The organism is Pseudomonas sp. COR18, assembly GCF_048568395.1.
In the GTDB taxonomy this organism is placed as follows: Bacteria; Pseudomonadota; Gammaproteobacteria; order Pseudomonadales; family Pseudomonadaceae; genus Aquipseudomonas; species Aquipseudomonas fuscovaginae_B.
Window position 1 is genome coordinate 4,107,501 of the sequence record NZ_CP183808.1, and the last position, 57,381, is coordinate 4,164,881.

At 62.7% G+C, this 57,381-nt stretch carries 51 protein-coding genes and 2 rRNA genes (2 of these 53 running past the window's edge); 35 read left to right on the forward strand and 18 right to left on the reverse strand.

Going from position 1 to position 57,381, the window contains the following annotated elements:
- The 6 genes from ACM62G_RS18965 to ACM62G_RS18990 form a co-directional block, all read left to right on the forward strand.
- Positions 1-417, forward strand: a 23S ribosomal RNA gene (locus tag ACM62G_RS18965); it begins 2,474 nt to the left of the window's first position.
- Between the two features lie 149 nt (positions 418-566).
- Positions 567-682: ribosomal RNA gene (rrf, locus tag ACM62G_RS18970) — 5S ribosomal RNA — on the forward strand.
- Positions 683-1,193: 511 nt separating this feature from the next.
- Positions 1,194-2,798 (forward strand): response regulator, encoded by a 1,605-nt coding sequence (locus tag ACM62G_RS18975; protein ID WP_419735337.1) that lies wholly within the window; start codon positions 1,194-1,196, stop codon positions 2,796-2,798.
- Complete coding sequence (locus ACM62G_RS18980; protein ID WP_419735338.1) at positions 2,795-3,487, forward strand: sensor histidine kinase; 693 nt, start codon at positions 2,795-2,797, stop codon at positions 3,485-3,487. The genes ACM62G_RS18975 and ACM62G_RS18980 overlap by 4 nt, the downstream gene beginning before the upstream one ends.
- Positions 3,488-3,688: 201 nt before the next feature.
- Positions 3,689-4,930, forward strand: coding sequence for a glutamine synthetase family protein (locus tag ACM62G_RS18985; protein ID WP_419737539.1), 1,242 nt, complete (start codon positions 3,689-3,691; stop codon positions 4,928-4,930).
- Positions 4,931-5,000: 70 nt separating this feature from the next.
- Entirely contained in the window at positions 5,001-6,368 is a 1,368-nt protein-coding gene (locus ACM62G_RS18990) for an MFS transporter (protein ID WP_054063113.1), read from the forward strand.
- A gap of 70 nt (positions 6,369-6,438) precedes the next feature.
- On the opposite strand, the gene ACM62G_RS18995 is transcribed toward ACM62G_RS18990, so the two are convergent.
- The 4 genes from ACM62G_RS18995 to flgA all read right to left on the reverse strand — a co-directional run bounded on the left by ACM62G_RS18995 (position 6,439) and on the right by flgA (position 9,045).
- Positions 6,439-7,182, reverse strand: a complete 744-nt coding sequence (locus tag ACM62G_RS18995; RefSeq protein WP_054057114.1) for a flagellar brake protein — start codon at positions 7,180-7,182, stop codon at positions 6,439-6,441.
- Positions 7,183-7,278: 96 nt separating this feature from the next.
- Positions 7,279-7,746 carry a flagella synthesis protein FlgN gene (locus ACM62G_RS19000; RefSeq protein ID WP_054057115.1) on the reverse strand — a complete coding sequence of 156 codons (468 nt, stop codon included), beginning with the start codon at positions 7,744-7,746 and terminating at the stop codon, positions 7,279-7,281.
- Between the two features lie 48 nt (positions 7,747-7,794).
- Positions 7,795-8,115 (reverse strand): flagellar biosynthesis anti-sigma factor FlgM, encoded by a 321-nt coding sequence (gene flgM / locus ACM62G_RS19005; RefSeq protein WP_054057116.1) that lies wholly within the window; start codon positions 8,113-8,115, stop codon positions 7,795-7,797.
- 168 nt (positions 8,116-8,283) lie between these two features.
- Positions 8,284-9,045 (reverse strand): flagellar basal body P-ring formation chaperone FlgA, encoded by a 762-nt coding sequence (flgA, locus tag ACM62G_RS19010; RefSeq protein ID WP_054057117.1) that lies wholly within the window; start codon positions 9,043-9,045, stop codon positions 8,284-8,286.
- An 80-nt stretch (positions 9,046-9,125) separates the two neighbouring features.
- On the opposite strand from flgA, the gene ACM62G_RS19015 reads away from it, so the two are divergent.
- From ACM62G_RS19015 to ACM62G_RS19065, 11 genes are all read left to right on the forward strand, one after another.
- Positions 9,126-10,052, forward strand: a complete 927-nt coding sequence (locus ACM62G_RS19015; protein WP_054057118.1) for a chemotaxis protein CheV — start codon at positions 9,126-9,128, stop codon at positions 10,050-10,052.
- A 52-nt stretch (positions 10,053-10,104) separates the two neighbouring features.
- Complete coding sequence (gene cheR, locus ACM62G_RS19020; RefSeq protein WP_054057119.1) at positions 10,105-10,932, forward strand: protein-glutamate O-methyltransferase CheR; 828 nt, start codon at positions 10,105-10,107, stop codon at positions 10,930-10,932.
- A 239-nt stretch (positions 10,933-11,171) separates the two neighbouring features.
- Positions 11,172-11,579: a flagellar basal body rod protein FlgB gene (gene flgB / locus ACM62G_RS19025; RefSeq protein WP_054057120.1), complete on the forward strand. Its 408-nt coding sequence runs from the start codon at positions 11,172-11,174 to the stop codon at positions 11,577-11,579.
- A 3-nt stretch (positions 11,580-11,582) separates the two neighbouring features.
- A complete protein-coding gene (gene flgC / locus ACM62G_RS19030; protein ID WP_054057121.1) occupies positions 11,583-12,026 on the forward strand; it encodes a flagellar basal body rod protein FlgC in 444 nt (147 codons plus the stop codon).
- 15 nt (positions 12,027-12,041) lie between these two features.
- Positions 12,042-12,782: a flagellar hook assembly protein FlgD gene (locus tag ACM62G_RS19035; RefSeq protein ID WP_054057122.1), complete on the forward strand. Its 741-nt coding sequence runs from the start codon at positions 12,042-12,044 to the stop codon at positions 12,780-12,782.
- A 32-nt stretch (positions 12,783-12,814) separates the two neighbouring features.
- Entirely contained in the window at positions 12,815-14,143 is a 1,329-nt protein-coding gene (gene flgE, locus ACM62G_RS19040) for a flagellar hook protein FlgE (protein WP_419735339.1), read from the forward strand.
- Between the two features lie 242 nt (positions 14,144-14,385).
- On the forward strand, positions 14,386-16,125 hold the full coding sequence (locus tag ACM62G_RS19045; protein WP_419735340.1) for a type I secretion system permease/ATPase: 1,740 nt from the start codon (positions 14,386-14,388) through the stop codon (positions 16,123-16,125).
- Positions 16,122-17,435: an HlyD family type I secretion periplasmic adaptor subunit gene (locus ACM62G_RS19050; protein WP_416770225.1), complete on the forward strand. Its 1,314-nt coding sequence runs from the start codon at positions 16,122-16,124 to the stop codon at positions 17,433-17,435. Before ACM62G_RS19045 ends, ACM62G_RS19050 begins: the two co-directional genes overlap by 4 nt.
- 55 nt (positions 17,436-17,490) lie before the next feature.
- Positions 17,491-17,637, forward strand: a complete 147-nt coding sequence (locus ACM62G_RS19055; RefSeq protein ID WP_419735341.1) for a hypothetical protein — start codon at positions 17,491-17,493, stop codon at positions 17,635-17,637.
- Positions 17,604-17,927, forward strand: coding sequence for a hypothetical protein (locus ACM62G_RS19060; protein ID WP_419737540.1), 324 nt, complete (start codon positions 17,604-17,606; stop codon positions 17,925-17,927). Before ACM62G_RS19055 ends, ACM62G_RS19060 begins: the two co-directional genes overlap by 34 nt.
- Positions 17,864-22,936 (forward strand): beta strand repeat-containing protein, encoded by a 5,073-nt coding sequence (locus ACM62G_RS19065; RefSeq protein WP_419735342.1) that lies wholly within the window; start codon positions 17,864-17,866, stop codon positions 22,934-22,936. Before ACM62G_RS19060 ends, ACM62G_RS19065 begins: the two co-directional genes overlap by 64 nt.
- Positions 22,937-23,124: 188 nt before the next feature.
- Here the strand turns inward: ACM62G_RS19065 and ACM62G_RS19070 are convergent, their stop codons facing one another.
- Positions 23,125-26,034: a ribonucleoside-diphosphate reductase subunit alpha gene (locus ACM62G_RS19070; protein ID WP_054057126.1), complete on the reverse strand. Its 2,910-nt coding sequence runs from the start codon at positions 26,032-26,034 to the stop codon at positions 23,125-23,127.
- 737 nt (positions 26,035-26,771) lie between these two features.
- Between ACM62G_RS19070 and ACM62G_RS19075 the strand changes: the two genes are divergently transcribed.
- Together ACM62G_RS19075 and ACM62G_RS19080 are read left to right on the forward strand one after the other, a co-directional pair.
- Positions 26,772-27,494: a response regulator gene (locus tag ACM62G_RS19075; RefSeq protein ID WP_273825926.1), complete on the forward strand. Its 723-nt coding sequence runs from the start codon at positions 26,772-26,774 to the stop codon at positions 27,492-27,494.
- Complete coding sequence (locus ACM62G_RS19080; protein ID WP_419735343.1) at positions 27,491-29,101, forward strand: ATP-binding protein; 1,611 nt, start codon at positions 27,491-27,493, stop codon at positions 29,099-29,101. The genes ACM62G_RS19075 and ACM62G_RS19080 overlap by 4 nt, the downstream gene beginning before the upstream one ends.
- 15 nt (positions 29,102-29,116) lie before the next feature.
- Here the strand turns inward: ACM62G_RS19080 and ACM62G_RS19085 are convergent, their stop codons facing one another.
- Positions 29,117-29,842, reverse strand: coding sequence for a 4'-phosphopantetheinyl transferase family protein (locus tag ACM62G_RS19085; protein WP_419735344.1), 726 nt, complete (start codon positions 29,840-29,842; stop codon positions 29,117-29,119).
- A gap of 212 nt (positions 29,843-30,054) precedes the next feature.
- On the opposite strand from ACM62G_RS19085, the gene ACM62G_RS19090 reads away from it, so the two are divergent.
- Positions 30,055-30,732 carry a response regulator gene (locus ACM62G_RS19090; protein WP_054057130.1) on the forward strand — a complete coding sequence of 226 codons (678 nt, stop codon included), beginning with the start codon at positions 30,055-30,057 and terminating at the stop codon, positions 30,730-30,732.
- Positions 30,729-32,078, forward strand: a complete 1,350-nt coding sequence (locus tag ACM62G_RS19095; protein ID WP_273825929.1) for an ATP-binding protein — start codon at positions 30,729-30,731, stop codon at positions 32,076-32,078. Before ACM62G_RS19090 ends, ACM62G_RS19095 begins: the two co-directional genes overlap by 4 nt.
- Positions 32,079-32,082: 4 nt before the next feature.
- Here the strand turns inward: ACM62G_RS19095 and ACM62G_RS19100 are convergent, their stop codons facing one another.
- Positions 32,083-33,081 carry an AraC family transcriptional regulator gene (locus ACM62G_RS19100; protein ID WP_419735345.1) on the reverse strand — a complete coding sequence of 333 codons (999 nt, stop codon included), beginning with the start codon at positions 33,079-33,081 and terminating at the stop codon, positions 32,083-32,085.
- 333 nt (positions 33,082-33,414) lie between these two features.
- On the opposite strand from ACM62G_RS19100, the gene ACM62G_RS19105 reads away from it, so the two are divergent.
- Both ACM62G_RS19105 and ACM62G_RS19110 read left to right on the forward strand, forming a co-directional pair.
- Entirely contained in the window at positions 33,415-34,746 is a 1,332-nt protein-coding gene (locus ACM62G_RS19105) for a dicarboxylate/amino acid:cation symporter (protein WP_054057133.1), read from the forward strand.
- A gap of 153 nt (positions 34,747-34,899) precedes the next feature.
- Positions 34,900-36,117 carry a CaiB/BaiF CoA transferase family protein gene (locus ACM62G_RS19110; protein WP_419735346.1) on the forward strand — a complete coding sequence of 406 codons (1,218 nt, stop codon included), beginning with the start codon at positions 34,900-34,902 and terminating at the stop codon, positions 36,115-36,117.
- 73 nt (positions 36,118-36,190) lie between these two features.
- On the opposite strand, the gene ACM62G_RS19115 is transcribed toward ACM62G_RS19110, so the two are convergent.
- Both ACM62G_RS19115 and ACM62G_RS19120 read right to left on the reverse strand, forming a co-directional pair.
- The gene (locus ACM62G_RS19115; RefSeq protein ID WP_054057148.1) at positions 36,191-36,685 is read right to left on the reverse strand and encodes a SprT family zinc-dependent metalloprotease; all 495 of its coding nucleotides are present in this window, start codon (positions 36,683-36,685) and stop codon (positions 36,191-36,193) included.
- Between the two features lie 131 nt (positions 36,686-36,816).
- Positions 36,817-37,419: a Yip1 family protein gene (locus tag ACM62G_RS19120; RefSeq protein ID WP_054057135.1), complete on the reverse strand. Its 603-nt coding sequence runs from the start codon at positions 37,417-37,419 to the stop codon at positions 36,817-36,819.
- A 400-nt stretch (positions 37,420-37,819) separates the two neighbouring features.
- Between ACM62G_RS19120 and ttcA the strand changes: the two genes are divergently transcribed.
- Positions 37,820-38,644 carry a tRNA 2-thiocytidine(32) synthetase TtcA gene (gene ttcA, locus ACM62G_RS19125; RefSeq protein WP_017902139.1) on the forward strand — a complete coding sequence of 275 codons (825 nt, stop codon included), beginning with the start codon at positions 37,820-37,822 and terminating at the stop codon, positions 38,642-38,644.
- 10 nt (positions 38,645-38,654) lie between these two features.
- Entirely contained in the window at positions 38,655-39,326 is a 672-nt protein-coding gene (locus ACM62G_RS19130; RefSeq protein WP_419735347.1) for a DNA-3-methyladenine glycosylase I, read from the forward strand.
- A 21-nt stretch (positions 39,327-39,347) separates the two neighbouring features.
- Here ACM62G_RS19130 and ACM62G_RS19135 read toward each other — a convergent pair whose 3' ends face one another.
- The 3 genes from ACM62G_RS19135 to arsC are packed head-to-tail and all read right to left on the reverse strand — an operon-like array spanning position 39,348 to position 40,721.
- Positions 39,348-39,773, reverse strand: coding sequence for a DUF2069 domain-containing protein (locus ACM62G_RS19135; RefSeq protein ID WP_273825932.1), 426 nt, complete (start codon positions 39,771-39,773; stop codon positions 39,348-39,350).
- Positions 39,766-40,371 (reverse strand): NAD(P)H:quinone oxidoreductase, encoded by a 606-nt coding sequence (gene wrbA / locus ACM62G_RS19140; protein ID WP_054057138.1) that lies wholly within the window; start codon positions 40,369-40,371, stop codon positions 39,766-39,768. Before wrbA ends, ACM62G_RS19135 begins: the two co-directional genes overlap by 8 nt.
- Complete coding sequence (gene arsC, locus ACM62G_RS19145) at positions 40,368-40,721, reverse strand: arsenate reductase (glutaredoxin) (RefSeq protein ID WP_419735348.1); 354 nt, start codon at positions 40,719-40,721, stop codon at positions 40,368-40,370. Before arsC ends, wrbA begins: the two co-directional genes overlap by 4 nt.
- A gap of 115 nt (positions 40,722-40,836) precedes the next feature.
- On the opposite strand from arsC, the gene ACM62G_RS19150 reads away from it, so the two are divergent.
- Positions 40,837-41,298 (forward strand): TlpA disulfide reductase family protein, encoded by a 462-nt coding sequence (locus ACM62G_RS19150; RefSeq protein WP_054057140.1) that lies wholly within the window; start codon positions 40,837-40,839, stop codon positions 41,296-41,298.
- A 60-nt stretch (positions 41,299-41,358) separates the two neighbouring features.
- Here the strand turns inward: ACM62G_RS19150 and ACM62G_RS19155 are convergent, their stop codons facing one another.
- The 4 genes from ACM62G_RS19155 to ACM62G_RS19170 form a co-directional block, all read right to left on the reverse strand.
- Entirely contained in the window at positions 41,359-41,763 is a 405-nt protein-coding gene (locus ACM62G_RS19155) for an META domain-containing protein (protein ID WP_054057141.1), read from the reverse strand.
- Positions 41,763-42,197, reverse strand: coding sequence for a hypothetical protein (locus ACM62G_RS19160; protein WP_273825934.1), 435 nt, complete (start codon positions 42,195-42,197; stop codon positions 41,763-41,765). Before ACM62G_RS19160 ends, ACM62G_RS19155 begins: the two co-directional genes overlap by 1 nt.
- Positions 42,198-42,294: 97 nt before the next feature.
- The gene (locus ACM62G_RS19165) at positions 42,295-43,284 is read right to left on the reverse strand and encodes a 2-hydroxyacid dehydrogenase (RefSeq protein ID WP_054063108.1); all 990 of its coding nucleotides are present in this window, start codon (positions 43,282-43,284) and stop codon (positions 42,295-42,297) included.
- Positions 43,285-43,350: 66 nt separating this feature from the next.
- Entirely contained in the window at positions 43,351-46,104 is a 2,754-nt protein-coding gene (locus ACM62G_RS19170; protein WP_273825935.1) for a response regulator, read from the reverse strand.
- 240 nt (positions 46,105-46,344) lie between these two features.
- On the opposite strand from ACM62G_RS19170, the gene ACM62G_RS19175 reads away from it, so the two are divergent.
- From ACM62G_RS19175 to ACM62G_RS19205, 7 genes are all read left to right on the forward strand, one after another.
- Positions 46,345-47,073, forward strand: a complete 729-nt coding sequence (locus ACM62G_RS19175) for a response regulator transcription factor (RefSeq protein ID WP_416770212.1) — start codon at positions 46,345-46,347, stop codon at positions 47,071-47,073.
- Entirely contained in the window at positions 47,063-48,475 is a 1,413-nt protein-coding gene (locus ACM62G_RS19180) for a histidine kinase sensor domain-containing protein (protein ID WP_419735349.1), read from the forward strand. The genes ACM62G_RS19175 and ACM62G_RS19180 overlap by 11 nt, the downstream gene beginning before the upstream one ends.
- Before the next feature lie 81 nt (positions 48,476-48,556).
- On the forward strand, positions 48,557-49,459 hold the full coding sequence (gene cysM, locus ACM62G_RS19185) for a cysteine synthase CysM (RefSeq protein WP_054057147.1): 903 nt from the start codon (positions 48,557-48,559) through the stop codon (positions 49,457-49,459).
- Positions 49,459-50,829 carry a 23S rRNA (uracil(1939)-C(5))-methyltransferase RlmD gene (gene rlmD, locus ACM62G_RS19190; RefSeq protein ID WP_419735350.1) on the forward strand — a complete coding sequence of 457 codons (1,371 nt, stop codon included), beginning with the start codon at positions 49,459-49,461 and terminating at the stop codon, positions 50,827-50,829. Before cysM ends, rlmD begins: the two co-directional genes overlap by 1 nt.
- Positions 50,830-50,932: 103 nt before the next feature.
- On the forward strand, positions 50,933-53,173 hold the full coding sequence (gene relA, locus ACM62G_RS19195; RefSeq protein WP_054059802.1) for a GTP diphosphokinase: 2,241 nt from the start codon (positions 50,933-50,935) through the stop codon (positions 53,171-53,173).
- A 139-nt stretch (positions 53,174-53,312) separates the two neighbouring features.
- Positions 53,313-54,146, forward strand: coding sequence for a nucleoside triphosphate pyrophosphohydrolase (gene mazG / locus ACM62G_RS19200; RefSeq protein WP_273825938.1), 834 nt, complete (start codon positions 53,313-53,315; stop codon positions 54,144-54,146).
- Positions 54,147-54,173: 27 nt separating this feature from the next.
- Positions 54,174-54,719 (forward strand): DUF2058 domain-containing protein, encoded by a 546-nt coding sequence (locus tag ACM62G_RS19205; protein ID WP_054059800.1) that lies wholly within the window; start codon positions 54,174-54,176, stop codon positions 54,717-54,719.
- A gap of 87 nt (positions 54,720-54,806) precedes the next feature.
- Here the strand turns inward: ACM62G_RS19205 and ACM62G_RS19210 are convergent, their stop codons facing one another.
- Positions 54,807-54,995, reverse strand: a complete 189-nt coding sequence (locus ACM62G_RS19210; RefSeq protein ID WP_017902154.1) for a hypothetical protein — start codon at positions 54,993-54,995, stop codon at positions 54,807-54,809.
- Between the two features lie 644 nt (positions 54,996-55,639).
- On the opposite strand from ACM62G_RS19210, the gene ACM62G_RS19215 reads away from it, so the two are divergent.
- Positions 55,640-56,086: a hypothetical protein gene (locus tag ACM62G_RS19215; RefSeq protein WP_054059799.1), complete on the forward strand. Its 447-nt coding sequence runs from the start codon at positions 55,640-55,642 to the stop codon at positions 56,084-56,086.
- Between the two features lie 130 nt (positions 56,087-56,216).
- Positions 56,217-56,984 (forward strand): hypothetical protein, encoded by a 768-nt coding sequence (locus ACM62G_RS19220; protein WP_419735351.1) that lies wholly within the window; start codon positions 56,217-56,219, stop codon positions 56,982-56,984.
- A gap of 55 nt (positions 56,985-57,039) precedes the next feature.
- On the opposite strand, the gene ACM62G_RS19225 is transcribed toward ACM62G_RS19220, so the two are convergent.
- On the reverse strand, positions 57,040-57,381 hold the end of the coding sequence (locus tag ACM62G_RS19225) for a DUF3108 domain-containing protein (RefSeq protein ID WP_054059797.1). It continues 372 nt past the right edge of the window; only the last 342 of its 714 coding nucleotides appear in the window; its start codon lies beyond the right edge, outside the window — the gene reads right to left on this strand; it ends in the stop codon at positions 57,040-57,042.

The window sequence follows — 57,381 nt, forward strand, 5'->3', positions numbered from 1 at the left end:
GTGTTTGGCACCTCGATGTCGGCTCATCACATCCTGGGGCTGAAGCCGGTCCCAAGGGTATGGCTGTTCGCCATTTAAAGTGGTACGCGAGCTGGGTTTAGAACGTCGTGAGACAGTTCGGTCCCTATCTGCCGTGGACGTTTGAGATTTGAGAGGGGCTGCTCCTAGTACGAGAGGACCGGAGTGGACGAACCTCTGGTGTTCCGGTTGTCACGCCAGTGGCATTGCCGGGTAGCTATGTTCGGAAAAGATAACCGCTGAAAGCATCTAAGCGGGAAACTTGCCTCAAGATGAGATCTCACTGGAACCTTGAGTTCCCTGAAGGGCCGTCGAAGACTACGACGTTGATAGGTGGGGTGTGTAAGCGCTGTGAGGCGTTGAGCTAACCCATACTAATTGCCCGTGAGGCTTGACCATATAACACCCAAGCAATTTGCGTCGAATGAGCAGATTGCGGTGTATGAAGACGAAGTGAACCGAAAGTTTGCCACGCACAAAGCACCAAAGACTGTCACGTACCCGATTCGCTGGAGCGTTGCCCAGGCAACGAGCTGGCTACCGAATTTCTTGACGACCATAGAGCATTGGAACCACCTGATCCCATCCCGAACTCAGAAGTGAAACGATGCATCGCCGATGGTAGTGTGGGGTTTCCCCATGTGAGAGTAGGTCATCGTCAAGATTAAATTCCAAAACCCCTATCTGCGCAGGCAGGTAGGGGTTTTGTCTTTTGCGGTGTTGAAACCGGCGTTGAAACGTCCGGTGCAGGGCTTGAGGGCCCGTTCGCGGGCAAGTCGGATCGCCGCACCGCCGGCTCCTACAGTACGCCGTCCTCCACGCAGGGTGTGCTCGGCACCCCGTCTGTACCAGCAGCCCTGCATGCTTTTTTCTCCTTCGATACCGGGCAACCCTCAGGTTTGGCCAACTGCGGGCGATATCCTGACTAGCGATGGCTATGAGTTGCGCAAGGGGCCTTGTGTCTTGCGTCACTTGATGGAAAGCACCACCTGTACATCGGCTACCCTTGGATTGAATATCAGGCCGGGGCCACTCAATGCGATGACAGGTTGGTGTAAAATCGATTAGTGGCAGTTTGCCTTTAGTTATTATCTGCTCGCGAAAGCGACAGTGAAGTGGGTCCGTGCTTGCAATAGCCTTCGGGCCCTCTTCTATTTCCCATGACAGGAATCTCGATGCTGGCGTATCACCAAAAAAGCTTTCTGATCGTCGACGATTTCTCCGATTTTCGCAGTTCAGTCAGGTCCATGCTGCGGGAGTTGGGCGTCAAGGAAGTGGACACCGCCGACACCGGAGAACAGGCGTTGCGCATGTGCGCGCAGAAGCGCTACGACTTCATCCTGCACGATTACCACCTTGGCGATGGCCGCAAGAATGGTCAGCAGGTTCTCGAAGACCTGATGGTCGACAAGCTGATCAGCCATGAAAGCATCTTTGTCATGGTCACCGCCGAAAGCAGCCAGGCCATGGTCCTCAGTGCCCTGGAGCACGAGCCTGACGCCTATCTGACCAAACCGTTCAACCGCGCCAGCCTGGCCCAGCGCCTGGAAAAGCTGGTCCAGCGCAAGAACCTGCTCAAGCCGATCATGCAGGCGCTCGACCGTGACAAACCGGCCGAAGTGTTGGCCGCCTGTACCCGGCTCACCCAGCAGGACACCCGTTTCGCCCCGCTGTGTCTGCGTTATCGTGCCGATGCAATGCGTGCCCTCGGCCAGAATGAGCCGCTGGAGCGCTTCCTCAATGGCATCCTCAATGATCGCCCGTTGCCATGGGCTTATGCCATGCTGGGGCAACTGCTCTACAAGCGTGGTCAGATGATTCAGGCCAAGGAATTGTACGAAACCGCACTCAAGGCATTCCCGATGATGCCAGCCCTCTACGACGGGCTCGCCGACGTGCTGGTCCAGCAGGGGGAAACCCGACGTGCCCAGAGCGTGCTGGAAGAGGCCGTGCGCCTGTCTCCATTGGCCGTACGTCGGCAGTCATTGCTGGGCAAGCTGGCCTTGGCCAACGAGGATTTCGAGGGGGCTTCCCGGGCCTATCGCCAAGCTGTCGCCCAGGGCGAGCAATCGCGTTACAAGGATCCGGAAAGCAACCTGGGCCTGGCTCACGCGTTGATCAGCAAGGGCAGCGAACGTGGGCTGGACACACGTACGCGGCTGGAGATCAACCAGACACTCAGCACCGTCGCCAAGGAAAACGCCAACGATCCGGGGTTGCAGGTGCGTGCCCGGCTGATGAAGGCCACCAGCCTGCTGCTCAACGATGCCGAAACCGCCGACAAGCTCACCGAGCAGGCGATGGCACGCCTGGAGGGTATGGAGAACTTCCTGAGTGCCGACGCCGCCTTGCTGGTGGCCAAGCAACTGCAGCAACTGGGGCAGGCCGAGGCCGGTGCCTCGATGCTCAAGAACTGCGTGGAGATCTATGGTGACGACCCGGCGGTGATGAAAGGCATCGCCAAGCTGACCGATGACCCGGAGATCCTCGGCAGCGGCAAGGCCGCCATCGACCTCAACGTCCAGGGCGTGCGCAGCTACAAGAGCGGCAACCTGGAGGAAGCGCAGGCACTGTTCCGCAAGGCGCTGGCCCTGCAGCCGAAAAATATCAGTATCGCCCTCAATGCTGCGCAGGCCCTGCTGGTGACCGCCCAGAAGACTTCCGATGCGGCAATCCTCGAAGAGTGCCGGGCCTGCCTGAAAATGGTCGGCAAGATGCCGGACAGCGATCCACGTTATGAGAGGTATCAGAAATTGCGCAGCCGGGCGTTTGGCGAATGAGCGACAAGGACCAGGGGCTGGATTTCTCCACGGTGATCGCCTCGACCGTGCATGACATGAAAAACTCGCTGGCGATGCTGATCCAGGCCCACGGCCAGTGGCAGAGCCACCTGCCCGCGGCGCAGCGGGAGAACCCCGAGCGTGCGGTGATCGAGTATGAGTTCGCGCACCTCAACAGCATGCTGGTGCAGTTGCTGGGGTTGTACAAGCTGGGCGTCAACCAGTTGCCGTTGCGGCCCGATTATCACGACATGGATGACTTCATTGGCGCGCAACTGGCGTGCCGTCAGGAGGTCCTGAACAGTCGTGGCATCGTTGCCAGTTATGAAGTCGACGACTTCAGCCCGCTGGGCTTTTTCGATCGCGAGCTGATCGGTTCGGTGGTGGGCAATATCGTCACCAATGCCATTCGTTTCGCTTGCCATGCCTTGCTGATCAATGTCCGCGAGGAAAACGAGCAACTGGTGCTGAACATCAATGACGATGGCCCCGGTTTCCCGGCGCAGATGCTCGAACGCCAGATGGACTATGTACAGGGCATCAATCCGACCACGGGCAGCACTGGCCTGGGCCTGTATTTCGCCGCAAGGATCGCTGCGTTGCACGAGCGCAACGGCGTACGCGGGCGTATCGAACTCAGCAACGGCGGTACCCTGGGTGGTGCGCTGTTCAGTCTCTATCTTCCCTGAGTCAGGCTTTTTCCTCGTCCCTGCTTGAAATCCCGAACAGCTGGTGCGTATTTTGTACGGGGCGCCGTTCGCGGCTTCTATAAAAACAAGGATTGAGTCATGACTAGCGAAGGCCAGAACTCGCTCGCGCAGCGATTGACCGGCATTGATGAGATTGAATGTGTCACGCCTGACCTCAATGGCGTGCCGCGGGGCAAGGTGATGACCGCCGAGGGTTTCCTGGAGGGGCGACGTTTGCAACTGGCGCGCGGGGTGCTGCTGCAGTGCATCATGGGCGGCTATCCACCGGCGCGTTTCTACGGCAGCGATGATGGCGACCTGGCCCTGACGGCCGACCCGCGGCAGATCCACCGCCTGCCGTGGAGTCAGCAACCCCGTGCATTGGCGATCTGTGACGCGGACGAATTGACCGGGGAAAGCTCCTGTCTGTCGACCCGTGGCCAGCTCAAGGCGATCATCGCCCGCTATGCGGCACGTGGCCTGGCGCCAGTGGTGGCGACCGAACTGGAGTTCTTCGTCTTCGCGCCCAATACCGATCCGACTCAGCCGTTCCAGCCGCCTGTCGGCCTCGATGGGCGGCGCGAGGAGGGGCATTCGGCCTTCAGCGTCAGTTCCAACAATGGTTTGCGGCCGTTCTTCAGCGAGGTCTATGCAAGCATGGCGGCGCTGGGCCTGCCGCGCGATACCTTCATGCACGAGATGGGCGTCAGCCAGTTCGAGATCAACCTGTTGCACGGTGATCCGCTGTTGTTGGCCGACCAGACCTTCCTGTTCAAGCATCTGCTCAAGGAAGTGGCGCTCAAGCATGGCTTGAGCGTGGTGTGCATGGCCAAGCCGTTGGCGAAGACCCCGGGCAGTTCGATGCATATCCACCAGAGCCTGGTGGACATCGGCAGCGGGAAAAATGTCTTCAGTGATGCCGTCGGCGAGCCTACCGCGATGTTTCATCATTTCATCGGCGGGCAGCAGGCGTGCATGGCGGATTTCACTGCGCTGTTCGCGCCGAACGTCAACTCCTACCAGCGCCTGTGCCATCCGTATGCGTCGCCCAACAACGCCTGCTGGTCCCATGACAACCGCGCGGCCGGCCTGCGGATTCCGGCCAGTTCGCCCGTGGCACGGCGTGTGGAAAACCGCCTGCCGGGAGCGGATGCCAACCCGTACCTGGCGATTGCGGCCAGCCTGGCCGCGGGCCTTTACGGTATCGAGCATGGGCTGGAGCCGACGCCGGCCATCCAGGGCGAGTTCGAGGTGCCGGACGCCCTGTCGCTGCCATGCACCCTGCACGCGGCACTGGAGCGCCTCAAGCGCAGCCAGCTGGCGAGGGAGCTGTTCGGCAGCGAGTTCATCGAAGGCTATATCGCGTCGAAAACCATGGAGCTGACCAGCTTCCTCGATGAAATCAGCCCCTGGGAACGCCGTGTTCTGGCGGCCCAGGCTTAGACGTAACTCCCGCTTCGGGCTATCTTCCGGGTAGCCCGAAACCTCATTCAAAGAGCCGTCAGGAACGTCAATGCGCCAAATCTGGAAATCCTTTAGAGCGCTTTATTTTGCCTCGCTGATGATGCTGATCGGTTCGGGCCTTCTGAGTACCTACCTTGCCCTGCGTCTGGCGGCCGACCATGTCGACGGCCTGTGGGTGGGTGCCCTGATGGCGGCCAACTACTTCGGCCTGGTGCTGGGCGGCAAGATCGGCCACCGGCTGATCGCCCGTGTCGGGCACATCCGCGCCTATGCCACATGTGCCGGGATCGTCGGTGCGGCGGTGCTGGGCCATGGACTGGTCAACTGGTTGCCGGCCTGGCTGTTGCTGCGGATGATCGTCGGCCTCGGAATGATGTGCCAGTACATGGTCATCGAGAGTTGGCTCAACGAACAGGCCGAGGCCAGGCAGCGTGGCGTGGTCTTCAGTGGCTACATGATCGCGTCCTATCTCGGACTGGTGCTTGGGCAACTGATCCTGGTCATGCATCCTGCCCTCGGTCCCGAGTTGCTGATGCTGGTCGCACTGTGCTTCGCATTGTGCCTGGTGCCGGTGGCCATGACCCGGCGGATTCACCCGGCCCCCTTGCATCCGGCGCCGCTGGAGCCGCGTTTCTTCATGAAGCGTGTGCCACAGTCGCTGACCACGGTGCTGGGCGCGGGGATCATCGTCGGCTCGTTCTACGGTCTGGCGCCGCTCTACGCTTCCCAGCAGGGGCTTTCCACCGAGCAGGTCGGTCTGTTCATGGGTAGCTGCATCTTTGCCGGCTTTCTCGTGCAGTGGCCCCTGGGCTGGCTTTCCGATCGCTATGACCGGGCGGTGCTGATCCGCAGTGTCGCCATGCTGTTGATGCTGACGTCCCTGCCGCTGGCGATATTCTCCACGGCTCCATTGGAGGTGCTGTTCGTCGTCGGGTTCATGGTGTCGTTGCTGCAGTTCTGTCTGTATCCGTTGGCGGTGGCGTTCTCCAACGACCATATCGAGGGGGATCGGCGGGTCTCGCTGACCGCCATGCTGCTGGTGACCTATGGCGTCGGCGCGAGCATCGGGCCGCTGGCGGCGGGCGTGCTGATGAAGCTGTTCGGCAGCCAGATGCTCTATGCGTTCTTCAGCTTCTTCGCGCTCATCCTGGTGCTGCGCATCCGACCCAAGGCGGTGACCAATCTGCATCAGGTCGAGGATGCGCCGTTGCAGCACGTGGTCATGCCGGAGGCCATGTCGCCCCTCGGCGCGGCGCTCGACCCGCGGGTCGACGAACAGGTGGTGCTGGACCAGATGTGCGACAACCCGGCGGCAGCGCCATCGGTCGCGGATGTCGCGTCCACCGAGCCGGCGGCAGAGGCTGTTGCCGAAGTGGACGAGTCCGACCCTGAGCCGGCGCATAAGTCGAGCAACTGAAAGTGTCGATAAAAAAACGGGCCACCCTCATCAGGTGGCCCGTTTTTTGTGGGTGAAGGCAGCGTCAGACTCAGTAGTCGTCGTCCTTGTCGAAACGCCGTGCTTCACGTTGCAGTTGGTAGACGAAGCGCTCGACCTGGCGTTGTACCAGGCCGCTCATGTTGTGGAAGCGTACGCCGGCGAAGGTGGTGTTGATCCTTTCCTCGAAGTGCAGATGGCGCAGTTCCACCGGAGCGGTCATGGGGCCGAAGGGCAGGGCGGCGATAAAACGCTCGTAGACCTGGCCCAGTTGCAGGCGATCGGAAATATCGCCGTCGAAGCGCAGCTTGCAGCCGCTGGCGGAGATATCCAGCAGTTTGCCGTTGATCGGTGCCTTGAGCTTGTCGCCGCCCAGTTCGATGTTGACCAGCGCGGTGAGTTTCAGGGCGGCGCGGAAGGCGTTGCGACGCTGATGGTAGACCACCTCGGCCGGCATTGAGCCACGGTAGCAACCGTTGGTCTCGTCGACGGTCATTGGCTGGGGTTGTTCCCAGGTGATGCGTACGCCGTCGTGGAAGCCTTCGACACGGAACGGTTCACCCGCTGCCAGGAAACGTTCACCGTCGCGTGGCATCATTTCGTCCAGGGCCAGAGTGCCCGCATCCCGGTCGACATCGATCACGAAACTCTGGAAACGCTGGCTGCGTTCATGGAACGTGATGATCAACGGGTCATGGCTATCCTGCAGCATCCGCAGGTTGGCGGAAATTTCCAGAGGCGTGGTTAGCACCTTCGGTGGCTGCGGAGCATCGTCCGCGCTTGGGGCATTGGACACGGTTCATCAATCTCCAGACAAAATACGACTACACGCAAAAGCCAGCATTTTGCCAGCATGTTACGCGCCTTGAACAGAGCGCGCAGCAGTTTGGGTTCAAGCCTGACTCAGCGGGCGTTGCTTCGCAAGCCTCGCCGTCGAGCCGCGGGCATCATAAAGTGCGGGAGGCTCGCCGCCGGTCAGGATCTTCAACTGGTTTGCGGTCGTCGCTTGCTGAACCTGGATGTTGCGCCCATTGAGTTCATTGGCGGCCTGGCAATCGGCCAGGATGCGGGTGAGTTCTTCGCTCTGGCTCAGCAGTTCGCCGCCCACGCTCGACTGTGCCGCCAGTTGTTCCAGGCCGGAGCGGTTGGCGGGCAGGTTGAGACTGGCGAGAATCTGGCTGCGCTTGCGGCCATGCTGTTCCAGCAGAATGATCAGCGCCTGCTTGCGCGCCAGAATATCTTCCAGCTCGACCATGTTGCGACCATGGAGCGCCAGGGACTCGGCGCGCAACAGCTCGAGCAGATCTTGAGCTGGAGCAAAATCTTCGGTGATCAGTTGCAGTAGAGTGGTGTCTTGCATGGCTGGCCTTGGGTTTTAAGCGTCCAAAAGCCTCGCGCCGGCAGATGCCTAGCGCTGGGCTTCGAAGTTGAGCAGTTTGCTGGCGACGCGGTTGCTGTCGACCTTGTAGCTGCCATCCGCGATCGCCTGTTTCAACTCGGCCACACGGGCGCTGTTGACTACGGGCTGCTGCTGCAGCTTGTCAGTGATCTTTTGCAACTGCTGAGCCTCATTGCTGAGGTGTACCGATTCCCCGCTCTGGCCGACCGCTTCGGTCTGGCTGTTCACCGCCGAGGATTTGCCGCTGCTGTCGGCTTCCTTGTTGGCGCTGGTGCGCGTGCTGCCTGTCAATGACGGGGCGTTATTCAAACGACTGAAATCGATGACCATGATAAAAAACCTCTGGGTATTTGGACGCTTGCCTTGTTTTCGGCCATACCCGGAAAAACTTTAGCCTCATCTGAAAATGAGTCTGCATCTAGGCTGTAGCCCTGTCTGGGCCACAGTTTAGGAAAAGTGGCGGCCTGGCGCCAGTTATTGCGAGGTGGCCTTATCGATCTATAAAGCCACCTCTACCTGGCCGGGGGCGGTGACGCGAGCCTTGATGACCCGCTGCGAATTGAGGTTCTTGATCCGGATCTGCTCGTTCAGGCCGCCGTTGGAGAGGGCTTCGCCCGGCATCTTGACCACCAGGCCGCCGCTCGTTGCGCTGATGACCACCTGATCGCCCTTGCGCACCACTTCCGCCTGTTCCAAGTGGACCAGGGTGACGACCTGGTCCATGACCATTGGTCGGACAAGTTTCTGTCCGATGGCCTGGTCCGGTGACGTCAGGAAGCCCTGGTTGATCAGGCTGATATCCCGCTCGCGCAACGCCACGTCGCCTGGCTCGATGATCCCGGCGCGCTTGAGCGGACGGGTGGTCACCACCACATCGCGATACAATTTGACCTGGGCCGGGACGAACACGGTCCATGGCGAGCTGCCTTCGCAGCGGATTTTCACCGTGACCCGGCCGATCGGTGTCGCCGGGCTTTCCAGGCTGGCTGTCAATTCCTTGTCACAGGCGGCCATGCGCAGGCGCGGGTCCAGCTGGTTGACCTGGATCTCGTAGCGCCCTTCGGTTTGACTGGTGGCCAGATAGTCTTCTACCGTGAACTCAAGAAAGCCTTGGGTCACGCCGATAAGCTGATCAGGCAGGGTCGCCGATTCCGCAAGAGCAGGGTTGCTCGGGTTCAGGCAGCATAAAACGGACACCACCGCGAGCAATCTGCGGTACTGTGATGTCAGGCGTCGAAAAAATGTCGTTTGTGCTTTCATAACGGTATAAAAAGCAAGGCTCGTGCCGTTTGTTCCTGAGTGGGCGTCGGATGATGAGGCTTTGATCAGAGAGGGCAGTCATGGCTGGTGTGATGGATTCGGTGAACCAGCGTACGCAACTGGTGGGGCAGAATCGCCTTGAGCTGCTGTTGTTCCGTCTCGACGGCCAGCAGCTCTACGGGATCAACGTGTTCAAGGTGCGCGAGGTGCTGCAATGCCCCAAGCTGACCTTGATGCCCAAGTCCAATCCGGTGGTGTGCGGTGTGGCGAACATTCGTGGGGCTACCATCCCGATCCTCGATCTGGCGATGGCCACGGGGGCCGGTGCACTCAAGGATCAGAGTAATCCGTTCGTGATCATTACGGAGTACAACACCAAGACCCAGGGGTTTTTGGTGAAGTCGGTGGAGCGCATCGTCAACATGAACTGGGAAGAGATCCATCCGCCACCCAAGGGGACCGGGCGCGATCACTACCTGACGGCGGTGACGCGCATCGACAACCAGTTGGTGGAAATCATCGATGTGGAGAAGATCCTCGCCGAGGTTTCGCCCATGTCCGAATCGGTTTCCCTGGGCGTGGTGGATGTCGAGACGCAGACCAAGGCGGTGTCCTTGCGGGTGCTCACGGTCGACGACTCGTCGGTGGCGCGCAAGCAGGTCACGCGTTGCCTGCAGACGGTCGGCGTCGAGGTGGTGGCGCTGAACGACGGCCGGCAGGCGCTGGACTATCTGCGCAAGCTGGTCGAGGAGGGCAAGAAGCCGGAGGAGGAATTCCTGATGATGATCTCCGACATTGAAATGCCGGAAATGGACGGCTATACCCTCACTGCTGAGATTCGCAGCGATCCGCGGATGCAAAAGCTGCACATCACTCTGCATACTTCCCTGTCAGGGGTATTCAACCAGGCGATGGTGAAGAAGGTCGGTGCCGATGACTTCCTTGCCAAGTTCCGACCTGATGACCTGGCGGCCCGGGTGGTTGACCGGATCAAGGCTGCAGGATAACAGCCGGGGACCCGTGTCCCCGGCGGTACAGACGATTTAAGAGGCGGCATCATTGTCTACGGGTAATTTGGATTTCGAACAGTTCCGGGTCTTCCTGGAAAAGGCCTGTGGCATTCTGCTCGGTGAAAACAAGCAATATCTGGTTTCCAGCCGTCTCAACAAGCTGATGGAGCAGAATGGCATCAAATCCCTGGGCGAACTGGTCCAGAGGATCCAGAGCCAGCCACGCAGCGGCTTGCGTGAACAGGTGGTGGATGCCATGACGACCAACGAAACGCTGTGGTTTCGTGACACCTATCCGTTTGAGGTGCTCAAGAACAAGGTCTTACCGGAAGCGATCAAGGCCAGCCCTGGCCAGCGCCTGCGGATCTGGTCGGCTGCTTGTTCATCGGGGCAGGAGCCCTACTCGATCTCGATGTCGATCGACGAGTTCGAACGGACCAACATGGGCCAGTTGAAGGCCGGGGCGCAGATTGTCGCCACCGACCTGTCGAGCCTGATGCTGACCAACTGCAAGACCGGCGAGTACGACAGCCTGGCGATTGGCCGCGGCCTGTCGCCCGAGCGCCTGCAGCGCTACTTCGATGCCAAGGGGCCGGGTCGCTGGGCGGTCAAGGCGCCGATCCGCAACCGGGTCGAGTTCCGCTCGTTCAACCTGCTGGACAGCTATGCCAGCCTGGGCAAGTTCGACATCGTGTTTTGCCGCAACGTGCTGATCTACTTCTCCGCCGAGGTGAAGAAGGACATCCTGATGCGCATCCACGGCAGCCTCAAGCCGGGCGGTTACCTGTTCCTGGGGGCGTCCGAAGCCCTCAACGGCCTGCCGGACCACTACCAGATGGTGCAATGCAGTCCGGGCATCATCTACAAGGCCAAGTAGCCAATCGTTCAATACCCCCGGCGGGAGCTCAAAAGGCTCCCGCTTTTTTTTGCCGCCAGTCTTGCCGCTTTGCTGGCGCTCGGCGGAAATGCCTTGCCGCTTTTCTGGCATTGCCGGCGGCAGTTATCCGGCAAGGCCTTGATTTACGGGGCTTGAGGAAACTGGCATGAGGCTTGCTATAGCTCTGTCAACGAAAAACCTGTTCCGACGATCAGGTCAACTCTCGAAGGTTTCCCGACATGAGCATCAGTTTCGACAAAGCGCTCGGCATCCACGAACAGGCCCTGAGCTTCCGTGCCCAGCGTGCCGAAGTCCTGGCCAACAACATCGCCAACGCCGATACCCCGAACTACAAGGCCCGGGACATGGACTTTTCCTCCGTGCTCGCCGAGCAGAGCGAAAAGGCCAGGAATGGCACCTTCGCGCTCAACACCACCAACAGCCGCCATATCGAAGCCCAGGGGCTGAGCAATGGCGACGCGGCATTGCAGTACCGCACCCCGATGCAGCCGTCGATCGACCAGAACACCGTGGATGCGCAGATCGAGCAATCGAACTACGCGCAGAACGCGGTCGACTTCCAGGCCAGCTTCACCCTGCTCAACAGTAAATTCAAAGGGCTGGTATCGGCCCTGCGTGGAGAGTAAGCCATGTCCCTTGCCAGCGTTTTCAACATTGCCGGTAGCGGCATGAGTGCCCAGACCACTCGGCTGAACACCGTCGCCAGTAACATCGCCAACGCCGAGACCGTCTCGTCGAGCATCGACAAGACCTACCGGGCGCGCCACCCGGTGTTCGCCACCATGTTCCAGAACAGCCAGGCCGGCGGCAGCAACTCGCTGTTCGAGGACCAGAACGCCGCGGGCCAGGGCGTTCAGGTGCTGGGTGTGGTCGAGGACCAGAGCAACCTGGAAGCGCGCTACGAGCCGAACCATCCGGCGGCCGACGCCAAGGGGTATGTCTACTACCCGAACGTCAACGTCGTCGAGGAAATGGCCGACATGATCTCCGCCAGCCGTTCGTTCCAGACCAACGCGGAAATGATGAACACCGCCAAGACCATGATGCAGAAGGTCCTGACCCTCGGTCAGTGATAAGGGGCGACAGACATGAGCGTTACCGACTCCACCAGCACCTCTTCGACTCTGAACGACATTCTTGCGGCGTCCAACGCCAAACTGACGAACAAGACCAGTACCGACTCGCTGGGCAATGCCATCAGCAGCGCATCCGGGGGCCAGACCCTGGGCAAGGACGCGTTCCTGAAGCTGCTGGTGACCCAGCTGAAGAACCAGAACCCGCTGGACCCGCAGGACAACAGCGCCTTCGTTGCGCAGTTGGCCCAGTTCAGCAGCCTGGAAGGCATCACCACGCTCAACAGCAGCGTCAACAACATCGCCAGCGCGTTCCAGTCGTCCCAGGCGCTGCAGGCGTCGTCGCTGGTCGGTCGTTCGGTCATCGTGCCGACCGGCAAGGCGGTGGTCGATACCAGCAAGAGCTTTACCGGCACCGCGGTCGTTACCGGTGCCACCGACAAAACCACGCTCAAGATCAGCGACTCCACCGGGAAAGTGGTCCGTACCATCGACCTGGGGGCCCAGACCGCGGCCGGTAACGTGCCCTTCGTCTGGGATGGCAAGGATGACTCCGGGACCCTGTTGTCCAGTGGCACCTACAGCTTCAGTGCGACCGCCAACCTCAAGGGCTCTGCGGACTCGACGGCGCTGGTCACCAACCTGCCGGCCACTGTCAGCAGCGTGAGCCTGTCGCAGAACGGCGGTGAAATGATGCTCAACCTGGCGGGCGTGGGCAGTATCGCTCTGTCCAAAGTCCAGACCATTGGCCTGTAAGAGCCGACCAACGCGAAACAAAGGAGAGAAGCATGTCTTTTAATATCGGTTTGAGCGGTCTCAACGCGGCCCAGAAACAGCTCGACGTCACCGGCAACAACATTGCCAACGTCAACACCACCGGCTTCAAGTCGTCCCGTGCGGAATTCGAAGACGTCTATTCGGCGACCAAGCTCGGTGTATCGTCCAAGACCATCGGCAACGGTGTGCGCCTGGCCAACGTTTCGCAGAACTTCGGCAACGGTGGCATGAACGTCACCGGCAACGCGTTGGACCTCGGTATCCAGGGCAACGGCTTTTTCACCCTGAGCGACAACGGCTCGCTGATGTACACCCGCGCCGGTACCTTCAAGACCGACAAGGACGGCTACGTCACCAACTCCGATGGTACTGCGCGCCTGCAGGGCTTCGCTGCCGACTCCAATGGCAACATCATTCCGGGCGTGCTGACCGACCTGCGTATCGACGTGTCGAACCTGCCGCCACAGACCACCACCAAGATCGGTGCAACGATCAACCTGGACTCCAAGTCGGCGGTGATCGATCAGTCCGTCACGCCGTTCGATCCATCGAATACGGCCAGCTATACCAAGCCGTTCAGCTCCGACATCTACGACTCCCAAGGCAACAAGCACTCGCTGGACCAGTATGTGGTCAAGACTGGTGCCAACACCTGGAACGTCTATACGCTGATTGACGGTCGCAATCCGAACGGTACGCTGCCCACTGTGGGGACCGTACCTCCGACCGTTCCGCCTGCGGCAACCGACCCTGTTCCCGTGGCAATGGTCTTTGACTCCTCCGGCAAGCTGACTTCCATCGGTGGCACCGCCGGCAAGACCAACATCACCATTACCGGTTGGGTTCCAGGTACGGTGACCAATGGTGTGTGGGCGGCCAACGGCGCAGGTGCCAATCCTACCGGTATCCTTACCGACTGGACAAAAACCACCCAGTTCAACGCCGACACCTCCCGTGCAGCCATCATTGGTGACGGTTATGCCACTGGCCAGATCACCGACATCAGCATTGATGGTACCGGCATCATTTTCGCCAACTTCAGCAACAACCAGCACAAGGCCATCGGCCAGGTGGCGATCGCCAGCTTCACCAACGAGCAGGGCCTGCAGCCTTCGGGCGGGACCAACTGGAAGCAGACCTTCGCTTCCGGCCAGCCAGCCTATGACGGTGGTGAGGTCGGCACCAACGGTTCGATCGTTTCCGGCTCCCTGGAGGGTTCCAACGTCGACCTGACCAGCGAACTGGTGGACCTGATCAAGGGCCAGAGCTACTACCAGGCCAACGCCAAGACCATCTCCACCCAGAGCACCATCATGCAGACCATCATCCAGATGACCTGACGGCTTTTTCGGTGTCTCGCCAATCCGGCGCCCTTGGGCGCCGGATTTTTTTTGCCTGATTGTTGCGTTGACTCAGTTTGCAACTCTTTTCCTGCGCGCATCCTGACAAGCTGGTGCAGAACTTGCTCGCACTGCCTGCGCTAACGAACGACGTCAAGTTTTCGTTATATCAGCATCATCAGGGCAGAGCTTTCGTTCTGACTGCATGGACGCTATGCAAGCTCACAGGGACGGAAGAAGAATTGAAGAGAAGTCACGCCCTCAATACGCCTGTCGTTTCGGCGTCGTTGAAAACCCTCCTGCGTAAAAGCCTGATCGGCGCCGCGCTGTTTTCCGGTGTCATCAATATCCTGGCCTTGGCCGGCCCGTTGTTCATGTTGGAAGTGTACGACCGGGTCATTCCCAGCCGGAGCATTCCGACGTTGGTGGCGCTGGCGTTGTTGGTGTTGGGGGTGTACGGATTTTCAGGCCTGCTGGATATTGTCCGCTCCCGCCTGATGGTGCGGATTGCCTCCGCCTTCGATCTGGCCCTGTCTCCCCGGGTGTTCAAGGTGATTGCGGGGGTATCGCTGAAAACGGCGATTACCGGCGACGCCCTCAAGCCCGCTCAGGAAATGGATCAGATTCGCGGGTTCATTGGCGGCCCGGGACTGGTGACATTTTTTGATTTGCCCTGGATGCCGGTGTACCTGGCCGTCTGCTTCTACATTCACCCACTGTTCGGCCTGCTGACCAGCGGGCTGGTCATCGTGCTGGTGGCGCTGACCTTCATCACCGATCGGCAGTCCCGACAATTGGCGCAAGCCTGCGCCGAGGCGCAGAACAAACGCAATTACCTGGGGCAGCAGGCGCACCAGAATGCCGAGGCGCTGGCGGCCATGGGCATGGCGCAAAGTACCTCGGCGCTCTGGCAGGCACATCACTCGACCTACAGTACGCTGCAACGCCAGACTGTCGACATCGGCTCTTTTTTCGGTGGAATCTCCAAGTCTCTGCGTCATCTGGTCCAGTCCGGCTCCCTGGCGCTGGGCGCCTACCTGGTGATCCAGGGCGACCTGAGCGGCGGCACCATCGTGGCGGCCTCGATCATCGTGTCGCGAACCCTGGCACCGGCCGAGCAGGTGATTGCCACCTGGCGCAGCCTGCTGGCCGCCCATCTGGCCTGGAAGCGGCTGCTCGAAGTGTTTGCCCTGTTTCCCGAGGAGCCGAGCAAGACCGAATTGCCGGCGGCACATCGCACACTTCAGGTCGACAGCCTCTTTACCGCACCACCGGGCAGCCAGCGCCTGACTTTGCAGAACGTCAGTTTCGCGATCGCGGCGGGGAGCGCGATGGGGGTCGTGGGGCCGAGTGCTTCCGGTAAGTCGTCGCTGGCCCGCGCCCTGGTTGGCGCCTGGCCAGCGGCTCGTGGCCAGGTCAAGTTGGACGGTGCACCCCTGGAGCTGCTGAGCGAGCAGTCCAGGGGCAAGCTCATCTGCTACCTGCCGCAAAGCGTCGGGCTGTTCAGCGGCACCGTCGCCGAGAACATCGCGCGGCTGGATCCGCAGGCCGATGACCGGTCCATTGTCTCGGCAGCGCAACTGGCGGGCGTGCATGAGCTGATCCTGCAATTACCCGAAGGCTATCAAACCCAGGTCGGCGAGGGCGGGCTCAACCTGTCGGCGGGGCAGCGCCAGCGGATCGCGCTGGCCCGGGCGTTGTTCGGCGATCCGTTTCTGGTGGTGCTCGACGAGCCTAACTCCAATCTCGATGCCGAGGGGGAGCAGGCCCTGTCGCGGGCCATCCTGTCGATCAAGGCTCGCGGCGGTATTGTCGTGGTGATTGCCCATCGCACCAGCATTCTGTCGGTCATCGACCAGGTCCTGATTCTGGAGCATGGCGTTCAGGTGGCATTTGGCGCCAGAGACGCGGTTCTCAGAAAACCGTCGGCACCGGTACCTCGGCCGACGGCCAGTGTCGTGGAAATGGGAGTTGCCCAATGACCGTTCATGATCAGGAAAACAGCCTGGCCGGTTCGTTGAACCGACATCTTCGTCTCGGCGCTGTCAGCCTGCTGGTCCTCCTGGGCGGCGGGTTGGGGTGGGCAATCAGTACCGACCTGTCCGGTGCGGTGATCGCTGCCGGCAGCGTGGCGGTGGAAAGCAACGTCAAGAAAATCCAGCACCCCACGGGCGGTATCGTCGCTGAACTGCTGGTCAGCGAAGGCCAGCAGGTCCGCGCGGGGGACGTGCTGATCAGGCTCGATGCGACGCTGCCGAAAGTTGGCGAGGCCATCGTCTCCAAGTCGCTGAGCCAGGCCCAGGCGCGCCAGGCGCGCCTGGAGGCCGAGCGTGATGGCGCGGCTGATCTGGTGACGCCGGCGTCGCTGATCAACCGTCTGGGGGCCGACGCCGCGCAGGCATTGATGAGCAGTGAGCAGCGTCTGTTCGAGGACCGGCGTTCGTCCCGCGAAGGGCAGAAAAAGCAGTTGCGTGAGCGAATCCGGCAACTCAACGAGACGATTGCCGGCCATGACCTTCAGCAGAAAACCAAGACCGAAGAAATCGAGTTGATCGACAAGGAGTACCAGGCTGTCCGCAAACTCTTCGAGAAAGGGATGATGACCATCGACCGCGTCAACGCCCTGGCCCGTGGCATCGCCCGTTTGCGCGGAGAGCGTGGGCAACTGATTGCGTCCATTGCCGAAGCCCGCGGTAAGATTGCCGAGACCGAGCTGCAGCGCCTGCAGATCGACCAGAGTTTCCGTAGCGAGGTGTCCCTGGAACTGCGCGAGCTCGAAGCCCGACAGGGTGAATTGGTCGAGCGCGATATCGCCGCCAATGACCAGCTCAAGCGCATCGATATCACCGCCCCGGTTTCCGGGCGGGTCCAGCAATTGGCCGTGCATACCCTGGGTGGGGTGATTTCGCCGGCGGAAAACCTGATGCAGATCGTGCCGGCCGACGATGAGCTGCTGGTCGAGGCGCGCATCAGTGCCCAAGACATCGACCAGGTATCGCTGGGGCAGGATGCGGTGCTGCGGCTCAGCGCCTTCAATCGCAGCACGACGCCGGAGTTGAAGGGGCAGGTGGTCCGGCTATCGGCGGATCTGGTCCAGGACGAACGCACTGGCATGGGCTTCTATCGAGCCGGGATCAAAATACCGCACAGCGAACTGACGCAACTGCAAGGGCTGACCCTCGTACCCGGAATGCCGGTGGAATCGATGATCCAGACCGGCACACGCAGCGTCATTTCCTATCTGCTCAAACCTATCAGTGATCATGCCCAGCGCGCCTTCCGCGAAGGATGAAGAACAAACGAGTTCACCGTGGTACCCATGACTCAACAAGGAGCAAGGAAGAAATATGGCAGTGATCAACGGAACATCAGGAGCGGATACGCTGGTAGGAACGACAGGAGCCGATGAGTTGTATGGCTTCGCCGGGAACGACTCGCTGGATGGCGGGCGGGCAATGATCTGCTTGATGGAGGGGCTGGGGCGGATGTTCTGAATGGTGGGGCGGGAACCGATACTGCTTCGTATGCCAATTCGACTGCTGGGGTGACGGTCAACCTGGTTACAGGGACGGGGGTTGGTGGTGATGCGCAGGGCGATACCTTGATGGGTATCGAGAGCGTTGTTGGATCCGCGTTCAATGACACACTGACTGCACAAACCTCCGGGCACAGCCTGGTGGGGGCAAGGGGAACGACACCTACTTCGTCAACGGCACGGGCGTGTCGGTGGTCGAAGCGGCTGGCGAAGGTGACGATGAAATCAGAACCACAGTCAACAGCCTGAGCCTGGCAGCCAATGTCGAGCGCCTGACCTACGTTGGCAGCGGCAGCTTCACCGGGTACGGCAATGGCTTGGACAACATCATTACCGGGGGTGCGGGCAACGACCTGCTGTACGGCGGTGCCGGCGCCGACCAGTTCATCGGTGGTGCGGGCGCGGATACCGCCAGTTACGGCGACAGCAACACTGCCGTGGTGATCAACACCAAGACCGGGATCAACACGGGTATCGCCGAAGGCGATACCTATGTGGGGATCGAGACGATCCAGGGCTCCAGCTATGGCGACACCTTCATCAGTGGCGCAGCGGCGGATCAGTTCGACGGTGCCGGTGGCGTCGATATCATCGACTACTCGGGTTCCTCGGAGGCGGTGACCGTCAGCCTGGTCAACGGTTCGGTCGGTGCGGGCGGTGATGCCCAGGGCGACCGCCTGAGCAACTTCGAGCGGGTGATCGGCTCGGCCTTCGATGACTCCCTCACGGCCCAGACCTCCGGGCACAGCCTGGTGGGCGGGCAGGGCAACGACACCTACTTCGTCAACGGCACGGGCGTGTCGGTGGTCGAAGCGGCTGGCGAAGGTGACGATGAAATCAGAACCACAGTCAACAGCCTGAGCCTGGCAGCCAACGTCGAGCGCCTGACCTACGTTGGCAGCGGCAGCTTCACCGGGTACGGCAATGGCTTGGACAACATCATTACCGGCGGTGCGGGCAACGACCTGCTGTACGGTGGCGCCGGCGCCGACCAGTTCATCGGTGGTGCGGGCACGGATACCGCCAGCTACGGCGACAGCAACACTGCCGTGGTGATCAACACCAAGACCGGGATCAACACCGGTATCGCCGAAGGCGATACTTATGTGGGGATCGAGACGATCCAGGGTTCCAGCTACAACGATACCTTTATCAGTGGTTCGGCGGCGGACCAGTTCGATGGGGCTGGCGGTACCGACACCATCGACTATTCGGCTTCTTCGGCAGCGGTGAGTGTCAGCCTGGTCAACGGCTCGGTCGGTGCGGGCGGTGACGCCCAGGGCGACCGCCTGAGCAACTTCGAACGGGTGATCGGCTCGGCCTTCGATGACTCCCTCACGGCCCAGACCTCCGGGCACAGCCTGGTGGGCGGGCAGGGCAACGACACCTACTTCGTCAACGGCACGGGCGTGTCGGTGGTCGAAGCGGCTGGCGAAGGTGACGATGAAATCAGAACCACAGTCAACAGCCTGAGCCTGGCGGCCAACGTCGAGCGCCTGACCTATGTCGGCAGCGGCAGCTTCACCGGGTACGGCAATGGCTTGGACAACATCATTACCGGCGGTGCGGGCAACGACCTGCTGTACGGCGGTGCCGGCGCCGACCAGTTCATCGGTGGTGCGGGCACGGATACCGCCAGCTACGGCGACAGCAACACTGCCGTGGTGATCAACACCAAGACCGGGATCAACACCGGTATCGCCGAAGGCGATACCTATGTGGGGATCGAGACGATCCAGGGCTCCAGCTATGGCGACACCTTCATCAGTGGCGCAGCGGCGGATCAGTTCGACGGTGCCGGTGGCGTCGATATCATCGACTACTCGGGTTCCTCGGAGGCGGTGACGGTCAGCCTGGTCAACGGCTCGGTCAGTGCTGGCGGTGATGCCCAGGGCGACCGCCTGAGCAACTTCGAGCGGGTGATCGGCTCGGCCTTCGATGACTCCCTCACGGCCCAGACCTCCGGGCACAGCCTGGTGGGCGGGCAGGGCAACGACACCTACTTCGTCAACGGCACGGGTGTGTCGGTGGTCGAAGCGGCTGGTGAAGGTGACGATGAAGTCAAGACTACCCTGAGCAGCCTGAGCCTGGCGGCCAACGTTGAACGGCTGACCTATGTGGGCGGTGGTAGCTTCACCGGTTATGGTAACGCGTCGGACAACATCATCACCGGTGGCACCGGCAACGACCTGCTGTACGGCGGTGCCGGCGCCGACCAGTTCATCGGTGGTGCGGGCGCGGATACCGCCAGTTACGGTGACAGCAACACTGCCGTGGTGATCAACACCAAGACCGGGATCAACACGGGTATCGCCGAAGGCGATACCTATGTGGGGATCGAGACGATCCAGGGTTCCAGCTATGGCGACACCTTCATCAGTGGCGCAGCGGCGGATCAGTTCGACGGTGCCGGTGGCGTCGATATCATCGACTACTCGGGCTCCTCGGAGGCGGTGACGGTCAGCCTGGTCAACGGTTCGGTCGGTGCGGGCGGTGATGCCCAGGGCGACCGCCTGAGCAACTTCGAGCGGGTGATCGGCTCGGCCTTCGATGACTCCCTCACGGCCCAGACCTCCGGGCACAGCCTGGTGGGCGGGCAGGGCAACGACACCTACTTCGTCAACGGCACGGGTGTGTCGGTGGTCGAAGCGGCTGGTGAAGGTGACGATGAAGTCAAGACTACCCTGAGCAGCCTGAGCCTGGCGGCCAACGTTGAACGGCTGACCTATGTGGGCGGTGGTAGCTTCACCGGTTATGGTAACGCGTCGGACAACATCATCACCGGTGGCACCGGCAACGACCTGCTGTACGGCGGTGCCGGCGCCGACCAGTTCATCGGTGGTGCGGGCGCGGATACCGCCAGTTACGGCGACAGCAACACTGCCGTGGTGATCAACACCAAGACCGGGATCAACACGGGTATCGCCGAAGGCGATACCTATGTGGGGATCGAGACGATCCAGGGCTCCAGCTATGGCGACACCTTCATCAGTGGCGCAGCGGCGGACCAGTTCGACGGTGCCGGTGGCGTCGATACCATCGACTACTCAGGTTCCTCGGAGGCGGTGACGGTCAGCCTGGTCAACGGTTCGGTCGGTGCGGGCGGTGATGCCCAGGGCGACCGCCTGAGCAACTTCGAGCGGGTGATCGGCTCGGCCTTCGATGACTCCCTCACGGCCCAGACCTCCGGGCACAGCCTGGTGGGCGGGCAGGGCAACGACACCTACTTCGTCAACGGCACGGGTGTGTCGGTGGTCGAAGCGGCTGGTGAAGGTGACGATGAAGTCAAGACTACCCTGAGCAGTCTGAGCCTGGCGGCCAACGTTGAACGGCTGACCTATGTGGGCGGTGGTAGCTTCACCGGTTATGGTAACGCGTCGGACAACATCATCACCGGTGGCACCGGCAACGACCTGCTGTACGGCGGTGCCGGCGCCGACCAGTTCATCGGTGGTGCGGGCGCGGATACCGCCAGTTACGGCGACAGCAACACTGCCGTGGTGATCAACACCAAGACCGGGATCAACACGGGTATCGCCGAAGGCGATACCTATGTGGGGATCGAGACGATCCAGGGCTCCAGCTATGGCGACACCTTCATCAGTGGCGCAGCGGCGGACCAGTTCGACGGTGCCGGTGGCGTCGATACCATCGACTACTCAGGTTCCTCGGAGGCGGTGACGGTCAGCCTGGTCAACGGCTCGGTCAGTGCTGGCGGTGATGCCCAGGGCGACCGCCTGAGCAACTTCGAGCGGGTGATCGGCTCGGCCTTCGATGACTCCCTCACGGCCCAGACCTCCGGGCACAGCCTGATGGGCGGGCAGGGCAACGACACCTACTTCGTCAATGGCACGGGCGTGTCGGTGGTCGAGTTGGCAGATGGTGGCGACGACGAGGTCAAGACTGCGCTGAGCAGCCTGAGCCTGGCAGCCAACGTCGAGCGCCTGACCTACATCGGTACAGGCAACTTCACTGGCCGCGGCAATGCTTCGGACAATATCATCACTGGCGGCACCGGTAACGATGTACTGTACGGCGGTGCCGGTGCCGACCATTTCATCGGTGGTATCGGTACCGACACGGTCAGCTACGGTGACAGCAGCCAGGGTGTGACGATCAATACCAAGACGGGGATCCATACCGGGATTGCGGCTGGCGACACCTATGAGAGCATCGAGGTGATCCAGGGTTCCAGTTATGGCGACGTCTTCATCGGCGGCGCTGGTGCTGATCGTTTCGATGGCGGCGCCGGCATGGACATGCTTAGCTTCGCCAGCGAGACTTCCGGCATTGTGCTCGACCTGAGCACACCCGTGCTGACTGGCATCGCCGCAGGCGACACCTACACTTCCATCGAGATTTTCCAGGGTACTGACCAGGCCGATACCTTCACAGGCAGCCTGGCCAATGCCGAAAACTTCATTGGCGGAGTGGGTGCCGATACCTTCAACGGTATGGGACGCGGGGACGGAGCCTGGTACCTGACCAGCAGCGATGCAGTCCAGATCGACCTGCAAAACGGCACCGCTTCCGGTGGCGATGCCCAGGGCGATGTGCTCAACAACATCGACAACCTGATGGGCTCGGACTTCGATGACACGCTGACTGGCAACGCCTATTCCAACAGGCTGGAAGGCGGCGCGGGTAACGACACCATCTACGGCGGGGACGGCAACGACTTCATCTATGGTGGCACCAGTACCGATACCTCGGCTGTGAAACCGGCATCGGGCCTGAATACTGCCCAAGCCGACATGCTCTACGGCGGCAATGGCAACGACACCATGGTCAGCAGCACCAACGATGCCGGAAGCATCCTGTATGGCGAGGCCGGCAGCGACAACATCACTGTGTATTCCGGTGTCGCTATCGGAGGTGATGGCAACGATACCCTGAGTGGTCTCGGTTATGGCTATGAGCTTCACGGGGGAGAAGGCTTCGACACGCTCAACCTGCACAACTCCGGAGACGCTTACGGTGGTGAAGGCGGCGATGCCTATATCGTCTACTCGAAAACCATGGTGGCCATCCTCGACACCGGTACCTCGGGTGTCGATACGGTGACACTGAAGAACATCCAGAGTGTCAGTGATGTCCAGGTCGTCAGGACGGACCTGGGGGCCTATATCTTCTCGGCGACCGACGTGAAGAATGGCAACCTGGACTCGGGGGTTTTCCTGAAGGACTGGTACAGCGGCAGTAACACGATCGAGCTGTTCTACACCAATAATGGAGAGTCGTTCACCCTTCCGGTTTGACAGGCAATAAGCGAAGTCCGCAGTCAGGGGCTTTTCTGAGGTAAAAAACGGCACTCCCGGCTTATCACCGGGGGTGCCGTTTTTCATGGCTTGTGAAAATTCCCAATGGGCAAAAGAAAACCCCCGCCAGATCCAGGACCTGGCGGGGGTTTCTCAGGCTCGCGCCGTTAGGCGCTCACCCGCTCGGCTTATTGGCAAGCTTCGCAATCCGGCTCGTCGATGGCGCAAGCCTTCGGTACTGGAGCCGGGCCGGCTGGCGCAGCCGCCGCAGCGGGAGCTGCCAGGACCGAGTCGTCGCCGTGGTTGCCGCCGCTGGAAACAGCGTTCAGCTTGCCGGTGTTGATGGTCGACTTCTCGGTGCTGGTCGCGGCCAGGGCACGGAGGTAGTAGGTGGTCTTCAGGCCACGGTACCAGGCCATGCGGTAGGTCACGTCCAGCTTCTTGCCCGAGGCGCCGGCGATGTACAGGTTCAGCGACTGAGCCTGGTCGATCCACTTCTGGCGACGGCTGGCGGCGTCGACGATCCACTTGGTTTCCACTTCGAACGCGGTCGCATAGAGCGCCTTGAGCTCCTGTGGAATACGCTCGATCTGCTGTACCGAACCGTCGTAGTACTTCAGGTCGTTGATCATCACCGAGTCCCACAGGCCGCGGGCCTTCAGGTCGCGAACCAGGTACGGGTTGATCACGGTGAATTCGCCCGACAGGTTCGATTTCACGTACAGGTTCTGGTAGGTCGGTTCGATCGACTGCGATACGCCGGTGATGTTGGCGATGGTCGCGGTCGGTGCGATGGCCATGATGTTCGAGTTGCGGATACCTTTCTGCACGCGGGCACGTACCGGCGCCCAGTCCAGGGTTTCGTTCAGGTCGACATCGATGTACTTCTGGCCACGGGCCTCGATCAGGATCTGTTGCGAATCCAGCGGCAGGATGCCCTTGGACCACAGCGAGCCCTGGAAGGTCTCGTAGGCGCCACGCTCGTCGGCCAGGTCGCAGGAAGCCTGGATCGCGTAGTAGCTCACCGCTTCCATCGACTGGTCGGCGAACTGCACGGCCGCATCGGAACCGTAAGGGATGTGCTGCAGGTACAGCGCGTCCTGGAAGCCCATGATGCCCAGGCCGACCGGACGGTGCTTGAGATTGGAGTTCTTCGCCTGTGGCACCGAGTAGTAGTTGATGTCGATGACGTTATCGAGCATGCGTACGGCGGTGTTCACGGTGCGCTGCAGCTTGGCGGTGTCCAACTGGCCGTTGACGATGTGGTTCGGCAGGTTGATCGAGCCCAGGTTGCAGACGGCGATTTCGTCCTTGTTGGTGTTCAGGGTGATCTCGGTGCACAGGTTCGAGCTGTGAACCACGCCCACGTGCTGCTGCGGGCTGCGCAGGTTGCACGGGTCCTTGAAGGTCAGCCATGGGTGGCCGGTCTCGAACAGCATCGAGAGCATCTTGCGCCACAGGTCCTTGGCCTGGACCACCTTGAACAGCTTGATCTTGTTGTACTCGGTCAGGGCTTCGTAGTACTCGTAGCGCTCTTCGAAGGCCTTGCCGGTCAGGTCGTGCAGGTCCGGCACTTCCGATGGCGAGAACAGGGTCCACTTGCCGTCGTCGAAGACACGCTTCATGAACAGGTCGGGGATCCAGTTGGCGGTGTTCATGTCGTGGGTACGACGACGATCGTCACCGGTGTTCTTGCGCAGCTCGATGAACTCTTCGATGTCCATGTGCCAGGTTTCCAGGTAGGCACAGACCGCGCCCTTGCGCTTGCCGCCCTGGTTGACCGCCACGGCGGTGTCGTTGACCACTTTCAGGAACGGCACGACGCCCTGGGACTTGCCGTTGGTGCCCTTGATGTACGAACCCAGCGCGCGGACCGGTGTCCAGTCGTTGCCCAGGCCGCCGGCGAATTTCGACAGCATGGCGTTGTCGTGGATCGCGCCGTAGATGCCCGACAGGTCGTCCGGCACGGTGGTCAGGTAGCAGCTCGACAGCTGTGGACGCAGGGTACCGGCGTTGAACAGGGTCGGGGTGGAAGCCATGTAGTCGAAGGACGACAGCAGGTTGTAGAACTCGATGGCGCGCTCTTCACGCTGCTTCTCTTCGATCGCCAGGCCCATGGCCACGCGCATGAAGAAGATCTGCGGCAGTTCGAAGCGGATACCGTCCTTGTGGATGAAGTAACGGTCGTACAGGGTCTGCAGGCCCAGGTAGGTGAACTGCTGGTCGCGCTCGTGGTTGATCGCCTTGCCCAGCTTCTCCAGGTCGAACTCGGCCAGTACCGGGTTCAGCAGTTCGAACTCGATGCCCTTGGCGACGTAGGCCGGCAGGGCCTTGGCGTACAGGTCGGCCATCTCGTGGTGGGTGGCGCTTTCGGCCACGCCGAGGAAGCCCAGGGCTTCGGCGCGCAGGGTGTCCATCAGCAGGCGGGCGGTCACGAACGAGTAGTTCGGCTCGCGCTCCACCAGGGTGCGGGCGGTCATCACCAGGGCGGTGTTGACGTCTTTGAGGGCCACGCCGTCGTAGAGGTTCTTCAGGGTTTCGCGCTGGATCAGGTCGCCGTCGACCTCTTCCAGGCTTTCGCAGGCTTCGCTGACGATGGTGCTCAGGCGGCCCATGTCCAGTGGGGCGAGGCTGCCGTCGGCGCGGGTGATGCGAATCGACGGGTGAGCGTTGACCGGCTCTTCGGCCGGCGCGCGGGTGGCGCGTTCCTTGGCACGCGAGTCACGGTAGATCACGTAGTCGCGGGCGACTTTCTGCTCGCCGGCACGCATCAGGGCCAGTTCGACCTGGTCCTGGATTTCCTCGATGTGGATGGTGCCGCCCGAAGGCATGCGGCGCTTGAAGGTGGCGGTAACCTGTTCGGTCAGGCGCGCCACGGTGTCGTGAATGCGCGACGAGGCAGCGGCGGTGCCGCCTTCAACTGCAAGGAACGCTTTGGTGATGGCGACGGTGATCTTGTCATCGGTGTAAGGAACGACAGTGCCGTTACGCTTGATCACGCGCAGTTGGCCCGGCGCGGTGGCGGACAGATCCAGATTCGAATCGGAAGCCTGCGGCACAGTGCCCTGCGGGTTCTCGCGAGTTGTGTCGGTTTGCATGGGTGTCTCCACGTTCTTTATGTTTGTTTGGGCACCATGAAGGTGCCCACCGTTCCGTCCTGAAGCACTACAACCGACGAGTGTCGTCGGGCATAACCACTTCGGGACAGTAGGAAGGGGGCTTTTGGCTCCGCTTCCTTGCCGAAGTTTCGCTGGCGGCGGGTCAGCGACCCGCTGCCGAATTCCTGGTGGTTGACAGCTTGCTACTGCAACACCCGTACCGTTTTCCCGCGCAACAGGGGGAAAAGGCTGCCATCCGCAGGCGCGGTTTGGTCTTCGAAAAATCTGTTTAGTTCAACCCCTCGGGAGCAAGAAAAAAGCTTGAGTTTTTCGTCCGAAATATGTTGGGGCTTGAGGTGGAGAAACCCTAGATGTAGGGTTTTTTTTCCACGGGGGTACAAGATAATGCGTTTTTGGGGGGGATTGCAACGGACTACCTGTGGATAAGACTGTGCGTAATTTGTGTATGAAAGGCTGAAGTCGCGCGTAGGCCGCAGCAGCACTGGATCGGACCGTTTGTCACTGTTTTTTACCGCCTGCAAACGTCCGTGACGGATTTTTGCGGGCGCGAACCCTATCACAGAAAAAGCCTGTTACCGAGTGCTGATTCAAGCCTGTGTGCTATTGCCGCACCGTTGCTACAATCGGCCGGTCACATGCTTTGATCATCCGCCCGAATCATTACAAAAAGACGGACGGAGCCTTTCCCAACCGATATGCGTACGTAGAGGTAGCCCGTGGAGCAAGAGGCCTGGCAGGTATTGATAGTCGAGGATGACGAGCGTCTGGCCGAACTGACCCGCGAGTACCTCGAGGGCAATGGCTTGCGGGTTTCCATCGAGGGCAACGGCGCCCTGGCGGTCGAGCGAATCGTGCGCGAGCAGCCGGACCTGGTGATCCTCGACCTGATGCTGCCCGGCGAGGACGGCCTGAGCATCTGCCGCAGGGTCCGTGATACGTATGACGGGGTGATCCTCATGCTCACCGCGCGTACCGATGACCTCGACCAGATCCAGGGCCTGGACCTGGGCGCCGACGACTACGTCTGCAAGCCCGTACGCCCGCGCCTGCTGCTGGCGCGGATCCAGGCGTTGCTGCGGCGCAGCGAGCCGTCCGAGGGCGCCACGCCGCCGGTCCGCCGCCTGCAGTTCGGCCCGCTGGTGATCGATGAGGCCCTGCGCGAGGCCTGGTTGGACCAGGCCGGCATCGAACTGACCAGTGCCGAATTCGACCTGCTGTGGCTGCTGGTGGCCAACGCCGGGCGGATTCTGTCCCGGGAAGAGATCTTCACCGCGCTGAGGGGCATCGGCTACGACGGCCAGGACCGCTCCATCGATGTGCGCATTTCGCGCATCCGCCCGAAGATCGGTGATGACCCCGAACACCCGCGGCTGATCAAGACCATTCGCAGCAAGGGCTATCTGTTCGTGCCGGAAGCGGCGGCAGAACGGGTCCTGTGAACTCGATCTTCCTGCGCATCTATGGCGGCATGTGTGCCGCCCTGGTGCTGGTGGCGCTGCTTGGCGTGCTGGCCTTTCACCTGCTCAACGAGGTGCGTGGCGAGCAGTACCGCGAGCGGCTGGCCCACGGGACCTTTTCACTGATGGCCGACAACCTGCAGCCGATGGCCGACATCGAGCGTCGTCGGGCCCTGGTGGTGTGGGAGCGCCTGCTGGGTATCCCGCTGTCGCTGCAGTCGATCAGTGCCGCCGGCCTCGATCTCGGGCAGCGCACCCGGGTGCTGCGCGGCCAGGCCCTGGTGGTACAGAGCGGCCCGCATGCCGCGCGGGTCTACCGCCTGATCAGTGAGCAGGAGCAGTTGCTGCTGGCCGGGGACGTCCAGCAGATCAGCGAGCAACTGGCGCGGGCCACCATCTATCTGCTGGCCGATGAGCTGGTGCGCTACCCGGTCGCCGAGCAGCCGGCCCGCCTGGCCGCCTTGAAGACGGACAAGGGCTTCGGCTTCGACATGCGCCTGGTGGGGCTCGACCGGGCGGACATGGATGAGGACCAGCGCCGGCGCATCACCGAGGGTGATACGGTCATGGCCCTGGGCAAGGGCGGTGATTCGATCCGGGTATTTGCCGGGGTGGCGGGAACGCCCTGGGTCCTGGAGATCGGCCCGCTGTACCAGATGAACCCTTATCCGCCGCAGTGGCTGGTGCTGATCGCGGTGCTGGGGCTGAGCCTGATCGGCCTGATCGTCTACCTGCTGGTCCGCCAGTTGGAGCGGCGCTTGCGTGGCCTGGCCTCGGCCGCCACGCGAATCGCCCAGGGCAGCCTGGAAACCCGCGTCCCGGCCGGCGGTGCGGATTCCATCGGGCGCCTGGCCGGGGCCTTCAATGACATGGCCGAACACCTGCAACGTTCGCTGATGATCCAGCGCGAGCTGGTGCGGGCGGTCTCCCATGAGCTGCGTACGCCGGTGGCGCGCCTGCGTTTCGGCCTGGAAATGGTCGGGGATGCGGCCACCGAGCAGGCCCGCGTCAAATACCTGGAAGGGATGGACAACGATATCCAGGACCTGGATCGCCTGGTGGATGAGATGCTCACCTATGCGCGGCTGGAGCAGGGCTCGCCGGCGCTGAACTTTCAGCGCATCGATCTCGATGCCATGGTCAACCAGGTGATCGGCGAACTGGCGCCGTTGCGCGCCGAGGTCCGGGTTTCACGGGGCATCTGCCTGTCGGCGGCAGACTGTGACGACGCCTGGGTCGAGGCCGAGCCGCGCTACCTGCACCGGGCGCTGCAGAACCTGGTCACGAATGCCATGCGCCATGCGCAGTCGCAGGTCAGCATCAGTTACCAGGTGGGGCAACTGCGTTGCCGGATCGATGTCGAGGATGACGGTCCCGGCGTACCGGAGAGTGCCTGGGAACGGATCTTCACCCCGTTCATGCGCCTGGACAACAGCCGTACGCGGGCTTCGGGCGGGCATGGGCTGGGGTTGTCGATCGTCCGGCGGATCATTCACTGGCACGATGGGCGGGCGCTGATCGGCAAGAGCAAGAACCTGGGCGGGGCCTGTTTCAGCCTGAGCTGGCCGCGGCATCAGGAGAAAGTCTGAGGAGCACCGCCGGATTCAGGCCGCAATGCTGACCAGGCTCAGCAGATGTTCCCCTTGCACCACGTACTGGGCATCCAGCTCGGTACCCTGGCGCCATTCGCCGGAGAGGTCGGTCAGCAGGCGCATCCGCACCTGCCCCCGTGTGTCCCACTCCAGCACTTCGGCATGCTCGAAATAGAAACGCTGCAGTACCAGCGGGTACAGCGCCTTGAACAGGCTTTCCTTGACCGAGAAGGTCAGGGTCACCGCCAGGGAGACCCGTTCGGCGGGGCCGGTCGCCAGGCGTTGCAACTCGTCCGGCGTGAGGATTTCGCCGGCCAGGCGTTCGGCCCGTTCGTGGGGCAACAGGTTTTCCAGGTCCATCCCCAGGCCGCGCCAGTGCTGTTTGTCGGCGACGATGGCGGCGGCCCGCCCGGTGCCATGGGTGATCGAGCCACAGGCATGGCCTGGCCAGACGGGCGCGCGGTCTTCCCCGATGGCCGGTACGCAGTCGGTGCCGTCCAGCTTCAACAGCGCGGCGCGGGCGCAGATGCGACCGGCGAGGAATTCGGCCTGGCGCTTGGCAACCGAGCGCTGGATACTCGCCGGCGCCGCGATCCGGCTGCGCTGGAAGTCGTCCGGCGCCAGTCGTGTCGGGTCGAAGTGGGTGCCCAGCAGCACGCTGTGGGGCACGGCCACGGGCAGCGGCCAATGGTCGTCGAGTGGTGTGCAGCAGGCGGGGAGGATATGGGGTGGATTCATGCCGGACATTCTGCCGGCTCGGGCCGGGGCTGGATAGTGGCGAATTCGATTCGGGCTGTGTTCAGGGGGAGTTCAGGGCCACTTGGGTACCCTGTAACGGTGATGATGCGCCGGGTCTGCAAGTGCTGGTTGGCCGTATCTTTTACGAAACACTTTGGCAGAACTGAGTTACCGTTAGTGGTGATGCAATGCCCGTATCGTTGGAGAGCGTTATGAAGTTGCTGGTGGTAGAAGATGAGGCGTTGCTGCGCCATCACTTGCAGACCCGGCTGACCGACAGCGGCCATGTGGTCGAGGCGGTGGGCAATGCCGATGAGGCGCTGTACCAGACCGAACAGTTCAATCATGACCTGGCGGTGATCGATCTTGGCCTGCCCGGCATGGGCGGGCTGGACCTGATCCGCCAGTTGCGCACCCGTGGCAAGGCCTTCCCGATCCTGATCCTGACCGCTCGCGGCAATTGGCAGGACAAGGTCGAGGGGCTGGCCGCCGGGGCCGATGACTATGTGGTCAAGCCTTTCCAGTTCGAGGAGCTGGAGGCGCGGATGAACGCCTTGCTGCGGCGCTCCAGCGGTTTTACCCAGTCGACCATCACCGCCGGTCCCCTGTTGCTCGACCTCAACCGCAAGCAGGCCTCGCTCGATGAGCAGCCGCTGGCCCTGACGGCCTATGAGTACCGGATCCTCGAGTACCTGATGCGCCACCATCAGCAGGTGGTCGCCAAGGACCGTCTGATGGAACAGTTGTACCCGGATGACGACGAGCGTGATCCGAACGTGATCGAGGTGCTGGTCGGTCGCCTGCGGCGCAAGCTGGAGGGGCCGGTCGGCTTCAAGCCGATCGATACCGTGCGTGGCCTGGGCTACATGTTCAACGAGCGCTGCCGATGATTCGTTCGCTACGGGTGCGGCTGATGCTGGCCGCCACGACCCTGGCGATTCTGTTCATGCTGGCGCTGCTGCCCGCGATGCAGGGGGCCTTCAGTCTGGCCTTGCAGGACGCTATCGAGCAGCGGCTGGCCTCGGATGTCACCACGCTGATTTCCGCGGCGCGGGTGGACAACAAGAAGCAACTGCAGATGCCCACCCTGCTGCCCGACGAGCAGTTCAACCTGCCGGACAGTCGCCTGCTCGGTTATATCTACGACCGCGACGGTCGCCTGGTCTGGCGCTCGCGGGCGACCCAGGAAGAGAACATCAACTACAAACCGCGTTATGACGGCCGGGGCAACGAATTCGCGAAGATCCGCGAAGACAACGGCAACGAGTTCTTCGTCTATGACGTCGAGGTCAAGCTGCTGGGCGGCAAGAGCGCGGCCTACAGCTTCGTCGCCCTGCAGCCGATGCGTGAATACAAGATGACCCTCGCCGGCCTGCGCGAGAAGCTCTACCTGGGCTTCGGCGCGGCGCTGTCGGTGCTGTTGGCGTTGCTGTGGATCGGTCTGACCTGGGGCCTGCGGGCGTTGCGGCGGCTGAGCCAGGAACTGGACGAGATCGAAAGCGGTGAACTGCAGAGCCTCAGCGAGGAGCATCCGCGCGAGCTGTTGCGCCTGACCGGCTCCCTCAACCGCCTGCTGCGTAGCGAGCGCGAGCAGCGCAGCCGCTATCGCGATTCCCTGGACGACCTGGCCCACAGCCTGAAAACGCCGCTGGCGGTGCTGCAAGGTGTCAGTGAGGGGATGGCGCAGCGTCCGCAGGACCGCGACCAGGCGAGGATCCTGCAAAGCCAGATCGAGCGCATGAACCAGCAGATCAGCTACCAGTTGCAGCGCGCCAGCCTGCGCAAGAGCGGCCTGGTGCGACATCAGGTCGAGCTGCGGCCGGTGCTCGACAGCCTCTGCAGCACCCTGGACAAGGTCTACCGTGACAAGCGGGTGCGGGTCGACATCGATGTGCCCGAGTTCAGCCATGTGCCGATCGAGCAGGGCGCCCTGCTGGAACTGCTCGGCAACCTGCTGGAAAACGCCTACCGGCTATGCCTGAGCCAGGTGCGCATCAGCCTGCGCCGTGGTTTGCAGGGGATCGAGGTGTATGTCGAGGACGATGGCCCCGGGGTGCCGCCGGACCAGCGGGCGCGGATTCTCCAGCGCGGCGAACGTCTGGATCGCCAGCATCCGGGGCAGGGGATCGGCCTGGCAGTGGTCAAGGACATCATCGAAAGCTACGACGCCGAGCTGACCCTGGGTGACTCACCCCTGGGCGGGGCATCGTTCCGCATCCACTTCCCGACGCCCTGATGGCCTACAACTCCTGGGCGCGGTAGGCGCCTGGGGTCAGGCCGGTCCACTTCTTGAATGCCCGGTGAAACGCCGAGGGCTCGGAGAACCCCAGTTGCTCGGCGATCTGTTGCAACGACAGGTCGTTACGGCCCAGATGGTAGATGGCGATATCCCGCCGCAGTTGATCCTTGAGCTCCTGGAAGCGGGTGCCTTCCTCGCGCAGATGCCGCCGCAGGGTCTGGGCACTGATGTGCAGATGCTGGGCGACGGCCTCCAGGTCCGGCCAGCGGCTGGCGTCGCGGCTGAGCAGGCGGCGCAATTGACTGCTCAGGCTGTCGCCGTCATCGGGGCGGGCCAGCAGGTCGGCCGGGGCCCGCCGCAGAAACTGCTTGAGGGTCCGTTCGTCCTGCAACAACGGCATGCCCAGGTAACGGCTGCTGAAGAGCAGGCTGCTGGTGGGGGCGCGGAATTCCAGCGGGCAGGGGAACAGCAGGTCGTACTCGCTGGCATGGGCGGGGCGCGGGTACTGAAACGTGGCCTGTTCCAGGCGGATGCGCTGGCCGACCAGCCAACTGCCGAGGCGATGCCAGATCACCAGCAGGCATTCGCAGAGGAAATGCTCCGGGTCCCAGAGATTCGAGGCATCCAGGCTCAGGCGGACCTTGTCGCCCTCGCGCGCAAGACTCAGCAGTGGCCCTTCGGGAAACAGCCGGTAGAACAGCAACCCGCGGTTGAGGGCCTTTTCCAGGTTGCTGCAATGGATCAGCGCGTGGCACATCATGGCGAAGGTGCCGCGCTGGCTGCGGCTCTGGCCGAACCCCAGGTATTCGTCATCCAGTTCCAGCCACAGGCCTTGCAGCAACTGGGTGAACTGCTCCGGGGCCAGGCGTGCCTTGGGTTCGCTCAACAGCTCCGGGGCGATGCCCAGCCGTTGCAGCAAGCCCGAGTAGGCGTAGCCCCGGCGACGTGCGCCATCCAGGGCGGCATTGGCAAAGTGGCTGGCGATGCTGCGTTCACGCATGGGGCGGTCCATGTCCATTGAATGGCGGATCTTAGTCAGGGATGTTGACGCGGAACAAGGCGGATATCCGCCAAAATCCATGGCTGCTGACAGTGGAAGGGCGGAAATCCGCCATCTATTCTGTAAGGGCTGGCTGACAGAAAACGACTGAAAGCCTGATGGCTAAAGGCTTTGACGGAATTTTCCGAAAGTGGCACGCGCTTTGCGATAGGGGAGCGGTCTGCCCACGCAGTTCGACAAACAACAAATCCCTCCGGTGCAGGAGGGTTCGTGCTTCAGGTTGCGCATCTGTCAGATGGATGACAGCTGGGTGATCTCTTGAGGAACTTTGCAATGACGACTCGTCAGCCACTGTACAAATCGCTGTATTTCCAGGTCATCGTAGCGATCGCTATCGGTATCCTGCTCGGCCATTTCTACCCACAGACCGGCGTGGCCCTCAAGCCACTGGGTGACGGCTTTATCAAGCTGATCAAAATGGTCATCGCCCCCATCATCTTCTGCACCGTGGTCAGCGGTATCGCTGGCATGCAAAGCATGAAATCGGTCGGCAAGACCGGTGGTTATGCACTGCTCTACTTTGAAATCGTCTCGACCCTCGCGCTGCTGATCGGCCTGATCGTGGTCAACGTTGTCCAGCCGGGCAACGGCATGCACATCGACGTCGCCACCCTGGACGCCAAGAAGGTCGCTGCCTACGTCACTGCCGGTGCGGACCAGAGCGTGGTCGGCTTCATCCTGAACGTGATCCCGAACACCATCGTCGGTGCCTTCGCCAACGGCGATATCCTGCAGGTGCTGATGTTCTCGGTGATCTTCGGCTTCGCCCTGCATCGCCTGGGCGACTACGGCCGTCCGTTGCTGGACCTGATCGATCGCTTCGCCCACGCGATGTTCAACATCATCAACATGATCATGAAACTGGCGCCACTGGGCGCGCTGGGTGCCATGGCCTTCACCATCGGCGCCTACGGCGTGGGCTCGCTGGTGCAACTCGGCCAGCTGATGATCTGCTTCTACATCACCTGCGTGCTGTTCGTGCTGCTGGTGCTGGGCGCCATCTGCCGTGCCCACGGTTTCAGCGTGCTGAAGCTGGTTCGCTACATCCGTGAGGAACTGCTGATCGTACTGGGGACTTCCTCCTCGGAATCGGCTCTGCCACGCATGCTGGTGAAGATGGAGCGCCTGGGCGCGAAGAAATCGGTTGTGGGCCTGGTGATTCCAACCGGCTACTCGTTCAACCTCGACGGTACCTCGATCTACCTGACCATGGCGGCCGTGTTCATCGCCCAGGCGACCGACACCCATATGGATATCACTCACCAGATCACCCTGCTGCTGGTGCTGCTGCTGTCCTCCAAGGGCGCTGCTGGCGTGACCGGCAGTGGTTTCATCGTACTGGCCGCCACCCTGTCCGCCGTAGGCCACCTGCCGGTTGCCGGCCTGGCGCTGATCCTGGGTATCGACCGCTTCATGTCCGAAGCCCGTGCCCTGACCAACCTGGTGGGCAACGCGGTGGCGACCGTGGTCGTGGCCAAGTGGGTCAAGGAACTGGACGAAGACAAGCTGCACGCGGAACTGGCTTCCGGTGGTCGCGCGATCGAAGACGAGCGCACCCTGGACGACCTGGGCGTGGCCGAAGGCCAGGCGCCAAACGTCAAGTAAGCCTCTGAGCAAGTTGAAAGAACCCATCCTCGGATGGGTTTTTTCATGCCTGTCGGTGAACGTTTGCGTCAGTCTTCCCGAGCATTGCGGTAATTGCCGTCGAGCCATGGGCTGCCTACTCTTTGAGGCATCGCGCTGATCAGGTAGGTGGCTATGCGGGAATCCGTGCAAGAGACCGCGCAAGTGCCGGCAGGGGGCCCGCTGGCCTCGCTGAAGATTCTCGATTTCTCGACGCTGCTGCCGGGGCCGTTCGCCTCGTTGTTGCTGGCGGACATGGGCGCCGAGGTCCTGCGCATCGAATCGCCCACGCGCCAGGATCTGTTGCGGGTGTTGCCCCCCCACGACCAGGGCGTTGCCGCCAGCCATGCCTATCTCAATCGCAACAAGCGCAGCCTGGCCCTGGATCTCAAACAGGCCCAAGCGCGGGCGATCGTTCATCGACTGGTGCTCGAGTACGACATCCTGCTGGAGCAATTCCGTCCCGGTGTGATGGATCGCCTGGGCCTGGGCTATGAAGCGCTCAAGCGCCTCAATCCGCGGCTGATCTACGTGGCGATCACCGGCTACGGTCAGACCGGGCCCTATCGTGATCGCGCCGGGCATGACATCAACTACCTGGCGTTGTCGGGGCTGGCCAGCTACACCGGGCGGGCGCAGGGCGGGCCCTTGCCGTTGGCAATGCAGGTGGCGGATGTGGCGGGGGGCTCCCTGCATGGGGTGGTCGGCTTGCTGGCGGCGGTGATCGCCCGGCACCAGACGGGGCAGGGGCAGTACGTCGACGTGAGCATGACCGATTGCGCGTTCAGTCTGAATGCCTTGGCTGGCGCCGGTTTTCTGGCCTGTGGCGTCGAGCCGGGACGGGAGACGCAAGTGCTCAATGGTGGCAGTTTCTATGACTATTACCGCAGTCGCGACGGGCGCTGGTTTTCTGTCGGCAGTCTGGAACCGAACTTCATGAAAGCGTTCTGTGGTGTGCTGGGGCGTCCGGAACTGGCCCGCCATGGGCTGTCGCCCGACCCTGCGCGACAACAGTGGCTCAAGCAGCAGTTGCAAGAGGAGTTCGAGAAGCATGACTACGAGGCGCTGTGCGGGTTGTTTGCCGGCATCGATGCCTGCGTCGAACCGGTGCTGGATCTGCCCGAGGCGGTCGAGCACCCGCAACTGAAGGCCCGGGGCGCCGTGGTGCAGGTGCCACGTGGAGAGGGCGGCAGCCAGGCGCAGATGGCGTGTCCGCTAAAGTTTTCCCAGGGTTTGCCGCAGCCCAGGCATATCGGGGCCGGCGTGGGCGAGCATGGGGATGAAGTATTGCGTGGGCTGGGCTACAGCGACGAGCGGATCGTGGCGTTGCGCAGGGCGGGTGTGCTGGGCTGAGCCAGGGGAGGGGCCGTGCCGGCTTTTTCGCGGGCAAGCCCGCTCCCACAAGGGCCGGTGTTGGTCTTGCCGATTACTCGACGCGGACCTCGCCACTGAACACCAGCGTCTGTCGGCAGCGCCGACACAGATAACGGCGCCCCTGGCCGACCAGCCGATGGCGTTGGGCCGAGAAGGGGAAATCACTGTCGGCACAGGGGCAGCGATAGATGTAGCGGGTCACGCTGCGCCGTTGCACTTCATAGGTGTGGCAGCGGTTGGGCGGCAGTTCATAGACGCCGCGCATGATCAGTTGCCATTCCTCGCCGTGGGGCTGGATACGGTCGCCGAACAGTTGGTGGGCAATCAGGTGGGCGACCTCGTGGGGGACGGTCTGGCGCAGGAAGTCCTCGCTGTTCTCCCGGTACAACTGTGGGTTGAAGCGCAGCAGGTTCTCGTGCAGGTGGGCGACACCGGCTTTCTGGCCCCGCAGCTTGAGACTGATGGTGGGGCGTTTGAAGGATCGTTTGAAAAAGGATTCGGCTTGCAGGAAACAGTCTTCGACGCGGGTATTGAGTTGCTCGGGCATGCTGTACATCTCTCCAGAGACGTCGAGTATGCCGCAAACCCCGGCGATTCCGAATCCGTCAGGCGCCGAATGGTCGTGCCGACATGAAGAGGCCGCCTTGCGGCGGCCTGTGTCGGCAGTTTTCTGGTTATTCAGTTGGTATAGACCGGGCCCACTCCCAGGCCCCAGACGACCACGGTGAAGGCCATGATCGCCACCAGCACGACCAGCCCGACGGCCAGTACCGAGCTGGAGAACAGGAAACCTTCGTCCGAAGGTATGTTCATGAACGTCGGCAGGCCGACGTACAGCAGGTAGACGGTGTAGCAGATCGCCGCCGTGCCGACGATCATGCCCAGCCACATGTGCGGGTAGAGCGCTGCCAGGCCGCCGATGAACAGTGGGGTGGCGGTGTAGGTGGCAAAGGCGACGCAACGCGACAGAGTGGGGTTGGCGTCGTAGGTGCGGGCCATCCAGTGGATGAACGCGCCCATCACCGCCACCCCGGCAAGCATGGCCAGGTAGGACATGATGGTCATCCAGATCGCGCTTTCCTGGGTCAGCATGACCGGCGCCCGGTTGCCGATGACCCAGCCGACCCGGGTGGTGCCGATAAAGGCGGAGACCGCAGGGATCGCGGCAAGAATCAGGGTGTGGGTGAGGTACATGTGGCCGATGCTTTCCTCGGCGTCGCCACGGATCTCCCGCCATTCCTGATCAGGATGGGTGAACAGTCCCACAACGTGATGGATCATCTCAGTCACTCCTTTCGTTATTACCATCGCCCCCCAAACGGAGCGCCGGGACAGACGGCCAGAGTAATCGGAGGTCTGGATATGTCTGCGACCTTATGTCGCAGTATAGAAAGGGCTGGGGCCAATAAAACCGGGGTTTTAGAGCAAATCGCACTGTCGGTCGTGGCTGTAATCGCGTTGTAGCATTTGGTGAAGTACCCCGGAGGGCTTCGCGGGCAAGCCCGTACCCCCAGGATCAGCGTTTCAGGGACTGCCAAGGCCTTGTGGGAGCGGGCTTGCCCGCTTGAGTGCAGCAAAAGCCCCGCCGGCAAGCCCGCGTCCGTCCGCTCCACTCCCACCCCGCTCGGTTTGTGCGTAAAATAGTCGCCTTTTTCGACACACCGCGCGGATTTCAAGGGCTATGGGCACTCTTTCGGTCAATCAGAACAAACTGCAGAAACGCCTTCGCCGGCAGGCGGGCGAGGCAGTCGCCGACTTCAACATGATCGAGGACGGTGACAAGGTGATGGTCTGCCTGTCGGGTGGCAAGGACAGCTACACCATGCTCGACGTTCTGATGCACCTGCAGAAAGTGGCGCCGATCAAGTTCGACATCGTGGCCGTGAACATGGACCAGAAGCAGCCCGGCTTCCCCGAGCACGTATTGCCCGCCTACCTGAAAGAGCTGGGTGTGGAGTATCACATCGTCGAGAAGGATACCTACTCGGTGGTCAAGGAGCTGGTACCGGAAGGCAAGACCACCTGCTCGCTGTGCTCGCGCCTGCGCCGTGGCACGCTGTATACCTTCGCCGACGAGATCGGTGCGACCAAGATGGCCCTGGGGCACCACCGCGACGATATCGTCGAGACCTTCTTCCTCAACATGTTCTACAACGGTTCGCTCAAGGCCATGCCGCCCAAGCTGCTGGCCGACGATGGCCGCAACGTGGTGATCCGGCCGCTGGCGTACTGCAGCGAGAAGGACATCCAGGCCTACTCGGACTTCAAGCAATTCCCGATCATTCCATGCAACCTCTGCGGTTCCCAGGAGAACCTGCAGCGCCAGGTGGTCAAGGAAATGCTGCAGGAGTGGGAGCGCAAGAACCCCGGCCGTACCGAGAACATCTTCCGCGGCCTGCAGAATGTCAGCCCGTCGCAACTGGCCGACCGCAACCTGTTCGATTTCGCCAGCCTGCGTATCGACGAGACCGCCGCCTCGCGTTTCGTCAATGTCGTGAACCTGTAAGGGAAGCGGCATGCGCGACTACAAGTGGCTGCACGAGTACTGCCTGAACCGTTTCGGTTCGGCAGCGGCGCTGGAGGCGCAACTGCCGGTGCCCCGGACCCCGGAGCAACTGCGTGCGCTAGGCGATGATCGCTACCTGTCGATGATCGCCCTGCGGGTGTTCCGTGCCGGGCTCAAGCACAGCCTGGTGGACGCCAAGTGGCCGGCCTTCGAGCAGGTGTTCTTCGGCTTCGATCCGGAAAAGGTGGTGCTGATGGGCGCCGAGCACCTGGAACGGCTGATGCAGGACACGCGGATCATCCGTCACCTGGGCAAGCTCAAGAGCGTGCCGCGCAATGCGCAGATGGTGTTGGACGTGGCGAAGGAGAAGGGCAGCTTCGGCAACCTGATCGCCGACTGGCCGGTGACCGAGATCACCGGTCTGTGGAAGTACCTGGCCAGGCATGGGCATCAGCTCGGTGGCCTGTCGGCACCGCGGCTGCTGCGGATGGTCGGCAAGGACACCTTCGTGCCGAGCAATGACGTGGTGGCGGCGCTCAACGCCCAGGACATCATCGACAAGGTGCCGACCAGCCTGCGCGATCTGGCGATCGTCCAGGACGCCTTCAACCAGTGGCATGCCGAGAGTGGCCGACCGATGTGCCAGTTGTCGATGATGCTGGCGTTCACCGTCAACCACTGATCCTGCTCCCACAGCGTTTCACTAAGCCGTTTGTGGCGCGCCTTCCCCGGCCAGGCGCCGATTTAACTGGTGGCGCCAGCGCACATACAGCATCGCGCTGCAGAACACTGCCAGGCTCGCGGCCATTTCCAGTACACCGAACACCTGCCGGTTCGGGTCGAAGGCCGCCAGCGCACCCTTGATGAAGTACAGGTTCACCACATAGCAGGTGAACGAGTGACCGCGGGCACTGCCGGTCAGCATCCCCGGTACCAGGGGCAGCAGCGGCACCAGCTCGATCAGCAGGATCACCCAGGGGCGGGCGCCGTGCAGGTCGGCGAATACCAGGTAATACAGGCACAGCAGACCGATCAAACCGAAGAAGCACGCCAGGGCCAGCCAGCGGCCGAACCTGACGCGCGGTTCCAGCCACTCCTGGCTGGGCAGTACCTTGGGCTTCCTAGCCACGACCTTTCTCCAGTTGCAACGCCGTCTTCGCCAGGCGCTGGCCGAGAGCGCGGCACAGGGCGATTTCATGTTCGTCCAGCGGGCGCTTGCCATCGCTGCCGGTGTGGTGGCTGGCACCATAGGGCGTTCCGCCGCCACGGGTATCGAGCAGTGCCGATTCGCTGTAGGGCAGGCCGGTGATCAGCATGCCGTGATGCAGCAAGGGCAGCAGCATCGACAGCAGGGTGCTTTCCTGGCCGCCGTGCAGGCTGGAGGTGGAGGTGAACACCGCCCCCGGCTTGCCCACCAGGGCGCCGGTCAGCCACAGGTTGCTGGTGCCGTCGATGAAGTACTTCAGCGGCGCCGCCATGTTGCCAAAGCGGGTCGGGCTGCCCAGCGCCAGGGCCGAACAGTGCTTCAGGTCGTCGAGGCTGGCATACAGCGCGCCTTCCTCGGGGATGGCCGGCGCCACCGCCTCGCATTCGCTGGAGATCGCCGGAACGGTGCGCAGGCGTGCCTCCAGGCCGGCCTGCTCGACGCCACGGGCAATCTGCCGGGCCATTTCGCGGGTGGAGCCGTTGCGGCTGTAGAACAGCACCAGAACGTACGGCTCGCTCACGGCAGGATCTCCAGTACCTTCTCCGGCGGCCGGCCAATGATGGCCTTGTCGCCAGCGACCAGGATCGGCCGTTCCATCAGCTTCGGATGGGCGGCAATGGCGGCGATCAATTGCTCATCGCCGAGCTGGCTGTCGGCCAGGTTCAGGCTCTGGTACTCGTCTTCGCCGCTGCGCAGCAGTTGTCGGGCGCTGATGCCGAGCTTGCCCAGCAGGCTGCGCAACTGGGGCGCGTCGAGCGGGGTTTCCAGGTAGCGCACCACGGTCGGGGCCAGGCCACGGGCTTCGAGCAGTTCCAGCGCACCACGGGATTTCGAGCAGCGCGGGTTGTGATAGAGCGTCAGATCGGTCATGTGCGGGTCGCATCTTGCGTAAGGTGGCGGGTATTCTACCTGCCTGGCGAGCGCTCCTGAACCGTACGAGGTAAATGGTCGCAGTCGATGACTCATTTGACGGGGGATTGCACACATGGCAAGGCGATTGGCAGCCGTACTGGCGATGATGGGCGCGCTGCTGCTCAGCGGTTGCGGTAATGACTACGGGGTTGACCAACACGGCCAGAAGGTGGCGGCCGAGCGCCTGGACAAGCACTGGAAGGTGGTCAACTACTGGGCGGAATGGTGCGGCCCGTGCCGCACCGAGATTCCCGAGCTCAATGCCCTCTCCGAACAGCTCAAGGAGCAATCGGTGGGTGTGTTCGGGGTCAACTTCGACGGTTTGCAGGGCGATGACCTGGCCAAGGCGGCCGAAGCGTTGGGGATCAGGTTCACGGTGCTGGCGCAGGACCCGGCGGATCTTTTCGAGCTGCCTCGCAGCGAGGCGTTGCCGGTGACCTACATCATCGACGACAAGGGCAAGGTGCGCGAGCAACTGATGGGGGAGCAGACCGCAGCCGGTGTGCTGGCGAAACTCAAGGCGCTCAAGGGCTGAGCGCTAACCCGGCAGACGTCACGGCGCCTTGGGTGAAGGCGCCGCGCAACGGCCGGGCCGTCAGCCTTCTTCAGACCACAGGCGCAGTGGTTGGCCCTGGGCTGGCCAGAAGCGTACCTGTTCGACGGGGGAGATGTCCCAGCGCTGAACGTTTTCCAGCGCCTGCAGGAAGCGTTTCTCCTGCTCCATCAGGGCAGGGGCGCAGAGTTTGCGGGTGCTGCCGACCTTGCCGAAGCTCAGGTTGTCGCCGTCCAGGGTGTAGGGGGCGAACCAGTGGTTGCAACCGCCGCTGCCATAGGCCCGGCCGTCATCGCCAAGGGTGACGGTCAGGTGGCTGTTGTCGATCAGTGGACGTTCGCCGATCCACTCCAGCACATAGCTGTGATCCTGTTGCAGGTGCACACGGTCGCCGGCACAGCCCAACAGGCTGGTGGCCAGCATCCCCAGAATCACCGCTTGTTTCATCATATTGCCTCCTGGCATTTCGGGCAGAGGTGCTTCTCGCCCTGGGTGGTCCAGCCCAGCTCGGCGATACGGGCCGTGGCTGCGGGTTTCTGTGCCGAGGTGCCGAGCTTGGCGTCCACGGCGAATTCGAAGTCCAACTGTTTGGCGCAGCTGTCGCAATTGACCTGCCACTGGTGGATGGCCAACTCGCCGAACACCGGCCCACGGGCCATGGCGGTCCACTGCCCGGGCGGGTTGATCAGGTGCCTTACGGTTTCGACGGTCAGGCGCATGGACAGGTCACGGCTGCCCTTGAGGGTGACCAGCAGCACGTCGTCGATGCGGATCGAGCCACCGTTGCCGGTGACCTGGTAGCGACCCGGCACCAGGGCGCGGCATTCGGTCAGGGTGTGTTGCGGGTTCATCAGGCTGTAGCGGAAATCGTGTTCGACCATGGGTCCTCCAAATATGGCCGATATGCTAGCACGCAGAGGCCCGACCGATGGCAGCCGCTTGCGACCTTCGATCCGGTTGGCCGGGCTTTCCCGCCGATCAGCCCTCCACCAGGTTCTGCGGCCGGCCGGCTTGCCAGGCGGCGATGTTGTCCAGGGTGGTGGCGGCGATCGCCGCCAGGGCTTCCTGGGTCAGGAAGGCCTGGTGCGCGGTGACGATCACATTGGGAAAGGTCAGCAGCCGCGCCAGCACGTCGTCCTGCAGCGGCAGGTCGGAGCGGTCCTCGAAGAACAGTTGGGCCTCCTCCTCGTAGACGTCCAGCCCGAGGTAGCCGAGCTGGCCATCCTTGAGCGCGTCGATCAGGGCCGGCGTGTCCACCAGGCCGCCGCGCCCGGTATTGATCAGCATGGCCCCGGGCTGCAGGTGGGCGAGGCTGTCGCGGTTGATCAGGTAGCGGGTGTCGGCGGTCAGCGGGCAATGCAGGCTGATGATCCGCGACTGGGCGAGCAGTTCCGGCAGTTCCAGGTAGCGGGCGCCGAGGGCCAGGACCTCCGGGTTCGGGTAGGGGTCGTAGGCCAGCAGCTGGCAGCCGAAGCCGGCCATGATCCGTGCGAAGGTCGCGCCGATCTGGCCGGTACCGACGATGCCGACGGTCTTGCCAGCGAGGTCGAAGCCGGTCAGTCCGTGCAGGCTGAAGTCGCCCTCGCGGGTACGGTTGTAGGCCCGGTGCAGGCGACGGTTGAGCGCGAGGATCAGCGCCACCGCATGTTCGGCCACGGCGTGGGGCGAGTAGGCGGGTACGCGGACCACGCTCAGGCCCAGGCGCCGGGCGGCGGTCAGGTCGACGTGGTTGTAGCCGGCCGAACGCAGCGCGATCAGGCGGGTGCCGCCGGCGGCCAGTTGTTCCAGTACCGGGGCGCTCAGGTCATCGTTGATGAAGGCGCAGACCACCTCGTGCCGCTCGGCCAGGGGCGCGGTATCCACGCTCAGGCGCGCGGCCTGGAAGTGCAGTTCGAGGCCGGCGGGCGGGGCGCTGGCCTGGAAACTGTCGCGGTCGTAGGTCTGGCTGCTGAAGAGTATTCCACGCATGACGATTTTCCTTTCGAAAGTGACCGGCAGCCTAGCGCCGCTCACCTGGGCGTGTATTGCCGTGGATCAGGCGCTGACCCGGGCCTCGATGGCCAGGCGGGCGATCGCCATGTCCAGCTCGTCCAGGGCCTGGTGGGCGTTGGCATCGTCCTGCTTGAGCAGGGTCTCGCTGCGCTGGCAGGCCGCGCGCAACTGCGGTACGCCGCAGTAGCGGGTGGCGCCATGCAGGCGATGGACGCGCTCGATCAGGCCATTGTTGTCCTGGGCCTCGCGGGCTGAACGGATCGCCTCGCGGTCGGCATCCAGCGAGGCCAGCAGCATCGCCAGCATGTCGGCGGCCAGGTCGGCCTTGCCGGCAGCCAGGCGCAGGCCTTCTTCCGGGTCGAGCACCAGCAGCTCGGCAGCGTTGCTGCCGGCGTCGCCGCCACGTTCCTGGCTCTGGTTGCGCAGGGCCAGACCGGTCCATTTCAGCACCACCTGGGCCAGTTGGCGTTCGCTGATGGGCTTGGTCAGGTAGTCGTCCATGCCGCTTTGCAACAACGCCCGCTTTTCGTTGGCCATGGCGTGGGCGGTCAGGGCGACGATGGGCAGCGCGGCGCTTTGCCGTTCGTTTTCCCACTGGCGAATCGCCTCGGTCGCTTGCCGACCGTCCATGCCGGGCATCTGCACGTCCATCAGGATCAGGTCGAAACTGGCCTGCTGTACCGCATCGATCGCCGCGTAGCCGCTATCGACCGCCAGCACCTCGGCGCCCATGTCTTCGAGCAGTGTCTGCACCAGCAGCAGGTTGGCCGGGTTGTCGTCCACGCACAGCACCCGTGGCGCCCGGCTGCCAAGCGGTTCGCTGGGCTCCAGGCGTGCCGGGCGCGGGGCGATCAGGTCCGACAGAGCCCGACGCAGCTTGCGGGTGCAGGCCGGTTTGGCCTGGAGCTGGTTGTGCGGGTTGGGCACCGAGAGATGGAACAGGGTCTGTTCGGTGGTCGGGCACAACACCAGCACCCGGCAGCCGAGGTGTTCCAGGTCCCAGATGTGCTGGTTCAGCCGCTCTGGCGGCATGTCCTGGGCCGTGACGCCGAGGACTGCGAGGTCGATGGCCTGTTCGGTCTGGTGGGTGCCGGTGACGCCGTTGGCCAGGCCCGGCAGGCTGTTGAACGGAATCACCTCCAGGCCGCAGTCTTCCAGTTGGTGCTGCAAGGCCTGGCGCGCCAGTTCGTGGTGTTCCAGTACGGCGACGCGTCGACCGAGCAGCGGCGCGGCAGGCAGGTCCTCGATATCGTCGCGGGTCTTGGGCAGGCTCAGGCTGATCCAGAACTCGGAGCCTTCGCCCGGCGTGCTGTCGACGCCGATCTCGCCGCCCATCTGCTCGATCAGGCGCTTGGAGATCACCAGGCCAAGGCCGGTACCGCCGGGTTGCCGGGACAGCGAGTTGTCGGCCTGGCTGAAGGCCTGGAACAGCGCCCGCACATCCTGGCTCGACAGGCCGATGCCGGTGTCCTGCACGCTGATGCGCAGTTGCACGCTGTCCTCGTGTTCCTCTTCGAGCATGGCCCGGGCGACGATGGTGCCTTCGCGGGTGAACTTGATGGCGTTGCTCACCAGATTGGTGAGGATCTGCTTGAGTCGCAGCGGGTCGCCGATCAATGACAACGGGGTGTCGCGATAGACCAGGCTGACCAGTTCCAGCTGTTTGGCATGGGCCGCCGGGGCGAGGATGGTCAGGGTATCCTGCAGCAGGTCGCGCAGGTTGAACGGAATGCTGTCGAGCACCAGCTTGCCGGCTTCGATCTTCGAGAAGTCGAGGATCTCGTTGATGATGCCCAGCAGGCTGTCGGCGGACTTTTCGATGGTGCTCAGGTAATCCAGCTGGCGCGGCGTCAGCTCGCTTTTCTGCAGCAGATGGGTGAAGCCGAGGATGCCATTGAGCGGGGTGCGGATCTCGTGGCTCATGTTGGCGAGGAATTCGGACTTTATCCGGCTGGCTTCCAGGGCTTCCTTGCGTGCCAGGTCGAGTTCGATGTTCTGGATCTCGATGGTTTCCAGGTTCTGGCGCACGTCCTCGGTGGCCTGGTCGATGCTGTGCTGCAACTCTTCCTGGGCGTTCTGCAGGGTCTCGGCCATGCGGTTGATACCCGAGGCCAATTGATCCAGTTCCTGGCTGCCGAGCGCCGGCAGGCGGGTTTCCAGGTTGCCATCCTTGAGTTGCGCGACGGCCTGCCGGATTTTGCTGATCGGGGCATTGATGGTGCGGCTCATGCGCAGGGCCAGCAGCGCGGTACCGAGCAGGCCGGTGGCGATCAGCAGCAGGCTGGCGAACAGGCTGCGGTAGCCGCGCAGCAGCATGCCGTTGTGCGACAGCTCCAGCTCGACCCAGCCCAGCAGCCGGTCGGCCTCGTCGGGGACCGGTTCGCCGGCCATGCTGCGATGCCGTCCGAACACCGGCAGCAGGTAGCGGGTGGCATCGTTGCCGCTGCGTTGCAGCATGTGGCTGCTGTTGCCGGTGGGCGGCTGGTTGAGCATGCTCGGGCCGGCATGGGCCAGTTGCTCGCGATTGGCGCCGAGGAATGACACCGCGCGTACATCGGTCTGCTCCAGGGCCTGGGCGGCGACCCGCTCCAACTGTTCGCTGTCGTTGCGGCTCAGAGCCGGGGCCACCAGCGGGGCCAACTGTTCGGCGATCATTTCGCCACGCTGCAGCAGCTGGCTTTGCAGTTCCGATTGCTGCAACCAGGTGAAATACCCGCCCAGCACCAGCGCCATCAGCGTGGTCGGCAGCAGGGTGAGCAGGAGGACTCGGCCTTTGATGCCCAGGTTCTTAAGCACGCAATACTCTCCATCAGATACGGCGTTTGGCAGACACGGCGATCTTCTATTTCCGGCGAGCGCTTCCTGCGCCCGCTCCACCTGCGCAGTGTAGCCATATGAGGTGGCGGAAATCTCGCAAAGTTCGCCGGGCCGTCCATGCCTGCGGGAGCGGCATCTGACAGCCGGGCGCCGTCGCCGGCTTGTCGCGGCGGTGGCAATCTTGAATAATTGGTTATTGAGAATTGTTTGCAGACACTAATGAATCCCGTACCTGTTGGCCAGCCGAGTATTCTGGCGATCGAAGATGACACCGTGCTCGGGGCCTACGTGCACGAGCAACTGGGCCGCTGCGGCTTCGAGGTGACCTGGTGCCGCAACGGCCAGGACGGCCTGGAGCTGGCGCGCAATCAGGTCTTCGACGTGGTGTTGATGGACATCCTGCTGCCAGGCATGGATGGCCTCGAAGTACTGACGCATCTGCGTCGCAGTCATTCGCTGCCGGTGATCCTGATGTCCGCCCTCGGTGCCGAGGCGGACCGCATCAGCGGTTTTCGCCTGGGCGCCGACGACTACCTGCCCAAGCCGTTCAGCATGGCGGAGTTGCGGGTGCGGATCGAGGCCATCCTGCGCCGGGTCGCCCTGGAGCGGCGCCCCATGCCCCTGCCGGTGGCGCTACCGCGTGAGGCCGGGCATGCCCTGCGTTTCGACGATGAACTCTGCGATGTGCACTTCGGCGCGCAATGGGCGGGCCTCACCCGCAGCGAGTACCGTCTGCTGGAGACCCTGCACCGTCATGGCGACGAGGTACTGAGCAAGGCCTTCCTTTATCAACATGTCCTGCAGCGTGGCTATGCGACCCACGACCGCAGCCTGGACATGCATGTCAGCCAGATTCGCCGCAAGCTCAAGGCGGTCGGCTACACCGAGCGCGAGCTGCGCACGGTCTGGGGCAAGGGCTACGTGTTGAGCGCCGGCGATGAGGTGTAGGCTGCCCGGGCGACATTCGCTGTTCTGGAAGCTGGCCCTGCTGCTGGTCGCGTTCTGTCTGCTGATGATCTGGCTGAGCTGGTACTGGGGCCGCTACATGGAGCAGCAGAACGCCTACCTGTCCGAGGAGGCACGCACCACGCTCAAGGGTTATGCCTTCGCCGCCGGGCAGGCCTGGGAGGCCGACGGGCAGGCGGGGGTCGACCGCTGGCTGCAGGAACTGCGCGAGCATGAGTCGACCTGGAGCGGGGTCATCGGCGGCGACCTGCAGTCGTTGTCCTCGCAGCCCCTGCTCTGGAGCGAAAGCCAGCGCCTGACCTTCTTGCGTGGGCTGGACTGGCCGGTGAGCCGTCATGTGGTCGGGTTGCCCTGGCTGAAGGTTCCCTTCCCGCAGAATCCGGAGGCCGGCAGCCTGGTGATGGAGTTGCCACAGCGCTTCATGCCCGGGCGCTACCAGTGGTTCTGGCGCCTGGTCACCAATGGGCTGATTCCGGGGCTGTTCACGCTGTTGTTGTGTGTCGGCCTGTACCGCCTGCTGATCCAGCCGTTGAACCACCTGCGGGCCCAGGCCAATGCCTGGCGTGCCGATCAGTTGGGCACCCGCTTGTCGTCGCGCACCACCAGCCGCCAGGACGAGCTGGGCGAACTGGGGCGGGCATTCGACCAGATGTCCGAGCGCCTGCAAACCACCGTGGGCCTGCAGCAGCAACTGTTGCGCGACCTCTCCCATGAAATGCGCACCCCCCTCAGTCGCCTGCGTGTCTGCTGTGATGGCGAGGAGAGCCTGGATGAGCTGCGCAGGCGCCTGGCCCGTGAAGTCGACGGCATGCAGCGGCTGGTGGAGGACACCCTGCAACTGGCCTGGCTCGATACCGAGCGGGCGCCCCTGCACAAGGAGGACATCCAGCTCCAGGCCCTCTGGGAAATGCTCGTGGAGGATGCCTGTTATGAAAGCGGCTGGCCCTCGACGCGTCTGCACTGCGCGCTGGATGCCTCGTGCTGGGTGCGTGGCCACCTCAACAGCCTGGCCCAGGCCCTGGAGAACATTCTGCGCAATGCGATCCGCCATTCGCCGCCGGGCGGGACCATCCGTCTCGACGGGCGCCGCGAAGGTCCGTACTGGGTCGTGTGGCTGGAAGACCAGGGCGGTGGCGTGGCCGAGCAGGACCTGGAGCGGATCTTCGCACCGTTCACCCGCCTTGACGGTTCGCGCCCCGGAGACGGCGGCTTCGGCCTCGGCCTGAGTATCGCGCGCAATGCCGTGCAGCGTCAGGGCGGCTCGGTCTGGGCACAGAACACTGCGCAGGGGCTGCGCCTGAATGTACGGCTGCTGGCCTGCATGCCTGCGGATGCGGGCAGCGCCCTCGGCATTCTCGAAGCGGCTTATAGCCAGAAGCCATAAGCATCGCACTTTGCGTGATATGGGCCGCAGGCGTTTGCCGGTATGATAGGCGCCCCCCGCAGTCTGGATTGCGAATACGCCATGACCTTGCAGTATCCAACTATCGCCGATTGCATCGGCAACACGCCCCTGGTTCGTCTGCAACGCCTGCCTGGAAATACCAGCAATACCCTCCTGCTCAAGCTTGAAGGGAACAATCCAGCAGGCTCCGTGAAGGACCGTCCGGCCCTGTCGATGATCACCCGCGCCGAATTGCGTGGGCAGATCCAGCCCGGCGACACACTGATCGAGGCGACCTCGGGCAACACCGGGATTGCCCTGGCCATGGCCGCGGCGATCAAGGGCTACAGGATGATCCTGATCATGCCCGACAACTCCACGGCCGAGCGCAAGGCGGCGATGACCGCCTATGGCGCCGAGCTGATCCTGGTCAGCCGCGAGGAGGGCATGGAAGGTGCCCGCGACCTCGCCGAGCGGATGCAGGCCGAAGGCCGCGGCAAGGTGCTCGACCAGTTCGCCAACGGCGACAACCCCGAGGCTCACTACACCGGCACCGGTCCGGAAATCTGGCGGCAGACCCAGGGCACCATCACCCACTTCGTCAGTTCCATGGGCACCACCGGGACCATCATGGGCGTATCGCGCTACCTGAAGGAGCAGAATCCCGGCGTGCAGATCGTCGGCCTGCAGCCGATGGAAGGTGCCACGATCCCGGGCATCCGTCGTTGGCCCCATGAGTACCTGCCCCGGATTTTCCAATCCGAGCGGGTCGACCGCATCGTCGACATGGGCCAGGAGGAAGCGGAAGACGTCATGCGTCGTCTGGCCCGTGAGGAAGGCGTATTCTGTGGCGTGTCCTCGGGCGGTGCGGTGGCGGCCATGCTGCGCCTGTCGCGCGAGGTCGAGAACGCGGTGATGGTCGCGATCATCTGTGACCGCGGCGACCGCTACCTGTCGACCGGCATCTACGATTCTCCCAACTGATGGCCAGACAGCACAAAGGCCTGCGCTTCCAGCCGACTGGCGGCAGCCGGGCCCCGCAAGTGCCCGTGGGCAAGAAACAGCGGCTGACGATCGAGCGGCTGGCCAATGACGGCCGCGGCATCGCCTTTATCGAGGGGCGTACCTGGTTCGTCGCCGGCGCCCTGGCCGGCGAGGAAGTCGAGGCGCGGGTATTGGGCGCCCATGGCAAGGTCGTCGAGGCGCGCAGCGAGCGCCTGCTGCTCGCCAGCGACCAGCGCCGTGCGGCGCCCTGCGCCCATGCCGGGCGCTGCGGTGGTTGCAGTATTCAGCACATGCCCCATGCAGACCAGTTGGCGCTCAAGCAGCGCCTGCTCGCCGAGCAGCTGTCGCGGGTAGCTGGTGTCGAGCCGGAGGAATGGGCGGCGCCGCTGAGCGGTCCCGAGTTCGGCTATCGTCGGCGGGCCCGGGTGGCGGTGCGCTGGGATGCCCGGGCCAGGCAACTGGAGGTCGGCTTTCGTGCGGCGTCCAGCCAGGACATCGTCGCCATCGACGACTGCCCGGTGCTGGTCGCGGCCCTGCAGCCGCTCATGAACGGTCTGCCGGCGATGCTCCGGCGCCTGGGCAAACCCCAGTCGCTGGGGCATGTCGAACTGTTCAGCGGTTCGGCGGTGGCGCTGTTGCTGCGGCACATGTCGCCGCTGTCGGCCGATGACCTGCAGATCCTGCGCGACTTCTGCGAACGGCATGGCGCACAGCTCTGGCTGCAGGGCGAAGACGCTCCGCAGCCGGTGGACGCCTCGCTGCCGCTGGGCTATCGCCTGGAACGGTGGAACCTGGAACTGGCCTATCGGCCGGGGGATTTCGTCCAGGTCAACGCCGGGGTCAACGAGGCGATGGTGGCCCAGGCGCTCGACTGGCTGCAGCCGGCGCCCGATGAGCGGGTGCTGGACCTGTTTTGCGGCCTGGGCAACTTCGCCCTGCCACTGGCCCGCCAGGTGCGCGAGGTGGTGGCGGTGGAGGGCGTGCAGACCATGGTCGAGCGGGCTGCCGCCAATGCCGCTGCGAACAATCTGCATAACGCGAGCTTTTTTCAGGCCGATTTATCCCAGCCTCTGAATGATGCCGGTTGGGCCAAAGCAGGCTTTTCTGCGGTACTCTTGGACCCACCACGCGACGGTGCCTTCGAGATGGTCGGCAAGCTTGCCGGATTGGGTGCCAGGCGTCTGGTGTATGTGTCGTGCAACCCCGCGACTCTGGCGCGCGACACGGTCGAATTGATCAAGCAGGGCTACCGGTTAAAACGTGCCGGGATCCTCGATATGTTTCCGCAGACAGCGCATGTCGAGGCCATGGCGTTATTTGAAACGAGCCAGGATGCTCGTCTAGTCTGACTGGCCGTCCCCGCACTCCGACCAGCCCTGCCGGAGTGCAGGGGACAATGTACGGCCAGCGATTCTGACGCATTGAATCTGCGTCGTAGGGAAGGTAAGCAAGATGGTACAGGTGAGAGCACACCAGCCGATCAACACCGACGGCAGTATCAATCTCGAGGCATGGCTCGACCATACGGTGAGCGTCGATCCGGCGCTGGACCGCGAAGCATTGAAGGAGGCCTGCGAGTACGCACGGCTTGCCGAACAGCAGACCCTGCCGACCCAGGATGCATGGGCCGAAGGGGGCAGTTTCAGTACCGGGCTCGAGATCGCCGATATCCTCGCCGACCTCAAGCTCGACCAGGATTCGCTGGTCGCCGCCGTTCTGTACCGTGGCGTGCGCCAGGGGCAGATCCTGTTGCCGGCGGTCAGCCAGAAATTCGGCCCGGTGGTGGCCAAGCTGATCGATGGCGTGCTGCGCATGGCGGCCATCAGTGCCAGCCTCAGCCCGCGCCAGTCCCAGGTCATGGGTACCCAGGTGCAGGTGGAGAACCTGCGCAAGATGCTCGTGGCGATGGTCGACGACGTGCGTGTCGCGCTGATCAAGCTGGCCGAGCGGACCTGCGCCATCCGGGCGGTGAAGACCGCCGACGAGGAGAAGCGCAACCGCGTGGCCCGCGAGGTGTTCGACATCTACGCGCCGCTGGCCCATCGCCTGGGTATCGGGCATATCAAGTGGGAGCTGGAGGACCTGTCCTTCCGTTACCTGGAGCCCGACCAGTACAAGCAGATCGCCAAGCTGCTGCACGAGCGGCGGCTCGATCGCGAACGTTTCATCAGCGAGGTGATGTGCCAGCTGGAAAACGAACTGCTGGCGACCGGCGTCAAGGCCGACATCAGCGGCCGGGCCAAGCACATCTATTCGATCTGGCGCAAAATGCAGCGCAAGGGTCTGGAGTTCAGCCAGATCTACGACGTGCGCGCGGTTCGTGTGCTGGTGCCGGAAATGCGCGACTGCTACACCGCGCTGGGGATCGTCCACACCCTGTGGCGGCATATCCCCAAGGAATTCGACGACTACATCGCCAACCCCAAGGAAAACGGCTATCGCTCGCTGCACACTGCGGTGATCGGGCCGGAAGGCAAGGTGCTGGAAGTGCAGATCCGCACCCACGCCATGCACGAGGAGGCGGAACTCGGCGTCTGCGCCCACTGGAAATACAAGGGCACCGACGTCAAGTCCGGCTCCAACCACTATGAAGAGAAGATCTCCTGGTTGCGCCAGGTGCTGGAATGGCACGAGGAACTGGGGGACATCGGTGGCCTGGCGGACCAGCTGCGGGTCGATATCGAGCCGGACCGGGTTTATGTCTTCACCCCGGACGGGCATGCGATCGACCTGCCCAAGGGCGCCACGCCGCTGGACTTCGCGTACCGCGTGCACACCGAGATCGGCCACAACTGCCGGGGCGCGAAGATCAACGGGCGCATCGTGCCGCTCAACTACAGCCTGCAGACCGGCGAGCAGGTGGAGATCATCACCAGCAAGCACGGCACGCCGAGCCGCGACTGGCTGAACTCGAACCTGGGCTACGTGACCACCTCGCGGGCGCGGGCGAAGATCGTCCACTGGTTCAAGCTGCAGGCGCGTGACCAGAACGTTGCGGCCGGCAAGACCTTGCTCGAACGCGAGCTGACGCGCCTGGACCTGCCCCAGGTGGACTTCGACAAGCTGGCCGACAAGGCCAACATGAAGACCGCCGAGGACATGTTCGCCGCCCTCGGCGCCGGCGACCTGCGCCTGGCGCAACTGGTCAACACCGCGCAGCAACTGGTCGAGCCCGAGCGTGGCAACGAGCAGTTGGAATTGATCCCGCGCAAGTCCGCCGGGTACAAGCCGGGCAAGCGCGGCGACATTCAGATTCAGGGCGTCGGCAACCTGATGACCCAGATGGCCGGCTGCTGCCAGCCGCTGCCGGGCGATGCCATCGTCGGCTACATCACCCAGGGCCGCGGGGTGAGCATTCACCGCCAGGACTGCGCCTCGGTGCTGCAACTGAGCTCGCGCGAGCCGGAGCGGATCATCCAGGTCAGCTGGGGGCCGGTGCCGGTATCGACCTATCCGGTGGATATCATGATCCGCGCCTACGACCGTTCCGGTCTGCTGCGTGACGTGTCCCAGGTGTTGCTCAACGAGCGGATCAACGTGCTGGCGGTCAACACCCGCTCGAACAAGGAGGACAACACCGCGTTGATGTCCCTGACCATCGAGATCCCGGGGCTGGACGCGTTGGGGCGGTTGCTGGGGCGGATTTCCCAACTACCCAACATCATCGAAACCCGGCGCAACCGCACGACTTGAGCTGCTGCGCTCGGTCCGGCTTCGTTGGAGCCTGGACGAAAATGCTCATTGACTACAGTCAACTCCGCTTTTTCGTCCAGGCTCCGCCTCGTCATACCTTCGCTCGCGAAGCTCAATTCAATCGTACAGAGAACGACTGATGTACAGCCTCCAAGACCTGCTGCACCTGATGGCCCGGCTGCGCGACCCGCAATACGGTTGCCCCTGGGACATCCAGCAAAGCTATGCCACCATCGTTCCCCACACGCTTGAGGAAGCCTACGAGGTGGCCGACGCCATCGAGCGCGGGGATTTCGAGCATCTGCAGGGGGAACTGGGCGACCTGCTGTTCCAGGTGGTCTACTACAGCCAACTGGCCCGTGAAGAAGGGCGTTTCGAGTTCGACGGCGTGGTCGATGGCATCGTCCGCAAGTTGATCCGTCGCCACCCCCATGTATTCCCCACCGGCGACCTGTATGCCCCGGTGGACTTGCCGCGTCTGAGCGAAGAGCAGGTCAAGCGGCGCTGGGAAGAGATCAAGGCCGAGGAGCGCGCCGAGAACCACCGCGCTCCCGAGCAGTTGTCGCTGCTTGATGACGTGCCTGCCGCCTTGCCGGCACTGTCCCGGGCGGCAAAACTGCAGAAGCGTGCCGCCCAGGTCGGTTTCGACTGGCCGGCGGCGCTGCCGGTGGTGGACAAGATCCGTGAAGAACTCGACGAAGTGCTTGAAGCGATGGCGGACAACGACTCGGCGGCTATGGCCGACGAGGTCGGCGACCTGCTGTTCAGCGTGGTCAATCTGGCCCGGCACCTCAAGGTCGACCCGGAAAACGCCCTGCGTGGTGCCAATGGCAAGTTCGACCGACGTTTCCGATTTGTCGAACAGGCATTGCGCGATACCCATCGTCCCATGGAAGATTGCACCCTCGAAGAATTGGACGCCTTGTGGGGCGAAGCCAAGCGTCAGGAAAAGAATGCACCCAGCTGCGGCTGAGTCGTTGACCCCAAGTGAGTAAGCATCATGAGCCTTTCCCTTCGCGACCAGCTGCTCAAGGCAGGCCTGGTCAATCAAAAGCAGGCCAAGCAGGTCAGCAAGGACAAACAGAAACACCAGCGGCTGGTCCACAAGGGCCAGGCCGAGGCTGACGATACCCAGGCGCGCCTGGCCCAGCAAGCGCAGGCCGAGAAGGTCAAGCGCGATCAGGAGCTGAACCGCCAGCAGCAGGAAAAGGCTGAAGCCAAGGCCCGTGCGGCCCAGGTCAAGCAGTTGATCGAAACCTCGCGCCTGCCCAAGCTGACCACCGAGGACTACTACAACTTCGTTGATGACAAGAAGGTCAAGCGCCTGTCGGTCAACAACCTGATGCGCAACAAGCTCAGCAACGGCTCGCTGGCGATCGTCCATCACGGTGGTGGTTACGAAGTGATCCCGCGCGAGGCGGCACTGAAGATCCAGGAGCGTGCTCCGGAGCGCATCGTCCAGCTCAATGCCCTGAGCGAGACCCAGGTGCCGGACGAGGATGATCCGTACGCCGCCTACCAGATCCCTGACGATCTGATGTGGTAACCCAAACAAACCCCGCTCCAAAGGCGGGGTTTGTTTGGGCCGGCGCCACCGGCTGCGTGGGCCGGCGATGCCATTGGAGCCAGGGCTTCAGGAGTTTTGTGCCTGACGCTTCAGTTCGAGGCTTTCCAGTTCGCTCTTGTATTGTTGAGCATCGGCCTCGTTGTGAAACATGCCTACCAGCAGGTCCTGTTGATGGACGTCCCAGATCCGGATACCGGCGGCCAGGCCTTCATGGGACATGTGTGCATCATCGCGTTCGGTCACTTTTACGGTCATCTGCAAGCTCCTGTTACTGTTGAGCTGCGGCAATGCGTCGCAGGACTTCGTTATATGATTCATTAGCTTCCTACGTAAATCGGTGGGAAATGAAATTCACTTTTGCAAAATCTGTATCAATCCGCTGAGGCCCGGATTTACTGGGTTTCACGGTTTCACTCGGTGCTTTGCTGACAAAAGTTTCATGTTTGCGCAGCGGAAAGTCGCATGCCAGAGCGTTGCAATCGCTGGCGCCGGAGGGGCTGTTCCAGCCGGTGGCGATATGTTCCGGCAGTTATCAGAGCTTTCCTGCTTGGAATTTTTTGTGCTAAATACATTCGCCCCAGGAATAATGGGGCACCCTGAAGTTTCGCGGTATTTCCGGCCAGGCGGCCGGATCGAGGGAGAGAAAACGTTCGGCATGGAAGCCACAGTCAACGCCTGCATCTATCTGGCAGCCTCATGCTGCCGCCTGCATCGTCCACCCCTGGCGCTCGGCGAGACGGTCGCTTCTAACTGAGGCTTCTGTCCGGGCCGTAAGCGGGGTTCTGTGTTTTCCATGATTTTCGACGTTCTGCCATCGACCTGGCTGTACCCGGGACGGATGTCTCCGGGGAGTCGGAAAGACCGTGGATAGGGAATCCAACCAACACAGGAGTAGAAGCATGAAGCTGTTCAAGTCGGTGTTTTCGGTAGCGGCCCTGGCCACCCTGGCGGCCGGATCGGCGTTCGCCGGGCCGCCGGTGTCCGTGACCTTCAAGAACCTCGGTACCGCCGATGCCACCTACAAGATCATCACCAGCAACGAAGCCACCACCAGCGTCAATGCGGTGCCCAAGCCGGTGACCACGGTCAAGGCTGGCGGGGCTGACACCTACGTCGTCCAGAGCAACATCTCTCCGCTCGCCAACTATGCCAACCTTCGCTACACCATCGGCAACAAGACCTGCACCTTCCTGGCCACCTATGTCGCAATGGCCGGCCCGCTGGGGTCGACCACGCCGAAATGGAACAACACCGCGACTCCAAGCGGTGGTGCGGTGTGCACGGCGAAAGTGACTTCGACCAACATCTCCACCTATGCCTGGTCCGTCGAATTCACCATGAAGTAAGTCGGTGGCGGAGCCTGCGGGCTCCGCTTTCCTGCCGTCCATCGTGTCCGGTCAAGTTTCCTGAAACAACGCCGATACAATCTGACAGGCCAGGGTTTGAGGAGTGGCCATCAACAGGGAGGGTCCCATCTTGGTAGGTTCAATCAATTCCAGTTCGCTGTCCGGCGCCCAGCTCACCACGGTTTCGTCCGCCCAGGGCGACTCGGCCAAGGCTGCAACGGCGGTTCCCGCAACCACCGGGCAGAAGGACACCAGTCGTCTTTCCCCGCTTTCTCGACAACTGAGCGAGAGCGCCGCCCGTGCCGCCGCCAGGGATGCAAGCCTGAGTCGAAAGGAGTTGGGGGCCAAGGCCAGCGAACTGCTGGGCCAGATCAGCGGCGATGGCTACTTCGCCAACAAGGCGGCCAACGATGCCGAGGTTCCGGCGACCGATGATCCCGAGTTGCTGGCGCGGGCACGCAATGCCACCGACTTCGTCAATGGCAATGGCCGCAACCCCTTTGCCGGCATGTCGCAGGACCAGCTCTCGCTGATCATCTACGACGACAGTGGCAACTTTACCGCCAACGAGCGACGCGCGGCCTGGAGCGAGTCCTCCGATCAGGAATATGCCTGGCGGCAGAAGGCCGTGGCCAGTGCGATGGCCGAATACAATGAGACCGGCAAGCTGACCAAGTTCTTCACCTCGGCGCTGGAGCATTACAAGGAGCTGCCGGCGATCGAGCAGGCTCAGTATCCGAACAGTTATGAGGCCAAGCTGCAGGCCTGGATCGCCCTCGACTTCAACTACAAGACCCACACCGTCGAAGGTCAGGGCAGTCCGCAGGCAATATTGGACAAGGTGCTCGCGCTGGACAGCGAGACCTTCGACGAGAGCCGTTCAGGCCCCGCGGTCTGAAGCGCCAGTAAAAAGCCCCGCATCCGGCGGGGCTTTTTATTGGCGTTGTGGTGGCTCAGTTGCCCTTGACGGGCTTGCCGTCGACGGTACCGTCCTGGAGCATGATGTTGTACTCCTTGCCGTCGGTCTCGACCTGGCGCAGGGCGACCAGGATGTAGCCCCAGTCCTTGGCGAACCACATCTGGGTGATGCGCTTGCTCTGCGTTGGATCACGTACCCGCTCGACCTTGATCGCATCGATCGTGCCGGCCTTGGTCTGGACCTTTTCCGGGCCGATCACGCGGAAGTCGTAGGTGTCGGTATCGGTGCCTTCGGCAACCCGGTAGCTCATGCTCTTCTTGCCGGCGGCCACGTCACGCTGCAGGGCCAACTGGTAGGTGGACTTGTCCAGCATGCC

Excerpts from the sequence above, each read along its gene's own strand:
- ACM62G_RS18980 (WP_419735338.1), top strand. The coding sequence starts at position 2,795 with ATGAGCGACAAGGACCAGGGGCTGGATTTCTCCACGGTGATCGCCTCG.
- ACM62G_RS19085 (WP_419735344.1), bottom strand. The coding sequence starts at position 29,842 with ATGAATCCACCCCATATCCTCCCCGCCTGCTGCACACCACTCGACGAC.
- ACM62G_RS19070 (WP_054057126.1), bottom strand. The coding sequence starts at position 26,034 with ATGCAAACCGACACAACTCGCGAGAACCCGCAGGGCACTGTGCCGCAG.
- ACM62G_RS19000 (WP_054057115.1), bottom strand. The coding sequence starts at position 7,746 with ATGCAAGACACCACTCTACTGCAACTGATCACCGAAGATTTTGCTCCA.
- flgE (WP_419735339.1), top strand. The coding sequence starts at position 12,815 with ATGTCTTTTAATATCGGTTTGAGCGGTCTCAACGCGGCCCAGAAACAG.
- ACM62G_RS19205 (WP_054059800.1), top strand. The coding sequence starts at position 54,174 with ATGAGCCTTTCCCTTCGCGACCAGCTGCTCAAGGCAGGCCTGGTCAAT.
- mazG (WP_273825938.1), top strand. The coding sequence starts at position 53,313 with ATGTACAGCCTCCAAGACCTGCTGCACCTGATGGCCCGGCTGCGCGAC.
- ACM62G_RS19115 (WP_054057148.1), bottom strand. The coding sequence starts at position 36,685 with ATGCCCGAGCAACTCAATACCCGCGTCGAAGACTGTTTCCTGCAAGCC.
- ACM62G_RS19165 (WP_054063108.1), bottom strand. The coding sequence starts at position 43,284 with ATGCGTGGAATACTCTTCAGCAGCCAGACCTACGACCGCGACAGTTTC.
- flgC (WP_054057121.1), top strand. The coding sequence starts at position 11,583 with ATGTCCCTTGCCAGCGTTTTCAACATTGCCGGTAGCGGCATGAGTGCC.
- ACM62G_RS19130 (WP_419735347.1), top strand. The coding sequence starts at position 38,655 with ATGCGCGACTACAAGTGGCTGCACGAGTACTGCCTGAACCGTTTCGGT.
- ACM62G_RS19180 (WP_419735349.1), top strand. The coding sequence starts at position 47,063 with ATGAGGTGTAGGCTGCCCGGGCGACATTCGCTGTTCTGGAAGCTGGCC.
- ACM62G_RS19035 (WP_054057122.1), top strand. The coding sequence starts at position 12,042 with ATGAGCGTTACCGACTCCACCAGCACCTCTTCGACTCTGAACGACATT.
- ACM62G_RS19105 (WP_054057133.1), top strand. The coding sequence starts at position 33,415 with ATGACGACTCGTCAGCCACTGTACAAATCGCTGTATTTCCAGGTCATC.
- flgM (WP_054057116.1), bottom strand. The coding sequence starts at position 8,115 with ATGGTCATCGATTTCAGTCGTTTGAATAACGCCCCGTCATTGACAGGC.
- ACM62G_RS19050 (WP_416770225.1), top strand. The coding sequence starts at position 16,122 with ATGACCGTTCATGATCAGGAAAACAGCCTGGCCGGTTCGTTGAACCGA.
- cysM (WP_054057147.1), top strand. The coding sequence starts at position 48,557 with ATGACCTTGCAGTATCCAACTATCGCCGATTGCATCGGCAACACGCCC.
- ACM62G_RS18975 (WP_419735337.1), top strand. The coding sequence starts at position 1,194 with ATGCTGGCGTATCACCAAAAAAGCTTTCTGATCGTCGACGATTTCTCC.
- ACM62G_RS18985 (WP_419737539.1), top strand. The coding sequence starts at position 3,689 with ATGACCGCCGAGGGTTTCCTGGAGGGGCGACGTTTGCAACTGGCGCGC.
- ACM62G_RS19110 (WP_419735346.1), top strand. The coding sequence starts at position 34,900 with ATGCGGGAATCCGTGCAAGAGACCGCGCAAGTGCCGGCAGGGGGCCCG.
- ACM62G_RS19015 (WP_054057118.1), top strand. The coding sequence starts at position 9,126 with ATGGCTGGTGTGATGGATTCGGTGAACCAGCGTACGCAACTGGTGGGG.
- ACM62G_RS19150 (WP_054057140.1), top strand. The coding sequence starts at position 40,837 with ATGGCAAGGCGATTGGCAGCCGTACTGGCGATGATGGGCGCGCTGCTG.
- ACM62G_RS19100 (WP_419735345.1), bottom strand. The coding sequence starts at position 33,081 with ATGCGTGAACGCAGCATCGCCAGCCACTTTGCCAATGCCGCCCTGGAT.
- ACM62G_RS19160 (WP_273825934.1), bottom strand. The coding sequence starts at position 42,197 with ATGGTCGAACACGATTTCCGCTACAGCCTGATGAACCCGCAACACACC.
- ACM62G_RS19055 (WP_419735341.1), top strand. The coding sequence starts at position 17,491 with ATGGCAGTGATCAACGGAACATCAGGAGCGGATACGCTGGTAGGAACG.
- ACM62G_RS19090 (WP_054057130.1), top strand. The coding sequence starts at position 30,055 with ATGAAGTTGCTGGTGGTAGAAGATGAGGCGTTGCTGCGCCATCACTTG.
- ACM62G_RS19210 (WP_017902154.1), bottom strand. The coding sequence starts at position 54,995 with ATGACCGTAAAAGTGACCGAACGCGATGATGCACACATGTCCCATGAA.
- flgB (WP_054057120.1), top strand. The coding sequence starts at position 11,172 with ATGAGCATCAGTTTCGACAAAGCGCTCGGCATCCACGAACAGGCCCTG.
- ACM62G_RS19175 (WP_416770212.1), top strand. The coding sequence starts at position 46,345 with ATGAATCCCGTACCTGTTGGCCAGCCGAGTATTCTGGCGATCGAAGAT.
- relA (WP_054059802.1), top strand. The coding sequence starts at position 50,933 with ATGGTACAGGTGAGAGCACACCAGCCGATCAACACCGACGGCAGTATC.
- ACM62G_RS19215 (WP_054059799.1), top strand. The coding sequence starts at position 55,640 with ATGAAGCTGTTCAAGTCGGTGTTTTCGGTAGCGGCCCTGGCCACCCTG.
- ACM62G_RS19155 (WP_054057141.1), bottom strand. The coding sequence starts at position 41,763 with ATGAAACAAGCGGTGATTCTGGGGATGCTGGCCACCAGCCTGTTGGGC.
- rlmD (WP_419735350.1), top strand. The coding sequence starts at position 49,459 with ATGGCCAGACAGCACAAAGGCCTGCGCTTCCAGCCGACTGGCGGCAGC.
- ttcA (WP_017902139.1), top strand. The coding sequence starts at position 37,820 with ATGGGCACTCTTTCGGTCAATCAGAACAAACTGCAGAAACGCCTTCGC.
- flgA (WP_054057117.1), bottom strand. The coding sequence starts at position 9,045 with ATGAAAGCACAAACGACATTTTTTCGACGCCTGACATCACAGTACCGC.
- arsC (WP_419735348.1), bottom strand. The coding sequence starts at position 40,721 with ATGACCGATCTGACGCTCTATCACAACCCGCGCTGCTCGAAATCCCGT.
- ACM62G_RS19095 (WP_273825929.1), top strand. The coding sequence starts at position 30,729 with ATGATTCGTTCGCTACGGGTGCGGCTGATGCTGGCCGCCACGACCCTG.
- ACM62G_RS19120 (WP_054057135.1), bottom strand. The coding sequence starts at position 37,419 with ATGATCCATCACGTTGTGGGACTGTTCACCCATCCTGATCAGGAATGG.
- ACM62G_RS18990 (WP_054063113.1), top strand. The coding sequence starts at position 5,001 with ATGCGCCAAATCTGGAAATCCTTTAGAGCGCTTTATTTTGCCTCGCTG.